This window comes from Methylobacterium sp. R2-1 (assembly GCF_014191355.1).
Lineage (GTDB): Bacteria > Pseudomonadota > Alphaproteobacteria > Rhizobiales > Beijerinckiaceae > Methylobacterium.
Genome location: NZ_JACHWM010000006.1, coordinates 227,230 through 284,528 on the forward strand (window position 1 = coordinate 227,230; position 57,299 = coordinate 284,528).

Below are 57,299 nucleotides of genomic sequence, written 5' to 3' on the forward strand. Positions count from 1 at the left end.
CTGTCCCCGAGCGCTTTTGCCCCAGAGCGGGCGCCTTCGAGTGCGGCAAAGGCTTAACTGCAAGCCGAGCATCAGCGCTGTCGGCTCCAGTGGTCGAGATGTCTCTCCTTCCACCGCTCTCCACGCGGTAGCTCAGCTACCGGAGCGGACTTCGTTCGGCACGGCGATCGAACCGATGCCTGCTAAGGCTCCTCAGGCGTCGCGGGCGGCACGAGCAGGCGCCGCGATGCCTGCCATCGAGGCCACGGACATCAGTCGGCGGGGCAAGCGGGCCTACAAGCTCCCGGCGCCGACGCGACAAGAACACGACATTGTCGCGTAAGTGTTTGTAATCGTTGGTTGTTCAACTAACTTGAATTGGCGGCATCCAGGCGTATGTGGCGACCTTGCCCGGGAGCGAGGTTGCCTCAGCGCGAAGGCAAGCTCGGCGAGGTCGCGCTGACCAAGTCCAGGCATCTGATCCCGGGGTCAGGAACCAGGGGCGGCGGCACCTGTCCGAAGCCGTGGATGTCCAGCGCTGAACCTGAGGAGGAAGGTCACGGAGAGCCTTGAGCGCCCCGGCGACCACCGACGTAAGACGTTTTGTCCGGATCGTGGCGCGACTCGCTCTGACGCGTCGGTAACCATGGCGCCGCTTCACCCTGGCACCGATGGCACAATTCGGCCTCTGCCGCCGCCATTCCCCTTGTTCGATGAATATAAATCACTATCTGAATGAATCATTGACTCAATGACTGTGGCGATGCCCGCCGCTGAGCGAGGGGCGGCCGAAGCACTGTGACGTTCGGCTATCGCTCCGCGAGCATGTCCGAGGACGAGGAGGGACCATGCACTTGGTCTTCGGGATGGCGGCAGACCGTCGGTCTTACCCCGAGGCCCCGGGCACCGGCAGTGCCGTCGGCGCGGCGGTGGTCGGGCCAACCGGGCTCCTGGATTTGCTGGCGACGCAGATGGGCCTCACAAGGTCTGGCGTTCCGTCACTGCTCCGGGTCGCCGCATGGCAGTCCAAGATGGAGCATGCCGGCGTCGGCGCGCCACGTTTCTGGTCCGCGTCGTCGGCTGTCGATCCGTGGTCGACCGCCCGGCACCTGCTCGAATGGCGAGACTGCCTCGTCGAGGCCGGTTGGACACCGACCCGCGCTGGGATGGCCGCTTGGCCTTCACGAATGAAGGACCTTGCAGACGCCGAGCTGTCCGGGCCCGACCTTCCGCCTGGGCGAGCGGACCGCCTCAGGGAGATCATATGGGCGATAACCCGGGGTGAGCGCGTCGAGATCACGCTCGTCGAGTTGATCGAGGAGGAGATCTCGCTGCCGCCGGGATGGAGGCATCTGATGTCCGCCCTGCGTTCCGCGGGTGTCCCGGTGCATCCCGTCGAGGCGGTGCCGTGTCCCGCGGCCGGAACCGATCTCGCCATTCTCCAGCGGTTCCTGTCGGACGGACACCGGGAGTGCCTACGGGGGGACGGAACGGTCGTGGAGATCGAAGCCGGGACAGCGCTACTGGCTGCAGAGTGCGTGGCCGAGTGGGTCGCCAGCGATCCGGACGCAGGACGCGGAACGGTCGTCGTGTCGGATGGCGACACCGCCCTGCTCGACCAAGCCTTGGCACGCCGCGGGCTGCCGGTTCTCGGCCTCTCGGCGCCCTCCCCCCTCCGAAGTGGGTTCCAGGTGATCGCACTGTGCTTCGCCGTGGTTTGGAAGCCCCTCGACCCCGAAAAGTTGCTCGAGTTCCTCACGCTGCCCCTTTCGCCGATCGCGCCTTGGGCGGCAGGCCACCTGGCAGCTGCGTTGCGTGAAGAGCCGGGAACCGGCGGCGCAGCTTGGCCCCGGGCCTGGGCCCTTATCGAGGCCGGGCTGCGTGAGAGAATGGAGGCCGATGAAGGCAGGGAACTGCTTGAGGAGTGGCAGTCTTGGGTGCAGGTCGGCCGCTTCGAGCGTGTGTCCGGCGTGCCAACGGACATCGCCCTCGCGATCTGCCGTCGGCTCGCCGGATGGGCGGCCGCGGCCAGCGAAGTAGAACATGGCCCTCTCCGACGCAGTCTCGTCGAAGTGACACGGAGCCTTGAAGCGGCGCTCGCCATGCTCGGTCAAGCAACCGTCGCGGGCCGCCAGATGGACCAGATGCTGTTCCAAGCCATTGAGGACCTGTCGGATTCCGCACGATGCGCCGAGGTGGGAGGCATCCGAGCGGTCGCCGACCCGGGAGCATTGTGGAGGCCTGCCAGCCGCGTGGTCTGGTGGCGGTTCGCGCGAGGGGGCAGCCGGCCAGCACCATGCCATTGGGACGAGGCCGAACTGGCGGCGCTCGCCGCGTCCGGCTGCCGTCCCGAGTCGCCAGTCGAGGCGGCCCGTCGTGACGAGATGCACTGGCGCTCGGTCGCTCTGCATGCCCGCCAAGCGCTGCTGTTCGTCAGGCCGGAAACCGAGTGTGGGGACGAGACGGCTCGCCACCCCTTCGCGCACCAGCTCGCCCCCCTCCTCACGACGCAGGTCGGGCAGCAGGCGATCCGTGTTCCCGCGGAGCGACTCCTCGCTCGCAGGCACGTGCGGATCGCTGGTCGCATGATCACGCGAGCGGCCGCCGACGTGGTGGCGCTGCCGAAGGCCCAGGCGGTCTGGGAGCTGCCGCGGGCGCTCGTGGCCCGGACCCGGGGGCGATGCGAGAGCGCGACCTCGCTTGAGGACATGATAGGCTGCCAGTTCCGCTGGTTGTTGCGGCATGTCGTCGGCCTTCGGGGCAGCAGGGCCGGTCTTCCCGACGGCGAACGCCTGCTCGGCAACCTCGCGCATGAGCTGGCCCGTGCGGTCCTCGATCCCGGGACGATTCCGGATCCAGATTCGGTTCGAGCCCGTGCACGGGCGGAGTTCGATGGATTAGTCGAGCGGACCGCCGCGCCTCTCCTGCTGCCCGGTCGAGCGGCGGAACTCGCCCACGCCCGGCAGCGCATGCCGGAGGCCCTGGCCGCCCTCGCCGCTCACCTCCAGTCCCGGGGTATGGCCATCGAGGGCACCGAGGTCGACTGCGCCGGTGACGCCGGGGGGTTTCGCCTGGTCGGCCGGGTCGACGTGGTCGTGCGTGATCCCGCTGGTGGCCGTGCAGCCGTGGATCTCAAGTGGTCGCGCAGCGCGGCGCGACGGCGGATCGAGCTTGCCGAGGGGCGCGCCATCCAGCTCGCGACCTACGGCCGTCTCCTGGGTTCCGCGGGGCGCGGGGCCCCGTCCGCGTATTTCCTGCTCCGGCAGCGCATCGCCCTGTCCACAAGCGGGTCGCCGCTCGCGACGGAGGAGGTGGCCGCACTCCGAGACCTTGACGGAACCTGGGAGGCGGTGGCCGCGGACTGGCGTGCGCTGATCGGCTTGGCCCGACACGGGATCGGCCTCGCCAGCGGTCTCGGTGGCGGGGCGGACCTCGCCCTGGATCGGGTACTCGCCGGTGATCGGGACGCCTGCGTGTCCTGTGATCTGAGCAGGCTGTGCCGCATCCCCTCGAAAAGGACAGCCGCATGACCCAGTCGAGACCCCTCAACCGCGTCGACACCACGCTCGCGTCCGCCGGCACGGGCAAGACCACGGCCCTTGTCCGCCAAATCACGGAGGCCATTGCCAGCGGCGTGGCGCCGGAACGGATCGTGGCCACCACGTTCACCCTCAAGTCCGCCGAGGAGCTCATGGAGCGCGCCCGGGGCAGGTTGGTGGCGGACGGCATGGCCGAGCAAGCGGGCCGCCTGCTCGGCGCGCGGGTCGGAACGGTCAACGCGATCTGCGGGCAGCTGGTCTCCGAGTTCGCCTTCGAGGTTGGGCGGTCACCGGCTGGCGAGATCATCCCGGAGGAGTCCGTCCGCGCCACGTTCGCCATGGCCGCGGACCGGACGATCGCCGTGCATGCCCCACGTCTAAACGCGCTGGCGGAGGCGTTCGGCCTGGCCGGAGGAAGGGTCGATTGGCGCAACGAGGTGCTGCGGATCGTCGAGCTCGCCCGCGCCTACGGGATCGACACCGATCATCTGAATGCCTCGGCCGAACGGTCCGCCGTTACCTTTATGGAGCTCCTTCCTCCGGCCTCGAACCGAAGCGAGGCGGAACTCGACGCCGCCCTCGGCGCGGCCGCGCGAGAGGCCGTTGCCTCCATCGCGGCGACGCCCCTACGCGCCGCCAGCCTTGATGCGGCGGAGGCGGCCAGGGAGGCCGTCCGGCGAAGCGACCGCGGCGAAATCATGCCATGGCCTCTGTGGGCGAAGCTCGCCGACCCGCGCGCGGCGCGCGAGGATGCACGGCTGTTCGACGGGTTGGCCTCCATCGCGTCGGCGCACTCCAGCCATCCCCGCCTTCGCCGTCAGGCCGCGGAGCTCATCGAAGGGACCTTCGCCTGCGCGGCGCAGGCGCTTACGGCGTACCAAGCCTACAAGGCCAGCCACGGGCTCATGGATTTCACCGACCAGGAGGCGCTGGCCCTGGAGATTCTCAGGCGACCTGACACGCAGGCGCGGCTGCGAGAGCGAATCGAGATGGTGCTGGTCGACGAAGTCCAGGACTCGAGCCCGCTTCAGGTCGCCATATTCACCGAGTTGGCGCGGATCGCCTGCAGGAGCGTCTGGGTCGGGGACCCGAAGCAGGCGATCTACGGGTTTCGTGACACGGACGCGGCCCTGACCCTCGCGGCCTGCCGGGAGGCCGCCGCTGCGACGGGCGGCAACTGCGGATTCCTGTCGAGGTCGTGGCGTAGCCGCCCGGGTCTGTGCGCGTTCGTGAACGATGCCTTCTCGCCGGCCTTCGAGGCGATGGGCCTCCCGGCTTCCGGCACGCGCTTCTCCGGATGCACGCGCGACGACATCGGTCTGCCCACCGAGGCCGTCGCCGTGTGGTCGGTCATCGGTCGAAACAGGTGCGAGCGAGCGGCAGGGCTGGCGGGGGGCATCGCCGCGGCGTTGGCGGACGCGGGCGCTTGGCGTGTTCGCGGCCGGAACGGGGGCCGAGACCTTCGGGCCGGGGACGTTGCCGTCCTGTGCCGCGGCAACGCGGAGGTCGAGCTGGTTGCATCGGCCTTAGCCGCGCTGCAGGTGCCTGTCGCCGTCGAACGCGGTGACCTCCTCGCGACACCGGAGGTGGAACTCTCGATGGCGGCGCTTCGCTGGGTCGCGGATGCCGATGACCATCTCGCCCTGGCCGAGATGGCCCGGCTGCTTGGCGGCGCCGCGGCGACCTCGGACTGGCTCGCGGCGGTCGCGGAGGACGATCCCACCGCCCTGCGCGCGCTCGTGCCCTTCGCATCCGTCCTGGAGGATCTTCGTGCCGGGCACGCAACCATGACGCCCTGCGAGGTCGTGGACGCGCTCATCATGGCGACAGGCATCGTGGACATCGTTTGTCGCTGGGGCGACGCGCGAGCGCGTCTCCGTCATCTCGAGGCTTTTCGGGAGGTCCCGCGATCCTATGAGCGGGAGTGTTCGCGCCTCAGTTCCGCCGCGACCGTCGCAGGGTTGATCACCTGGGTGGCTGGTCGGACCCTCATGTGCCCGCGGAGCTTGGACCCGGACGCGGTTCAGGTGATGACATATCATCGGGCCAAGGGCCTGGAATGGCCGATGGTCATCATGACCGAACTGGAGCGAAGGGCGTCGCCGCGAACCTTCGGTGTGTGTGTAGAGTCCGAGCCACCGGTCGACTGGCGGGATCCACTCGCGAGCAGGTGGCTGCGCTTCTGGCCGTGGCCGTACGGCAGGCAGACGCGAGGCCTCCTGCTCGATGCGGCCGCTCGGGCCAGCGAGCCCGGGCGCCGGGCCGCCGCCACGGCCCGGGAGGAAGCCCTGCGCCTGCTCTACGTCGGGGCGACACGGGCACGGGATCACCTCGTCTTCGTCCGGCAAGGCTCCCGGCCCGCCAACTGGCTATCGGTGCTGGATACGACCGACCGACCTCATCTCTCGCTTCCTGACCGGGACGGCGATCCCATCCGTGCCGGCTTCCGCCGGCACCCCGCGCGGCGGCTGACGGTCCGGGCGGTCGCACGTCCCGCGGCATCGGCGCCGGAGGTGCCGTTCCTGGCGCCGGAACGTGCGCGCAGACGGTTGCGACCGTTGCGCGTGAGACCCAGCGCGGCGACGTCGGCGGCCCACTACACCGTCGTGGCCACGCATGAGCTGGGCGGGCGCGTTAAGGCAGGCGGGGAAGCTTCCCCGGACCTCCTTGGGCAGGCGGTCCACGCCTTCCTGGCAGCCGATCTCATCGGGGCCAACCCCGCCGCGAGGCGCCAGCGGGCGCGCATGGTCGTCGAACGCTGGAGCGTCGCCGGCTCGTTGTGTCCGGACGGCTTGGTGTCGGCTGCCGACCGTCTGTGGACCTTCCTCGCGGATCGCTTCCCGCAGGCCAACATCCGGCGCGAGGTGCCGGTTCACGCGGAGCTTGGCGGACGGGTCATCGCCGGACGCGTCGACGTCCTGGTCGACGATGGCAGGCGTTTCGCTGTCATCGACCACAAGAGCCTTCCCGACCTGCAAGGCCTCTGGGAGAGGAAGGCGGCGGGTTACGGCTCGCAGCTGCGTCTGTATTCCTGTGCCGTGACCCGGACGACAGGCATGGAATGCATCGGGCTGTTCGTGCACCTGCCCTTCGCCGGCGCGATCCTGGAACTTCGTTGCGGGACTGCGGCCCGCACGGCAGGGCTTCATCGCGGAGCGTCCGCGTACGGCCGGCGCCGAGGAGCGGTACCGTAAGGGCGCACGGTTCACATCCTGCCCGCTTGTCACCGGCAGGGAGGCGGGCGGGCACTCGTCGGATGTGCCCGGAAATGGGCCTCCGAGCGCAGCATCCAATTACTCTCGGTAAAGACGGTCGCGGACAGCCTGTCGCATCCGGCCTATGCTGGAACTCGGGCGTTCTATCGCCGGATCGGCTTCGAACTGTTCGAGGAGCTTCGCGGACACTGGAGAGCCCGGACGTCGTGCGCGCTTCTGGTGCTCCCCGTCGGCGGGAAGGTCCAAGGCGTTCTAGCTCGTGCCACTCTCGCAATCTAGGACGGCGAGGTGACGCCTGAAGCGGCCGGCGCGAGGTCTGCGCCGCGACAATCCGGACCATGGTCGGCAGCGGATCAAACGTCTGCTTGGAGTTGATCGGAGATCCGGAGAGGGGCATCACAAATGGCGTGCCGTGATCACTTCGACCTCACCGCTCGACTTAGATCTTGAATTGCTCTGTCAGGATCGGGGCGGCGGAGACAGGAGAACGAGAAGCTGCCTGTAAAGATTGGCAGTACGTGTAAAGAAATATTGAATTATTGGAAGCTAATATTGGAATTTAGAAGAACCGCGGTCTGCGGTCCTTGAGGCAAGGCTCTCTCTCGCTAGCAGGTTTGTCCAACGTTCTAGCCGTTTGACGAGGCGTTTTTCTTGTCTTGTCCTCTGATGACGGTGGCGCGGTCGATCATGAGAGGGCACAGCCGGGTTGTAGATGAAGCCGTCGGCAGCCGAGATCTGGAAGCCGTACTTCGTAAGATCAGCAAAGGGTTGGAAGGTGCCGTTGAATCCGAGATCTCCCAGGCTGAACCCCTGATCTGCACTGTCGCGATGGTAGGCCCAGTCGGCAAGGCCTGTATATTGGGAAGGTTGCTCGGCTGGAATGCTCGCGCCTGATGCAGACGTATCGGTGACGTTGCTCATTCGATTTCATGCCCCAGTCTGAGGATAGAAGAAGAAGGCGTATTCATCGCGTTCGAAGACGATCCAAGAGGCGTCGCTGCAGCCGGAGATCCGGACCCGAACCTCCATCCCGCCAAGGCGACATTTCCGGTGCCCTTCACTGCCGAACCGCTCCGGAGGGCGCTTCAGGAGGGCTTGGACGAGTTCGCTCGGCGCATCGCTGTCACAAAAAACGAAGCCTCGCAGCGAAGCCGTCTCGTCGACGAGAGCCTCATGTGCATAGGCTTCGGCGCGGCTCGGATCGCGCTCCAGCCCCTGCAGTGCTTCGTTCGACACGACAGGGAATACATCTTCGGGGTTGCTCCGCTGACGGCGTCCACTGGGGCTTGAAGCTCTCGAGTTCGATCTGCAGCGCTCCTCCGCGCATACGACCCAAATCCCGGACGATCTGCGTTCTCAAACGGCCTCGGTCGAAAGCGGCGGTTCAGGTTCCACGAGCCTAAGGTCGGCTGTCGGCGCGATCAGTCTCTCCGGATTTCCGCTTCTAAGCCGGTCCGGTCTGACAACGACCCCGCGCCTGGGCTCGCTCGGAAAATCCGCCGCGCATCCATGCAGTAGCGTGGGACGCCGATCACCATCCTTCCAGGGTGCTACGGCTTCTACGGCTTCTGCTGAGTGCCCGTGCGACAACGGGCGAGGGTAGGTAGCCGGAACTGCCTCCGTCTGGCTTTTGTTGGACTGGAGTATCGCATTTGCGAAGGGGACTTCATGCGTAAAGGTCATCTCGTTCTCACCGCCGCCGCGATGCTCGGCCTCGGCTCCATGGCTGCTTCCGTGACTCCGGCGGAAGCTGGATGGCGCGGTGGCTACGGCGGCTATCACGGCGGCTACGGCTACCGTGGCGGCTTCGGTGGGTATCGCGGCGTCGGCTTCCGTCGCGGCTACGGCGGCTACGGATATCGCGGCTACGGATATCGTCGGGGCATTGGCCCGGGTGCAGCTATCGGTCTGGGGATCGCTGGTCTCGCGGCCGGTGCGATCGCCGCCAACTCGTATGGCTATGGCGGGTACGGTTATGGCCGTCCGGTTGGCTACTACGGCGGTTATGGTTATGCCCCCGCCTACGGCTATGCTCCCGTCTACGGCGGCTACGGCTACGGCTGGTAAGCGGTGGCATAGCATCAACGATGGGGCCGCCTGCGGGTGGCCCTTTTTCTTTGCGCATGCTCGTCCAACTCTTGACATCGTTCTTGACGGCTGAACCCGGCACTTTCGGTTTGCTCGCGAGGTCGACATCGAGTGGAACCTGCCGTTCGCGCCTTTGCGGTCGAGCCATTCGATGATGTGCTCCACCGGATCATCGCCACGATGCCATCGGAGACCGGCTTTTCCGAGCGCCGCTGGCAGGTCTATGCCACACAGGCAAAGGTCGAGATTGTGCCCGCCCTTCCCCTGCGGCCAGCGCACGAAAGGGTTCTGGCTCTGCCAGATAAGCTTGTCGTCGCCCCCGACAAGCTCCGCGAGCTGACGTGGAGTGTCATACTCACGTCCGTGCGCGAGGACCGAGTTGCACATTGAGCATCCTCTATGAGGTGCCGCATCCACCACCCACTTTCGGGGTCCGCAACGGGTCGAAACCGGAAGCGACCGGCCGCCGATCCTCAAACGTACATCGTGCGCCTGAAGGAGCTGGCTGGACCCCCATCACAGCCGGAACAAGATCAGGATGGCTTGCGGCGCGGCATTGGCGATGTTGAGCGCGTGTGTGGCCAGATCCCGTTGGGCCTGTAGCGCCCTCAGCGTGCTCGACTCCGCCTCGATGTCCGCGTCGACCAGGGCGCCGATGGCACGTTCGTTGGTCTTGACGAGCGCGTTGAGGAACATCCTCTGTCCCTCGACGAGGATCCTGCCGGCGCCGAGCCGCGCACCGCTGTCGGTCGCGCGCCCGATAACCGCCTCGACGTCCCGGATCACCGCTTGGAGCGTCACGTCGCCCGACGCGCCGCTCAGGCCGGACACGTCGAGCTTGGCGACCGCGTAGCCGGAGGCGCCGGGAGTGTCGAGCAGCCCGCGCGACGAAGCCGCCTGCGTGCCGTCGCGGCCGGAGGCGGCCCTTGGCATCCCGTCCTGTACATACTCGTTTCCCACCGCGGATTACCCTAGGGTGAAGCCGAAGGCCGCGACGTCGGGGCCGCTCACCGTGACGACGGCCGATGGGCCCGCTGCCCTACCGGTCGCGACGAAGACGTTCCCACCCATCCCACCCCCGATGTTCATCCAGAAGTCGGCGTCCACCCGGCGCCGTTCATGCCGGAACTTGGAAGACATCTCGTCGAACGTGACGGAGGTCAGGTCGGCCGGCGGCGGTTGGCTGCTCGCGTCGAAGGTGTAGGTGACCGACGCGCTGCCGTCGCCCAGCCTGATGGACTTCGTGTTCGAGCCCGATAGATCGACATTTCGATAGAGATCCGTCGCGAAGGCCAAGGGGCTGAACGACTGCCTTCTATCGACCGAGACGATGGTGAGGTCGGCTGCCGTTTAGCCCGGAGACGGTACGAGGTGATGCAGGGGAGCGACGCGGAGGCCCCTGTCGCCGTCGTTGCGAAGCTCAGGCATCCGTCCGCCGTCAGAAACGCGGTAACGTCACCGGACAGCGTCGGCGACTGGGCGATCTCGGCGTTGATGGCGTCCGTCAGCTCGGCCGGCGTGACCGCGGACACGTCACCGGCCCGGGAGGCGAGGTTCGTCGCGTTCAGCCTGATGACGTCCGAGCCGTTTCCCGTCGATAGGCTCAAGCCGACTTCCATGGCGGTTGCGAAGTCGGCGCGTCCGTTGGCAGCGAAGGCGCTCGTCATCGCCATGGGGATGTCACCGGACAGCGTTGCCGGCGTCGGTGCGGTGCGGATGACCGTTGGGCTGGCATCGTAGAACTTTAGCGCCTCGATTTCGACCGGAAAGGTCGAAAAGGTTGCTGCGTCCGAGGGGCCGCGGGAGAGCCCCGCGACGATGTCGTCTCTCGACCGGTAGGTGGCGGACGCGCAATCGACCGAGAGACAGTTCCGGATGGCCGGCACGGAGCGTGGGCGGTCGCTCACATCCGGTTCTGGATCGCGGCGACCTCGGTCAGAATCTTCGCCCGGCCGATGCCGGGCGCAAAGGCGTTCTGGAGCGTCGCGCGCAGTGCCCGGAGATCGGAGAGCACGCTGTCGAGGCCGGCATAGGCCACATCGAACGCCGCGGCACCCAAGCCAAGCGTATCGCCCGCCGCGCGCAGCGAGGCATTGTCGGCCCGGACCGCGGTCGCGATCGACCAGTAGGCCGCGCCGTCCGAGGCAGCCGAGATCCTCTGGCCCATCGCCAGGCGCCTGCCGGTCGTGGCGAGTTGCGCCTTGATGCCCCTGAGCGTCCCGAGAGCCGTCAGAGCAGCGGTGTTCGTCGAGAGGCTCGTCACAGGTCTGCTTTTGTTGCCTCATGCAGCAGGCGTTAGAGATAGGCATCCTACGGCGTCCGCACGTCATCGCTTGACGTCATGTCGCGGGGCTTGGCTGCTCCTGCGCGATCACGCGTCCCGAGCCGGTGCAAGGGAATGATGTGCCCCGCTCGCCTAGGGCATCGAAAAATCTGCGGGACGGCGGATCCCAACGCTTGAAGTGCCACCTGCACCAGAGAGCGGCGCCCACCATCGGGATCCCGATCAGGAACAGGCACCAGAACAGCAGGACCGGGAGGCTGAGCAGGATCATGAGCTTGACCATTCGGTAGGGTGTCTCCCCGCGATAGACATCCTCGCCATCGGTCTTCATGCCGTAGAGCAAGGCGGGCTCGCGATCCTTGCGGCCGGAGAAGTAAAGGCTCACGAACTCGCCTTGCGTCTCGGTGAAGACCGAGTGCACCTCGTTGTGCATCATGACCTTGCCGAGGAAGCGTTTCTCTCCGTTCGGCATGGCGACCTTCACGCCGTTATAGACGACAAAGTCGCTACCCATCTCGATGACGCCTAGGTCGATGACCTGGGCCCGCATGTTCCACCGCGCCATGTTGCCGTCTCGCTCGACCGTAACGGAAATCAGAAGTCGCCTGGGTGCTCGTCGAACCGCAGGATTGTATGCGCCCCGCTCGCGGTCGTCCCGGTCACGGCACAGGAGTTCGGATCGCGACGCGGCGCGATGCCCTTCAGGATGATGGTCGAGCCGTCCGACCTGCCTGAAACGGCGTAGGGGGCCGGCTCGCATCCCGCCTTGAACACGTAGGCGGTGCCCGTGACCTCCCCGCTCGCGGCGAAGGTCCCGCGGAACAGGACCGTGCCCTTGCTCACAGCAATACGGATCGAGGCCTTTGGGACTTGGTAGCGGATGATGCCGGCGCGCTCGTCCACTAGGACCTCGCTGCCATTGTGGGTGTAGGTCGCGCCCTCGTAGCCTTCCGGGCGCGGGGCGAAGCTCCGCTTGCCGGACGACGGCGACACCTGGGACGCCGTCTTCGGACCTGCCGTCACCGCACCCGTCGCGAGGTCGAGCGTGTAACGCTGCTTGCCGGTGAGGCAGCAGAGGGCATCCCCCGGCATCAAGGCGTTCATCGTGAAGGTCGCCCGGCCGCCCTCGAAGGATAGGCTGTCGGGGCCTTCGCCGTAGACACCCGTGACAGGCCGAACGACGGTCCAATCCTGTCCGGCACGCCGGAACTGCGCGACCGCCCTGGTGACGGAATTGCCGACAGCCCGAGAGTAGAGCGCGAACACCAGCGCGTTCGTGCCGCCGGCATCGTAGAACGTGCGAAAGGCGAGGGCCCGTCCGAGATCGCAGGGGCCCTGGGCCCCCCTCGCATCGGAACAGATCGGCCCGGAGCCCGCGGTGAACCAGCGCTCGACCGCTCCCTTTGCCGGCCCGGACGGTACGATACCCTTCTCCAGCCGGGCCGGACTCGCCAACGCCAGGACGGTGCCCGCGACGAGCAGGCATGTGGCGACGCTCACGCGAAGCATGTCGTTCTCCGCACCGTTCAGTTGATGGACATTGCCAGGGAGCCGTCGGCTGCCCTGAAGAAGGGGGCGCGGTCCCGCATCTCTCCCTTGCCGTTATTCATCGTCATTTCGAATTGGCAGTCGTGTCCGGCGGCACCGCCCCGAGCCGGTTCGCAGTCGAGTTTCCGGAAGTCCGTGATGGTGGCCACCTGAGGCGCGCCGCCGCGCGAAGGCCCCACAACGAAGGCCATCGCGGCCGCCTGCTGCTGGTACAGGTTGGACGTGAACCGAGAGACGGCCTGCAGCATTTCGGCCTCCGAGGGCTCGCTTGAGCAGGCGGTGAGGGTCAGGCCGAGCGCGGCCATGGGTACGAGGGCGAGCTTCGAGATCACGGAAGACGGTTCCAATGACGGGCGGGTGCTGTGGAATGGAACTGCGCCCGCGATGGACGCGCCGCAGTTCCAGAACGGTGCTGCCGGCAGCGTCGGTCGACCACGAGACGAAGGGCGGGGCAGGCGGGCGCGAAGACAGGCGCCGCATCTGGGAACCGACGCGGCAACCGGAATCCCGCCGGGACGCGGCTCAACGCAGCAACTGGAGGACGCCCTGGTTGGCCTGGTTCGCGAGCGAGAGCGCCGACACGCCGAGCGACTGCCGGGTCGACAGCGCCTGCGAGTTCGCCGCCTCCGCGTTCATGTCCGCGTTGACGAGGTTGGCTGCGCCGGTGTCGAGGATGTTGCCGACCTGCTTCGTGAAGTCCTGACGCACCTGCACGTTCGAGAGGTTCGATCCGAAGCCCGACTGCAGGTTCTTCAGGCTGGCCAGCGCCGTCTTCAGGGTGTCCTGCATCGCCGCCAGACCCTTGTCAGTCTGGATGTTGAACTCGCCGGTACCCGCTGTGCCGTTCACCGCCTTGTCGACACCCAGGCTGTCCGCGGTGAGCTTGCGCCCTGCTATCGTCAGCTTCGACTGATCGGAGCCGGTCTTCTCGTTGAAGATCACACTCAGCGCATCGCCGCCGAGCAGGTTGGTGCCGTTGAAGCCGGAATCCTTGGCGATCTGGTCGATCTGGGTGCGCAGTTCGTTGAACTGTGTCGCCAGCGCGGTGCGTGCCGCCGAGGTCTTGTCGTTGGTCAGGCCGGTCGTGGCGGCGGCAACCGTCAGGTTGAGTGCAGTGTTTCCGCCTCCTGCTGTCGCTGCCGTGAGTGCCGCGGCGGCATCCGTACCGCCGCCGACGCCGACCTTGAGCGTGTCGGAGTTGCCGGTCACCGTGAGCTTGCCAGCATCGTCGACCGCGGCTGTGGCAAGGCCCGAAGCGTTGATGGCGTCGACGAGGTCACCGACCGTCGATGTCGGGGTCAGCCTGCGGGTGAAGCTGTTCTCCCCGTCCGTGAGGGTAACGGCGAGGGCGGTCCCGGCGATGCCGAGCGAACCGGCCGCCGTCTCGCTCGGGCGTGCGGCAGCGCCCCCGAGCGCCATGTTCATCGCGGTGGTGCGCAGGCTGGTACCGGTCGCCTTCGCCTCGGCGGCGGTGGCGAGCGCCGAGCCGGTTACCGTCGGACGGTTGGCGGCGGCATCCGATTGCGCCTGCGCGATTGTCGATTGCAGCGACTTCACGAGATCGGAAATCTTCGAGGCTCCGGTGTTGGCGGCCTGGATGGTCTGGATGCCGTTGGAGATGCCGTCGAGCAGGCTCGACAGGGCGGCGGAACGGTCGGAGAGACCCTGGGCGGTGAAGTAGTTCACCGGGTTGTCGAGGGCGCTGTTGACCTTCTTGCCGGTGGCGAGCCGGGCTTGGTTGGTCGCCGCGAGGGCGGCGGTGTCCTGCAGGGAGAGCAGGTTCTGCCGCGTGGCGGCGGACAGGGTGATGGGCGAGGACACCGGCGGAACCTTCGAGGGTCGCGGGGATCGCGACGACCTGCGAAGTCTCGGGTCCGGAGCATTGCTCGCCGGGTGGACGTTTTGCGCCGTCCGGTACGATGAGCGGACGAACCGTCTCGGTTTACGGATGTTTCGTCTCGCGCACTCGACCCACGGTTCGTGCCAGGGTCACAGGTCGCGCAGCCATGCCATCGGTGCGACGTCCGGCGTCGAGGGGCCGGCCTTGTCCCGGGACGAAGACACCTCGGCCGGCCAAAGACCGAATCGACGGTGGAAGGCGCGGCTGAAGACGCGGTCGCTGGCGAAGCCACATTCATGGGCCAGACGCGCCACCATCGGCCTTCGTCCGAACTCGGCGGCACTGAGACGCCGCATCGCCGCCGCAAGGCGCCGGTCACGGATGTAGGCGGCGATGCCGCTCTCGCCACCGAACGCCCGATACAACGAGGCTCGCGACAGCCCGAAGCGCGCCGACAGCATCGGCAGGTCGACGGCCGCGAGATTCGCTTCGATGAACCTGCGGATCGCGATGCCGGTCATGTCCGGCAGCGTATCATCCCGCCGTTCTTGCGTGGCCGTAAGAAGTGTCCGGCACAGCGCGAGGGTCGGCGGCGTGATATCGGCCGCTCGGACAGGCGAGGATGACACCAGGCACATGGCGAGGTTCTTGAGATGGTCTGACACGAGCCGGGTCAGGGGATGCCCGTTCGAAACGAGGATCTGCCCATGCGCGGCCGGGATGCCGTCTTCTCGATCCGTCAGCACACGGCGAGGCAGGATGAGGTCGACGCCGACCGAGGCATCCGCCTCGAATTGGATCGGTCTTCCGAGGCTGAAGACGACGATGTCACCGGGAGCGACCGCTCCAGTCTGCCCCGCAATGGTTATGCGTGCACAGCCGCGGCTGTGGGTGCGGAGAACGACATGATCGAGCGCCTGACAGACGACCAGCGTCTCCGGTCGCTCCGTGATCTGCGCCGGTGCCTCGTAGGTGACGAGCACGGCGTCGCCGAGGTGGCGATACCGATGGAATGCGTCGACGGGTACGGTGGCGCTGGGGGCTAGGCGAACCTCTGCCAAAGGGGTGTGGCTCGTCACCCAGGCTCGGCCCCTGCGCGCGTCCTGAGGGATGTGCGCGAAGCGGTGCTCGACGATCACCAGATCGCCGTGGGCCCGTCATCCCGGCCTTCGAGGGAGAGTGCCTTGGGAGGGCACGCTACCACATGCGGGCGGCGATCTCCTGTTCCTCGGCGCCCATCACGTTCGCATAGATGGCGGTGGTCGCCATGCTGGCATGCCCGAGCCACCGCTGGAGCAGGTTGAGCGGCACGCCCGACCGGACGGCATGCACCCCGAACGTATGGCGCAGCCCCTTCGGTGAGGCGGCGGCCGATCCCACGCCGACGTTCTCCATGACCGTCTTCACATTCCGCCAGGCAGTGCTGCGGGCAATCGGCCAGAGCCGGGCATCCGGCGGACCGTGGCCGTGGATCCGGGCGAGGGTTGCCAGGAAGTGGGCGGGCACCGGCACCTCGCGGACGATACCTGCCTGGCGTTTCTTTAGGCAGCGAACGGTGACGATCCGGCTCTCGTGGTCGAGGTCGGCATGGGTCAGGCCGAGCGCCTCGCTGACGCGACAGCCCGTCCAGGCCAGGGTCAGACAGAACGTCTCGATCTCGGCCGGCTCCTGGGCGGCAGCCTCCAGAAAGCGCAGTCGCTCCCCCGGTGTAAGGTACTTCCGACGGCCGTGAGCCGTGTGGAGAGACAGTCTGGCAATCGGCAGGGGGCGTGTCATCGCGGCGTGTCCAGCGACCGTCTGCCGGCTGCCAGCCGAATGCTGTGCCACAGAACGGAATTGCCGATTTTGTACCAGCCTCCCTCGCAAGCGACGCTCGCCCAGGGAAGCGAGGAGCAATCGACCAATTTTGCGGGAACAAACGCCCTGGATCGAAGGCTAAAAGCGTAGTTGGAATAATGACTTCAACAAAATCGGCAATTTTGTTGCGCGAATCGGTATTCGATAGACTTGGTTCTTGCAATGATGAAGGCACTGCCCGAGGCTACGGCGCGTGCCTGTCTACCGTCTCGATATGGCCGCGGCCAGCGGCTCCTTCCACGCTCGCTGCGGCCTGAACCCGCACGATATCGGCGGTGCGCCCTCGATCCGCATCGCCGCTCACATGGAATGGGGGGCGACGAACATGGCCTGGATCAAGGAGCGCTGAGATGTCGTCGGTCAGCCTGTCAGGGCGTTACCTCGATGGATCCGGTGCGGAGCGCGACTGCACGCTCCGCGGCGATAGACCCGAGGAGCTTGAGCTCACAGGCAGCCACGCGCTCGTCCCGGGCGAGCGGATCGTCTGTCGGATCCCCGGGCTCGGCCTTCTGAGGGGACGCGCAGCGGAGCGGGTGAACGGGGCCTTCCGCTTCGAACTCGAAGCGGGCTCTGCCCAGAGGGAGCGCCTTGCCGCGCGTCTCGCGTGGTACGCCGCGCAGGCGAAAGGAGCGCCCGACCGGCGGGAGGCGGTTCGGGTCGTGCCAATCCGGACCGAGGTGGTCGTTACATGGCAAGGCGCCGAGATCCTTGGGCACCTTCGTGACGTTTCCACGACTGGCGCTTCGATCGATCTGACGCTGCGGCCTGAGATCGGGACATCGGTCACGGTCGGCTGGCGCCGGGGCCATGTCGCCCGCCATACTGAGAAGGGTATCGGTGTCCGCTTCGCACTACCACTGAGCCCACAGGACGTGACCGAGAGCATCGTTCTATGAGTCGCCCTGGCTGCTCGAAGAGATCGTTTGCCGCTGCCCATTAAGGTCTGAATGGGATGCAGGCTGCGTGAAGACGTAGGCGCGTTCCAAAGTCGTAGAATAATCCTCTACTCCCCGGCAGGATGAAGTTGCGGGCTCACGGCTGGACGCCGGGTCCATGCATCGAGCGGAGAACAGCCATGGGTGAGTACATCGGTCTCAACCTTTAGTTGAAAGACGCGGTGATCTGTTTATGGCGGGACAGCGAGCGGGTTTGGCGCGGCAGGTGCGCTTCCGATCCTGCCATCATTGCTGGTTTTCTGCGCAAGCCTGCGCCCGAAGCTGGCGATTCGATCGGAGACGTGCGGTGCAAGCAGGCTATCGCTTTCGCACTCAACCGACCTGTTGGGCGACGACATCGTACGTGAGGCTGTCCGGAGCGTTGTCGAGATAGGCACGGATCAGGTCGTCGCTTCGCGCTGTCGCCTTCATGGTCAGGTGCAACTCCTCCATTGCCTCCATGTGCGCGGCCGTCTCCGGGTGAGCGAGCATGTTACGAACCGCTGCCAACCCAGCCGGCGGACGGGTAGCATGGTAAGACCATGGCCATCCGGAACGGACGACATGCCCCTGGATGAGCAGGGGGCCGGCTTTCTGCAGATCTGGATGCAATGGACGCGAGAGCCCGAGATCGGTCTTGCTGCCGTTGAATTCGAACCACGCGTGCGAGCTGTAGAGATCGTCGGTGCCGTCGTTGACGAAGCCGACCACCGCCTGACCGTCGATGCCATGCGCCTTCGACAGGTGATATTTCAGGAAGAGAGACGTGCGGTAGCATGCCCCCTGCGCCGGGAAGATCGACCACAGACGCTGGGCGACGTTCGCCACCTTCTGCTCGTCCACACTCAAGGTGCTGCGCCAAGCTGCAGCTTGGGCCTTACGCTTCTTCGCCTCTCCCATCATCTTCCTCCTCGGCGCATCCGGTTTGGTCTGCGCTCATATGAGCACATCCGCTTCGAGCGCCGCCTGTGCGACGAGGTCCACCTCGACCTCGCCTACCGCTGGATCTGCCGGCTTGGGCCCGATGACCGGCTGCCGGACCACTCGACCATCTCAAAGAACTGGCACGTCCGCTTCCGCGACCCTGGCCTGCTGCGAGAGGTGTACGAGACAACCGTTCAGCTCTAAATCGGACAAGGGGCTGCGGGTGGCGAGGGCCTTGCCGTCAACGCCCGCCTAATACCTACAACCGCGTCTGGCCGCGCTCGTCCTTGCGCGACTGCCGCCCGCGCCCGTCACTTTCTCGGGCCTAACCTATGAGCGCTCCCTGGTCACTACCATGCAGTCGCCTCGATCAGCCCGGTCCAAAATACCGGTCCGGTCAGGGGCGCTTGCCCGAACCTGACAGCTGCGAAGGTACAGCCCGACCGTCTGTCGCAAACGGCCTCGTCAGGGAAGCGGATTAACGCGCGGCACCGAATCGGCGACGATGCGCGCAGCCATCGACCGAGGGCGAGATGTCAGAACCGAACGAAAACGACCACTTCGAGCCCTCCATCAACGAGTTCGAAGCGCTTCGCAGGCAGGTCGCGCAGCTGGAGCGTCGGATCACGACGTGGGACGGCATCGCTCGCCGGGAAATCGACTTCAGCGTGGCCAGAGCGGTACAGTCGATCGGGGTCGTGGTCGACTACCTTGCGGCAAAGGGCCTGCTCGACAAGGATGACCTGCGCACCCACGTGGAGCGGCACTTCGCCTTAACCGATGCAGTGCCGGCAGGTGAAGGCTGGTGCGCCGTCATTGATCTATATGGTTGGCTCACCTGGGCGGAGGACACGCGGCGATTCCGGATACCCGGCGCTTGACGATTCAGCCGCGAAGCCGGTCATGGGTCATCGGCCCGGAACCGGAGTCGTGGTCGATGCGGGATCTGTAGGTTCGAGCCTGATCTCGAACGTGGCTCCCGGTGGGACGTGTAGTTTCACCCCGATACCACGGAGAAGCGAGCCGCAAGCCCTGCTGGCGACCGCCGCGGCCGCAACGGTCGCCCGATGGCTTTCGACATGGTTGGACGACCATCCGCCCTCCATGCGGGCTGCCTTGAACAGCAGCTCAAGCTGTGCCTGCTCCGTAGCAGAAACCCTGGCCTGGCACGCCTCCGCGGTCCATTCCTTCCGCATCTGGACCGCACCGAATACCGACACGAGTACGGCCAAGGCGTAGGTCGCGCCGTGCCCAATGAAGCGCAGATGCGTCGGGTTCTCCCTATAGGCGCCGACAAAATCGAGCCGCATCTCGGAAGGGTGGTTGTCCGATGGGGCGAGCAGCAGTCCAAGGTCAAAGGTGAACTGCGTTAGCATGAGCTGTCGCCTTGGCTCGTCCGATTCCCGGAGGGCCTTCAACAACAAGGCGGCGGACTCGGCGGCCGCTCCGTACAACAGCATCTCGCGCGCTGCCCACCGTCCGAACACGGTCGTCGCGATAATGGAAGCCCGACACCTTCTGAGGCTATCCAGCCAGTGGCTTAGTTCGTGAAGGGTGGGTGGCCTTCCGCCAAGGTCGATACCGAACGATATCCCAACGCCGCGGTCGTCAGGGACTGGGAAGAGTGGTCCGACATCATCCGCTGGTCCAGCCATCGTTTAAGTCTCCTGACTGCGTTCGGGGCTCACTACGCGTCCGCGGTTAACATGAAATCGACCGCAAGCAGGTGCTCGCATCGTCGGCAGTCAGCCATCCAAGGGCACCCGTTCCAACGGGTGCTCCGTAGCACTGCATCAGCACGTATCGGGACAGGATGACAGTCGGGCCGGCCTGGCGTTGAAGGTGGCACGGCGCATCAAACAGCTTCGGCGTGATTGATGCACTGGCTGAGGCGATGTGCCTGCACGGCACCCCGGAGCACATCCGACGCGACAATGGTTCCAAAATGATCTCGAAGGCGCTGCGTAAGTGGGTCGCAAAGACCGGACCGCAGATCCAGTATATCGCCCCGGGCTCGCCGTTGGAGAAAGGGTATCGCGAGAGCGTCAACGGAAAATTGCGCGACGAGTCCCTGCCACAGGAGATTTTCTGCTCGCTCAAGGAAGCACAGATCGTGATCGGTCTCTGGCAGAACACCTACAATCGCGTCTGGCCGCACGTATCCTTGGGCTGCCGGCCGCCTGCGCCCGTCACCCTCTCGGATCTGGCCTATAGGCTACCCATGGCCGCTACCGTGCAGTAGCCTCTCAATCGGCCCGGTGCAAAATATCGATCAAGTCAGTCAAAGCGGTTGAAAGAAAGTCTAGTAAGCGCGAATCGCACAAAAACTAGTCCTTCCACATAATCCTGATTGCCGTGGTAATTGCAGAAAACAAAGAAGCCAAAGAATTATTTCGCCTGATGCGCCCTTGAACTCAAAACCGAAGCCCTTAAACTCCAGAGGGCCGTCTCCCTGACGCAGCAGGGCAATAACTATAAAGGCAGCTAAAAAGGCGAAAGGAAGTCCGATTATGATTGGAAAATTTTTGAGGACCAATTGAGTGACGACGTTGTCGAATCGGTTCAGCCAAAGGGCATAAAAAAGAACAACAACCATAAGCAAGCCGGTGACGGCGATACCTACGTTGGTGATTTGGCGCCAGTCCATCGCCATCTACCCCTGCCTGGTCGGCAGGATGGCACAGCTGCTCCCGGCTAGCTAGAAATTTTAGACTGACTCGCTGCTCCTTTTCCGGGTGCTGGGTGAAACGACGGCGCGACTGCAGTGGTAGTTAGCGGGCTGTCGGCTCTGCCGTTTTATGGGGCGCCGAGCAGACTTTGACCGGTCGCCAGCTTCAGAGCATGGCGTCTCACGTCCGACGGCCAAGCCTTCATGCGGTCGGCAAAGTCTTGCGCCTCGCCAGCGAACAAGGACCGGATCGCATCCTCGTAGCCGGGAAGGTCACCGGCTAACGCGTTCAGGAAGCGGTAGGCGGCTTCTCGCGCAGCCTTGGCTTGGGTCCGGCCGCCATCGGAACGGCGAGCCTCGTCAACAAGACGCCGCAAGGCCTGTGAGGCCCCGCCGGGCTGCGCGGAGAGCCATTCCCAGTGTCGGGGAAGCAGCGTGACCTCCCGGGCAACGACGCCCAGTTTCGGTCGTCCACGCCCACGAGGCTCCGCATCGATGTCCGAAGCCGTACGCGACTTTGCTGCCGATGCCTCACGCTTTCCCCGCTCGCCGAGGCGGACCACGATGTCGGCGGTCGTGCCTCGCAGGTCCAGATCCACGATGGAGCCTGAAGCATCGTCGAAGACGAGAACGGGCGCTTCTCGCTCTTCGCCCTTAGCGGCCTTGATCGCCAAAGCCACGTCGACCAGCGACCCAGCTGCAAATTGCTTCGTGCCAGAGAAAGCGGTGCACGGCTTGGACAGGTAATCGGACATGGAACCCTCCACTCCACGTTATTTACCCGGGCAGAAATGGGAATGTCAATATCGCCCGGAGGTTATTGAGTCTCTGGGCTGATCCGCCCCCAGCGGAGTGGTCCGCCCTTCAGTATGGCTTTCGAGCCAGGAGGACGGATCGATGTCGAGGAAGCGACCCAAGCCCAAGGAGATTGTCGCGGAGCTGCGCCAAGCCGACGTGCTGATCGGCCAAGGTACGAGCGTGGCGGAGGCAATCCGGGCGATCGGCGTGAGCGAAGTTACCTACGCGACGAGCTGCTGGACGGAGAGATCTTCTGCAGCTTGCGGGAGGCGCAGATCCTGATCGAGAGCTGGCGGCGGCACTACAACACCGTCCGCCCGCACGGCACACTCGGCTGTCGACCGCCGGCGCCAGAGGTCTTCCTACCCGCCTTCACCGCTTGGCCGGCTGCGCTCACCCCACCGGCTCCGCCGGCCAAGCGACCCGTGGAGCAAAGGCCAACCATGCACTAACTCTATGCCTGGACCACCCGGTGGGGGCAGATCACTTGTCGGCATCGACCTCCGTTACGGTTCCTGATCTCTGCACTTAGCGGGCTTTCGGCATCTTGAGTGCCATACTATCGGTACCTCGCTCGTGGCCCAGGGCCCAGGCCCCTGGCTAGGGCCGATTGCCGATGGAGCCCATGCTGATGAAATCGGGCAAGACCAGGGTGTTGTGCTGCATGCAGGGAGAGAACGGCATTTGACAGCGGCGCCGACGGCGTTCGGTCGAGCATCAATGCGAGGGCCTATCGAGCGACCGTCGACCTGCCCGTTTGGAAGCCGTCATGATCGCGGCACCTCACTCGGCCAGAGACATCCTCATGATCAGTCGGCCCATCAGCGTGCCGGCCTCTTCCCGGTCTTCCGCAATCAGGGTTTCGCCGGGCGAACGATTCCTGGCCTCCAACTGTCTGACGAAGAGGCTGCCGGACGGCGATCTCAGGACGAACGTCCCTGCCTCGCTGAGTGAGGAGGCCGCCGTGTTCACCACATATCTCTCGCTTGGAGTGCCCGAGCTCGACGATGGGTCGGAATCAACGACGACCAAGTCGTGGGCGTCTGCCTTGAGTGTGCTCGTCAGGTAGTCCAACGGAAAGCCCCAGGTCCGAGCGGGTTGGCGTTTCGCTTCCTCGAGGCCCTTGCCAACGCGTTCGGAGGATCCTGCCATCGCGAGCGAGGTAGGTTGCACCTCCGGGATCATGACGATTTCAGGGAGGGGCCTCTTCGACGCCGGCACCCCTATCCGGCTGGTTGCTTCGAGGATCTCAAGGGCCTGTTTGATCGCGGGGTGATTTGCTGCCACAGGCGTGACGCTCACATGCCTGAGGGCACCACGAAGGCTACGCTCGCTTCGGCGCGGAGTTCGTCCCTGGCTGGTATGTCGAAGCCACGGCAGACGATGGTGAGCTCTGCTGGCGTCTGAGGATCGGCGAGACACCTGAACGGACCGTGGATTAGGCAACGGCCCTGCTCGGGCTGCCACTCGGCGAGGCCACGGCTTTGCCGAAAGCTTGCACCAGAGCGCCCTCCAGCTTGCCGCCCATGCCCTCCAGAACGCGCATTGCATCCGCGGACGAGTAAGGCGCTTTATAGGGGCGGCGCTCGATCAGGGCCGCATAGATGTCGCAGATGGTCAGCAGCCGGATCGGATCTGCGATCGCGTCGCTGCTCAAGCGGTCTGGATAGCCGGAACCGTCGAGCATCTCGTGATGGTGACGTGTCACGGCCAAGGCGACGGGATCGCAGTTCCCTGAGGACTTGAGGATGCCGTAGCCAAGTGCTGCGTGAGTGCGCATCACAGCCATCTCGTCGGCCTCGAGCTTGCCCGGTTTGTTCAGGATCGCGAGTGGGATCTGCGCCTTGCCGACGTCGTGGACCAGCGCTCCGCGGGCCATCTGGTGCTGATCCGTTCTCGACAGTCCGAGGCTTTGTGAGAAGGCCGTGGTCAGCCCCGCAACGAGCAGACAATGCTGGAAGGTGGTATCGTCGTGCTCCCACACGACATCGAGCCAGCGCGTCAGCCCACCTTCCTGTATTGCGTTCAACACCGGTTCGAGGGCGTCCTCGACCGCAGCTATATTCACAGCACCGGCTTCGGCGGTGTGGAACATGTCTTCCAGCAGCCTGCCGGCGCGCGCCACGCCGCGTCCCACAATGAGATCCGTGACTGTGTCGTGAGGATAGACCAGACGGGCGAGGGCAGCGACGGCGACACGCGGTTCGGTGTAGACAGGGAGACAAGCAGCCGCACCAAAGGCTCTAGCCTCACGCAACGCCGCACTCGTCGTGTCCTCGGTCAGAAACAGGGCCGGTGGCGGCTGTGGGCCGAGTTGCTGTTTCAGCCATGTCAGGCAGGCGTGCGATTGAGGTCGGCTCAGTTTGACATTGACGATGACGCCGAGGACGGGGCCGGTCAGCCACCATGGCTGCGTCGTGACGACGATCCGACAATCGGCAATGCGTTCGACCGCCCCCTTGAGAGAGTGGCCGTGATCCGGACGGTCGGTCACCACCAGAATGGTCCCAGGCGAAGACATGAGCTCCTCGCTGACGACGAGGGTTCAATCACGTTTGCAAGCTATGGCTGGAGCAGGCCGCAGCTCCCTCGACGAGCAAGCTGCGCCGCAAAAGTTTCGATAGGGTCAATGATATCAAAGATTTTGGATTGGATCCGATAGCGCCATGAGAAGTAAAATAGCGTGCACTCAAACCGAAGTGTATGGTTAAATTTTAGACAATCGCCCTACGGGATGACCGGGCATGTAAGGGCTTTGACAAGATGGATTGATGTTTATCCCCAGCACAGATCAGAGAGCCTTCACGATGTCTGTGCCGTTTGCTGCTCGGCAGCCCTTCCGCTGGACGCGCTCGGCACTGTGGCTGGGTGCCTTGAACCTGCTTGTGGTCATCGGCTTCTGCGCAGTGTCGGCTTTCATGCTCTGGCAGATGCGACTCGATGCTGCGCGACGCAGCGAGATCACCTCACGCAGCCTCGTGCACGTGCTCGGGCGCGACATCGCCCGCAACATCGAGCTGTACGATCTCTCTCTGCGAGCTGTCGTCGATGGTATGAAGCGGCCAGATGTGATGCAGGCGACCCCTGAGCTCCGTCACCTGATCCTGTTCGACAGAGCGACGTCGGCGACTGGCTTCGCCTACGTCTTGGTCGTGGATCGAGACGGCAACGTCGTCGCCAACTCGCAGACGCTCGGATCCATGTCCCTCAACGTCGGGGATCGAGAGTACTTCCGCCACTTCGCTGCTGGAGTGGATGATGGTCTGCACATCAGCGCACCCGTCGTATCACGCGTCAGCGGTCAATCGAATCTGGCACTCAGCCGCCGCCTGTCGAAACCGGACGGTTCATTCGCCGGCGTCGTGACCGGTGGCATTCGGCTCGACTATTTTCACAACCTCTTCAAAATGGCCGGGGCGGACCGTGCTGAAACCGTCACGTTGTACGGCCCGGGCGGCACGATCGTGATGCGCCAGCCCTTCGAGGCACACCAGCTCGGCACCAGCATGGAGCATACGTCGAGCTACCGGAGGGTCATGTCAGCCAAGAGCGGCAGCTTCATCGGTCCAGCCATGTTGGGCGAAGGTGAGCGCCACTTCGTCTTCGCGCAGGTCGGCGACTACCCACTGCAGCTGAGCACGTCCGTTGCTCCAGCGCAGGTCTATGCCGATTGGCAGAACAAGGCAGTCGGGCTTGGGATCGTAGTGCTCGGCCTCTGTGGCACGACCGTGGTTCTAACGTGGCTGTTCGGTCGGGAGCTGAGCCATCGGAGACGGTCGGAACAGGTCACGGCCGCGCTGAACATCGAGCTGGAGCGGATGGCAACCACGGATGCCCTGACCGGGCTCGCCAATCGACGGCGCTTCGACGAGGTGCTCGCCCGCGAGTGGCGGCGCTCTGCGCGAACCCAGCAGCCACTCTCCCTGATCCTGCTAGATGCCGATTACTTCAAAGGCTTCAACGACCGCTATGGCCACCAGAAAGGTGACGAGGCGCTGAAGCTGATCGCCCGCTCCATCGAGTCCGCGACCGCCCCAATCCACGACATTGCCTGCCGGATCGGCGGCGAAGAGTTCGCTGTCATCCTGCCGGACACGTATACGGTGGGCGCGAAGATCGTGGCGGAGCGCATCCGCGAGGCCGTTTCAGGCTGGAAGGAGCCACACGCGGAAAGCCCACATGGTGTGCTGACCATCAGCGCGGGCTTGGCGCAGATCCCGCAGATGCGCGCTGTAGATCCGGTGGCCCTGATCGCGTGTGCGGATCGAGCGCTCTACGAGGCCAAGGCAGGCGGACGAAACCAGGTGCGGATCGCAGGCCGGAGCGAAGTCGGCCTACGAGCCGCGCCCGGCTCTCAGACCGGATAGGACCGAGTGATCATGCACACTCGGTCGAGGGGGTCGGAGAGCTGTTACGATTCCGCTTGAAATGCCTGCCGCTGCGCCGGCGGAGCATTTTCGTCGTCCTACGAGGGACAGTGATGTTCGCGCAAACGACGGCACACCTTCGTGATGACCTGACCGGCTGGCTTTGGACCGGGCTGATTGAGAGGATCAGCCTGGATCAGAGGAGTTGGGAATGAAGCGAGGACGGAAGCCGAGCGCGGAGCAGGTTGTGCTGATGCTGCGCCAGATGAGGTACAGACGGCGCAAGGCAAGAGCATCGCCGTCGCGTGCAAGGAGGCGGATGTCTCCGAGCAAAGCTACGTGACGAGTGCCTACGCCAGGAGATCTTCTACTCGCTGAGAGAAGCACAGGTCGTGATTGGCCTATGGCAGAACACTTACAACCGTGTCCGGCCGCATTCGTCGCTCGGCTACCGGCCGCCGGCGCCCGTCACCTTCCCGGATCTGGCCTTCCGGCTACCCATGGCCACTACCATGCAGTAGTCTCGCAACTGGCCCGGTCCAAAATACCGGTCAGGTCAGTGACCCGGGCCGCGACGTCGGTGGCGTGGCAGATCCGGCCGAGATCCAACTCACCAACACTGCGGATGATCGTGACCGCCTCTACCGGCGATGCGCCAGGACAACCGGTAGACGTGTCGGGAGGTTCTCGTGACGGTCAACGACAGCGTATTTGCGATGGGCGGACAGCCACGCCTCAACCGTGTCGCCCTCAAGACTTGGCAAGAGGGCGACGACGCGCCCTCGCTCCAGGTTACGGGCCAACGAGGCGTAGCGCTGTCCGTGCCGGAAAACCCAATCGTCGCTGCCGATCACCTTGAGGGGCTTCGCCTGCCTATGCGCGCGGCGGCGCCCGGTCCGCAGCAAAGTGTCTTAGCTCTTCGGCACCATGAACCGGCGGGCGATGCCGTCCACGGGGTTCCCGCCGAGCACGAGCCCGAGGTGATGCACGTTGGCAAGCGAGAGGCTCGGTACCACACTCCTCAGCCGCGTTTCACGTGTCATCATCCGTGAAATCAACGCACGGAACGCCCTTAAGTCAGTTGACTTAATCGATAGCGATGGCAAGTCTCCCGTAGCTTCGATGACAGGCACGCACGACGTGGTCAGGACGACAGATCGATCCAAGCGATTGGCCGAAGCTGGCGAGCGGCTCTTCGCGGAGCGTGGCTACGCGGCCGTCGCCATCAGGGACGTGGCTGCAGCGGCGGATGTTCCCGCGGGAGCCGTCTTCTATCACTATCCGAAAAAGGCCGCTCTCGCATTGGCCGTGGCGCAACGACATGGTGAGAGGATCCAAGATGCGCTCGACGGCAACCTGACTCGTGACGACGGAGCCCGACGCCCGTTGGATCGCCTCGTCGACCTCCTGTCGTCGGACGAGGCGAGGATGGCCGAACACGGTTTCGGGATCGCACGCTTGTCGATGGACCTCGCCGCCGAGGGAGAAGACGCGACAGAGGCCAAGACAGCCTGCCTGCAAATTCTTGTGGCAATCGAAGAAGGCGTTCGTCGCTGTCTCCTCGCCGAGGGGCTCGACGCTCGAGACGCGGCCTCGGCCGCCACCCGGTTCCTGATGGTTTGGCATGGCGCATTGATCATGGCCAAGGCGTATGGGGTGCAGTGGTTGAAGCATAACGCGCTTCCCGAGGTCCTGTCGGTCCTGCGGGACGCCGTGGGCGTTGCGGAGCGTGCCGATATCTCACTCGGGGCAACCCGGCAAAAGGTGAGCAGGCCGTCACGCGCACGCGGACGCACCCCAGGTCCGACCGAAGTGATGCCCCACCTGCTGCCCGATGCCGACGTGACCGATCCCCCTCCCCTGCATCGAACTCCCGACCAAGAGGAGCGGGGCACCGGAGCGAGTATCCCCTGGGGAACCGCGACGCCCGCCGACGTTCTGCAGGCCCTCGGGACGATTCTGGACGAAGCCGGCAAACCGCTCCAGCGCCGCCACCTTCTTGACCATGTCGCACGTCTCCTGCTTGCCGAGCGAAGCCTGGGCATGCCGGGTAGGAACCCATTCGAGAACCTCCTGACCATCGTCAGCAAGGACAAGGCCCGGACCTTCATCAACCTGACGCCTCACGGCATCTGGATCCGAGCCCGCTCGTATCATCCGCTGGGATACGTGGCCGGAGCCGAGTGGAAGCGATCGGGACAAGCCGAATCGGCTTGACCGTATGAAGGACCGCAGCGTGGGAAGCGGGCCCTGGCCTTCGGCCCCAAAGCGGGCGCTCCGCCCGGGGTCCGACTCGGTCGCTTCGTTCGATGCTTCTCGCTCTCGAAAGCGGACGCCGGCTGGATGACGGGTAGCGTCATCGATCAGGCGATCCGAGCCGCCTGCCCCCCTGCCCCCCTGCCTAGGTAGGGGACTCATTCAGGTCCATGCGATGACACAGGAAACGAGTGCGACGGCGGCCAGATAGTTGCAGGCCAGGCGATCGTAGCGGGCCGCAACCCGCCGCCAGTTCTTGAGGTGGCCAAACAGCCGCTCGATCCGATTGCGCCGCCGGTAAGAGATCCGGCTGTGCTTGTAGGGCACTGTCCGGGGGGCCGTGGACGGGATGGTGGCGATCACCCGGTGGCTGTTGAGCCAATCCCTCAGGCTCTGCGCGTCGTAGGCCTTGTCGGCAATCAGACGCTTGGGCGGCACCACGGCGCGCAACAGCGGCAGCGCCATGGTGATGTCGGCGACGTTGCCGGGCGTCAGGGCGAACGCAACCGGTCGGCCACGACCATCGGCCAAGCAATGGATTTTGCTCGTGAACCCGCCGCGCGAGCGGCCGATCGCCTGGCTGCCGGCTCCCCTTTTCCGCCAGCGGCCGAGCGGTGGGTCTTCACGTGGGACGCGTCGAGCATCAACTCGTCTGGAACGGGGCCTGCGGCTGCGATCTTGGCAAACAGCCGCTGCCAGACCTTGCGCTGCGACCACCTTGTGATCCTGGAAGCGTCCGATCGGAATCGCTGTTATCCGGGATGAGGAATCGCTCTTATTCTGGCGCCCTCGGCGAAATGAATCGCTTCTAACCGGGACCGCCAGCCGAACCTCACCTCTGGCGCTACCCGTCGGCTCCTGCCGCGAGGCCCCTTGGCACCTGGACTACCCCAGCATCGTGCACGGCGCTGACCATCCGAGCGGGGGGATCCATCGTGGCTCGGCGGTTTGACGAAGGACCGGCATCGATCGTCCGGACTGGCAGGCACATTCCTATCTCGCGGTCGCCCCCGGACGGCCCAGAATTGAAAGGGTCGTAGTGAGTCCGCCCCGTCCAGCGAGACAAAACGTCGAGCTCGGCGCGGGGGAACGCGTGCGGCGCCCCAGCGGTGGCCAGTTCGCGATCCGATCGAGATGGCTCACCACATGTCGCCTGTCGCTGTGTGAAGCGCGACACCTCAAGCCATAAAGCCCTTCTGCTCCGTACGGGCCTGATCGCCGGCGGCCGCAGGCCGGACGCTCATAGCTGCTCGTCGGATCGACGTTGCGATCAGGGGGAGCGCCCGAGGGCAGGGACATGGCGAACCACTCCAACCCGTCCCTCATCGACCTTCGATTGTTGCGCCAGTTCGTGGCGGTCGCCGTGGAGCTGCACTACCGGCGGACGGCGGAACGGCTGGCCTTGTCTCATCCGCCCCCCGACGACCGCAGCCCGGCGGCTGGAGGAGATTGGCGCGATGCCGATCGAGCGCGACCTCGGTTAGGAGGGTAGACCGCGCGATCCAAATTTTATCAGGTCGCGATCAACTTGCCGGAATTGTCGGGGGCTGTTGTCGGATGCGGCGGCAAGCCGAGTTGCTACTCGAAGCCAGCGTGGCGACTCGCGGTGGAAGCCCACACGAGGGTTCTGGCAATGACCGTCGAGCCTCTGCAACAGCGTCTCGCCGAACTCTGTCAGCGCTGTTCGGCGCCGTGCGGGCCTCCTGAAGTAGATGCCCTGAACGACTAGCCTCGCTTCATGCTCTGCGCAGGCCTCCAATCTCGCGGACTCGATCCCTCGTGCTCGCAGAGTACAAACTCCGATTGCTCAAGCTGCCAGGCTTTCCGTCGACGCTGACTGACACTGGGTCCTTCCAGGATCTCACGGCGCAACCCTGCGGCGGGCGGGCTTTTTGGCCGTCGTATCCACGGGGGGGGGCGGCAGGGCTCCAGGGCCTAGGATACGACGGACCTCGTCCTCCAGATCTCCTCGCCGGCTCTCCAGGATCTCCCGTGCCACGTCCGACATCGATATGCGCCGCGAAGGATTCGCCAGGGAGCGAGCGGCGGCGGCGCTACGCAGTAGGTCCCGCAACTCGGCCGGCAGCACGAACGCGGTCGTCAGCATGTTCCGCTTGGCCTCGGCCATATCGTTTACCCCTCCTCCCTCGACGGAGCCCGTTCGATCGTTGCGTCCGCCTCGTCCCAGGAACCTATGGGACCATAATTGACGAAGAGCGAAAGGATGCTCGACCGAGGTGCCGCTTCTAGCACGTGCCGCCGCACGCAACGAGCGAAGGATCGGGCCCGACTCGAAGCTCCGTACGGCCAAGGACATTGCGCCGTCGTCAAGGGAGCTCGGAAGGATTCCGGGCCCGTCCGATCGCGGCACCGCATCGGCTGAGAGCTGCGGGGCCGCAAAGTCCCGAGCGTTAACCATGGCGGGCGGTAATCGACCCATTTTGAGAAAACAGTCTCGACTATCATTGAGTCAGTGACATATTGATTCATGGACCGTGAGCATTGCCGCGGCGCCAGTGGATCAGGGGAGTCGCTAATGAGTATCGTTACGGCCTTCTTCGGGGCGGACGGCCGAGCCGCCACCGCGCACGCATCCCTCCTTCTCGCCTACGGGCTCGCACTGACAGGTCGGCCCACGACGCTGATCCGGGTGGTCGGCGAGTTCGACGGGATGGCCCGCTTCCGGACCGGGCTGCCGCGTGCCCTGGAGATCGTGGAGTACCGCACGGACGCGCCGGACCTCGCCGGGATCGGGATCGACGCGCACCTCACGGCCGCGCTACGGGCCGGGCAGCGGGTCGTATTGGACATGCCCCAGGCAGCGCTGTCGGATCCGGGCTTGCGGGAGCGGATCACCCTCCCCGTCCTGCTCGTCGGACCGACCGCGCTCGACGAAAGCTTGGCCGCTCAGGTCCTGCGGGACGTGGAGGCTCTCGTGTCCCGCACGTCGTCTCCCGACTGCCGTGTCGCGCCGCTGTGGCTGCTGGGATGCGGCCGTTCCGGAACAGATGCTGCGGCGACGTTCGAGGCAGCCATGCGCCAGGCATGTGACGCGGAGGGTGCGTCCCAGCCGGTTCGAGCCCTGCCGCTGACGCTGCCGGGCATCGGTAGGTCGGAGGCGGATGCGCTGGCACGCGGAACGCCGGGCGCCTCCCTGCTGCGACGGGCGATTCTCAACCTGGCGGCCTTGGAGGTGGCCGCGGCGGACCCGTTCGTGCCTGCCATCGACCGCACCGCCTTCGTGCGGGTCGCCACCGACCATCCGGGACCGGGCACCGCCGACGACCGGTCGCTGCAGGAGCGCCTGCACGATCTCGCCGACGCCCTGGCGGGGCTGGAGGGGAGCGGCGGCGTGCCGGCGCCGGAAGACCTGGCCGAGGCGCCGGTCCTCGACGACTTCGCGTTCGTCCCCGACCCGCGCGCGCGGATCATGCGGGGAGTCGTCCAGGGTCATCCGAACTGGCCGGCCCCCCGGGTCGTGACGACCTCCCAGGTCTTCGCGACGGATGGCCGGACGTGGGCGCGCACGCTGTCGAGGGTGTACCGGCTGCGCCGGCCAGAGGGGGATGTCGTCACGCACTGAGCAGACCGGAGTGACGCTTCCGTGCGACCGCCATCCTCAAGGAGACCGATGATGAACGACGTACCTGAACCCCTGCCCGTCGGCTTCCGGGCCGCGGGCGTGCGGGCCTCCTCCGGCGCGAGGTTCCGCGGCCTTCCGTTCGCCAGGCCGGGCTCGCCGTCGGACGACGACATCGGGTCGGCCTTGGTGCTGAGGCTCTGGCGGGTCCACGCGGCTCAGGGGCCTTCGGAGGAGGTCGCCCTCGCAGTGCTGCGCGCCCTGCGGGGCACCGGGGATGGCGACGAGTGGAACGACGTCCTCACGCTGCCGGCCGCCGCGGTCGGCTTCGCGATGGAGGTCTTCCACGATCGGGCGATCGACAGCGTGCACGGTGACGTCGCGATGTCCGTTCTCCTGCTCCACGCGCTGATGGGCGACGCCACTGCCCCGGTGGTCCTCGCCCATGGCCTCGCGGCCCTGGCCCACGGCCATCCGGAGGCAGGCCGCCTGATGGCCCTCTCCGATGCCTGGGCACACCGCCTCCACGGTCCGGGCCGGAGCGTGGGAGGTCGGCCGTGAGCCATTCGGGAACTCGGGGCGGGCTGGCGCCGGACATGGATCCAGCACCGGCAGGCAACGCTCGCCTGACGCATGGGGACGAGGGAGGACACGTGATGACACAGGCAGCGGGCAAGCGCCGCGGCGGTTCCCGCTCGGCGAGGAGCGACCTGGCGGATCGCTTCCTCGAGAGCTTCTCGCTCGGGGGCGTTCGACGCCTCGGCCGGCTGGCTGGACGTTCGCCCGACGTGGACGGGGATTCGTCGGACGGCGGTCCGGGCAGGCCGGATCGCCGGGACGGCGTGCCGCCATCCGTCCTCGCCGCCACGGTGGCGCTGGGGCAAGCGCTGGAAGCCGAGCCTGGGCTGCTCGACGCGGTGCGGTCGGCCGGCGCCATCGCCGTGCTGCGCGTGCCGAGCGCCGGGTGGGTCGAGCCGGTTCGGTCGGCCCTGTCGGCCTGCGTGATGCCGGGTTTGTCCGTCCAGGACGGCAACTTCGCGGATGCCGCCTCCTTCCACGGGACCGATGGCGGATCCTGCCTCCTCTTCGCACGTGACGGGACGGATCGGTCGCAACGACCCGACAGGGGTAACAGGGCGATCGCGGCGGCGGTGCAGGCCGGCTGCCCCGTGGTCGGGATCTCGCACGATCCGGCCCGGTTGCTGCCGGCAGACCTGACGAGGGCCGCGGACGTCCGGCTCGACGTCGGCCCGCTCGGTCCCGCGGAGATCGACCGGGTCGTCTCGTTCGCGAGCGGCACTGTCCCGACCAGCCTCCTCGCGAGCGACCTTGCACGGCTGTGCGAGCCTTCGGACCTGATGTTGGCGCTGCGTCCCGGGCGAAATCCCGACGCCGCCGTGGAAGGTCTCGCCACCCTGATCCGGGCGCGGCGCGGCACGGCCGCGCGAGGCGGTCGCGGCTTGGAGCAGATGTTCGGTTACGGCGAGGCGAAGGCTTGGGGCCTCAGGCTCGCTGCCGAGCTCCGTGCCTGGAGGCAAGGCACCCTGCCCTTCCGCGAAATCGAGGCCGCGCTGCTCTTGTCGGGTCCGCCGGGCACCGGCAAGTCGCAGTTCGCCGCGGCCGTCGCCACGACGACGGACTTGCCGCTCCATGTCGGGTCCCTCGCCCAGTGGCAGGCAGCGCGCGACGGGCACCTGGGACATACCCTGGGCGCCATGCGGGACTTCTTCGACCGGCTCGGCCGTGAGCCCTGCGTGGCCCTGATCGACGAGATCGACAGCGTCGGCGACCGATCCAGCTTTTCCTCAAGCCACCGAGATTATTCCACCCAGGTCGTGAACGCGCTGCTCGAATGCTTGTCCAATACATGCTCGGAGCGGGAAGTCGTGCTCATCGCGACAACCAACAACCCGCTGCACATCGATCCCGCGATCCTGAGGTCGGGGCGCATCGGGCGGCACATCGCGTTGGCGCTGCCGGGTCCGGACGACCTGCGCGGCATCATCCGGCAGTACGCGGCGCCGCAGGCGATCGACGACGCCGCGCTGCCGGCGCTCGTCGGGTTGGCCCGCGGCCGGAGTGGCGCGGACATCGAAGCTGCGGCCCGCACGGCTCGCAGCGTAGCTCGGGCCGCTGGGCGGGAAGTCGGCCCGGACGATCTCGCCTCCGCCTTGGCCGGGGCGGGTCCGGTCCTGGCCCCCGAATTTCGGATGCGCGTCGCGCTTCACGAGGCCGGGCACGGCGTCGCCGCGATCCGGCAGGGGCGGTCCGGCCCCATCGAGCTCTCAATGCGCCCGTCTGGAGGCACCGCGCGGATCGGCGGCCCCGAGGGCGTGTCGCTGACGGAGGACGAGCTCGACTCGGACCTCCTCATCCTCCTGGCCGGGCGCGCCGCCGAGCAGGTCCTTCTCGGCAGCGTGTCCGCCGGAGCGGAAGGCGATCTGCACCGCGCCACCCGCCTCGCCACCCTGATGGAGACACGGCTGGGCTTCTCGAGGCGGCACCCCCTCGCCGTCCTGGGCGAGGGCGAGGACCTCGACCTCGCGCGGACGCCTTGGCTGATCGAGCCCGTGCACGCGCGGCTGTCGAGCGCCTACGAGGCCGCACTCGAATTGATCCGCCGTGAGGAGGCGACGGTCAGCCGGATCGGATTGGCGCTCGCCGACCGCGGCTTCCTGGACGACGGAGATCTCCGTGCCCTCGCCCGGTCTGCCCTGGGCGACGTGGGGATCGCCTGAACCGCTCACCCGCTTCCGCCGGAGGATCCATGGGCAGCGACTACCACGACTACATCTCCAGTAACGCGTGGCGCACCAATCCGGCCCGCCTCGCCGAGCTCAGGGCGGCCCGGTTCAAGTGCCGGATTTGCGAGAACGGGCCGCCGACCACCACCATCGAGGTCCATCACAGGACTTACGCCCGGATGGGTCGGGAGGAGATCGCCGATCTCTGCACGCTTTGCCGCGACTGCCATCACCTGGTGACGGACGAACTGCGGCGGCGTCGCTACCGAAGCCGGCCGGTCGGCGCCGAATCCGCCGCCGACATCCGCTCGCCACTCCTCGGGCGGAGCCTGCGGGAAAGCTGGCGGGAGGAGTGGTGATGGCACATCGTGTCCTCAGTGTCGGCCTCGTCGGCGTGGCCCCCCTGCTCATGCATTCCTCGCGCCTGGTCGATCCACTCGATCCCACCAAGCGGCGGATCGACCGGCTCGCCCGCCGGCGCTCCAAGACGGATGCCGACCACGAGGAGCTCGCCCGGCTGGAGTGGTATGGCGGCCTTTGGCTGGCGGAGGGGAGGCCGTGCGTCCCGGCGGAGGCCGTCGAGGCCTGCCTGTCGGAGGCCGCGCGCGCGCGCCGCGCCGGGAAGCGGGTCAAGGCAGGGCTGATGGTTCCCGCGGCGCCGATCATCCGGCACGAAGGGCCGGAAACGCTCGAAGCGCTGCAGGCCGATGGGCGGTTCACGCTCCGCGTGCCGGTCCAGGTGAACGGCAAGCGCCTCATGCGGACGAGGCCGAAATTCGACACCTGGTCGCTCGATGTCGAGATCCACTACCTCCCTGGCCTGTTGGATCCCATCGAGATCATCGAGCACCTCAAGTTCGCCGGCGACACCGTGGGACTGGGCGATTGGCGGCCGCGCTTCGGCCGGTATCGCGTCGAGATCCCGGCCTGAAAGCCGGGGTTGTCGAGCCATGGCACGGCTAGGCGAGGCCAGGCTTGGCTAGGCAAGGAGGGCGGCCCGTTCTCGGGACGAGCCGCCCGACGGGCACCCCGGAACCGCGATTCCGGGGTGCCCCCTTCATGCATCCGCGGGCGGCAAGGGGCGGCCTGCACCGAAAACGCGACTGATCGAAAGCGGGAGCGAGCTTCATGGCCGATATAAACGAAGACCATATTGACCTGTACGCACATACAGATCATAACGCTCGAAACGGAGACCGCTTCGCCGCGCGAGTGGAAGAGGCCGCCGTCGGGACAGGGGTCCTGAACCCGGCGCGGGCGGCGGCGCTGCTCGGGATGAGTCCACGGACCCTGCGCGCACATGTTCGGGCCGGGAACATCGCATGCGTGCGGCTCGGGTTGGGCGAGCGACGTCCGCGGCGCGGCTTCCTGCCCGACGATCTCATCGCATTCATGGCCAGGCTCAGGAGGACCGAATGCCCGACGGAAGGTACTCACCGAACCGCACGCGTCGGGGACGCCTGCATCGTCAGCACGTTCACGCAGCGTCACGCCGCAGGCCGGAGAGGCTCCGGTCGTGGAAGATCGCGCTCACGCTGAGGCGGCCGGGCGGCGACCGGAACTCCCGGCTCTCCCGCCGGCACTGAACCGAGTGCCTCCCTCGCCGCGTCCATGCATCGAAGGACGCGGCAGCCAGCATCAGTCTGTATCGGAGTAAACCTGTGAGTGTATACTTGAGAGGTGATTCGCCGTACTATCACTACGACTTCGAGTACAGAAAGACTCGTCATTACGGGTCGACCGGCCGGAGTACCCTGGCCGCGGCCCGTGCTTTCGAGAAGGCGAAGCGCGCCGAGGTCAAGGCAGCCGCCGAACTCGGCCATAGCCCGGAACGGATGGTGTTCGATGCCGCTGCGGGACGCTGGTGGAAGGAGGTCGGACAGTTTCGCGCCGACCCCAACCGGGTGGAGAAGGATATCGCCCGCCTCGTCCAGTGGGTCGGTGCCCACACCCCGCTGGCCTCAATTAACGACGAGATGGTCGCCCGCCTCGTCGCCCGCCGCAGGTTGGATGACCGCAAGGGGCGGCCGGAGCTCGGCCGCATCAAGCCCTCGACGGTGAACAACACGCTCCTCGATCCTCTCATGGCGATCCTCAATCGGGCGCAAGACCTTTGGGGGGTCCACTTGCCGAACGTGCCTACCTTCCGCCGGCACGTCCTGCCCGAGAACGAGAGGATCCGCGAGCTGACGGCCGAGGAGGAGCTGCGGTACGCGCGGCATGAGGCCGACGACTACCGTCCTCCGCGGCTGCTCATGCAGGTGACCGGGTTGCGCGTCACGAACGCATGCAAACTGCGGTGGGAACAGGTCGACCTGGACAGCGGTGTGCTGACGGTCACTCAAAAGGGAAACCGCGTACATCGCATCCCCATCACCCCGCGCATCCGGTCGATCCTGGAACCATTGCGCGGCCACCACCCGGTATTCGTGTTCACCTACCTGGCCAAGAAGACCGGGAAGGTGCCGAACATCGACAAGAGGACGCTCGCGGGCGAGCGGTACCCGATCGCCGTGGGTTCGATGCAGTCGAGCGTCAAGCGCACGGTCAAGAAGGCGGGCATCGTGGATTTCCGGGTCCACGACTTCCGGCACACCGCGGCGACGCGGCTGCTGCGCCGCACTGGCAACCTGAAGGCGGTGCAGGCCTTGCTCGGACACCGGTCGATCCAGACGACGATGCGATACGCCCATTTCCTGCAGGACGACCTGCGGGCGGCGATGATCCGGGCCGAGGGCGACGATCCGACCTTCCACTGAGCCCAGGAGATGCCCCGACATCGGGCCCCGGCATCGTGCCGGGGCTCTTTTCGCGGGTGTCGACGGCTCAGGGAGCGAGAGTCGCCAGCGCGGCGGCGTCCGCCGCGACGGTTGCGGCCTCCTCCCGAGCCACGACAGGCCAGAGCGCCGCGAGGTCGGGCCGCTCCGAGCACTCCGTGAGGGTCCACCGCCATGCGACGTCATGGGCCAGCGAAGCCATGCGGGACGCCGCGGAGCCGACGGCCATCCGGCGTTTCGAACCCTCGGCAACCGTCGAGAACGCCTGCAGGATGCGGACGACATCGGTCGGCGACGGATCAGGCAGGGCCCTTTGCAAGACGACGAGGCGGGCGAATGCCTCGATGGCATCGCTGCCCCACCTCCCTTCGGCGTCCGCCTGTGCCGCCGCGTCCACGGCGGCAAGGGCGTCGAGGGCGCAGGCCCGGACGTCGTCGACCACGATGTCGGGATCGACTTGGACGACGTCGAAGTCACAGGTCACCGGCCAATCTGGAAGGCCCCATGCCTTCGAAAGCGCCGCGGCGTGCGCCGAGGCGACCGCCAGCCTCTCGACGGAGAACCTGTGGCTGCCCTCCCCTATCGCGTGGGCTCGGGAGCGGAGCTCGATGCGCACGCGTGCATCGAACCGGTCGGCGAAGATCATCCAGTAGGGCTCGCAGTCCCAACTCGGTGAGACCCAGATTTCTCCGTCCACGATCAACAGGGCTTCCGCGAGGTGGGCCGCAGCCTGCTCCTGCCTGACGCACCGGTCGCTGGCTTGCTCCCGAAACGGCTGGCGCAGCGGCGGAAGCGATAGCGTTTCGAGAGTGGGTAGGAGCGGTGCAGGTCGGTCCGGGCTCGAATCGGTGGAAAGTGACCGGATCGGGTAATCCGAAGTGTTCCATCGCAATGATGCAGATGGGCCGTCTCGCCAGGCAGTGCCGGCTTTTCCGAGATCAGTTTCCAGACTCTCGGTCGTAATGCCCTCCACGTTTCCGAGCGGACGATAGAGGCGGCCGGCGAAGCGTCGCCAAGTGACGGTGGCTGGGAAGATGTTGCCGGAGCCGGTCTCGACGCCGGCCCTTCGCCGAAGGCGGATGGAGGCGGGAGCGTTGGCGGCTTCGGCGTGCCGGATGCGAACCGGCACGAAGTCCCTCAACGTCACCGTTCGACCGATACGGCACCGGCGTCCGCATACGGTCGCCTCGTAGGCATAGGGCAGGAGCGAGATGCGAGCGGCACCCGGACACTCCGAAGAGCCTGTATCGGCTTCCCTCGTCTCGGCCGATTTCATGGGCATTCGCATCTCAGCCTCGTTCACGTCAGATGAAGACTCGCATTGCTGGAGCCTATCTTCTGCGCAGGATCTAGAGCCCCCACAGATGGCGACCGGCCCACCTTGGTCAGGGCAGTCGAGCATTATGAGTGGTGGTTTGCATACTCGACATCGATAGCCGATCAGAAAAAATTGCCCCTGGGAACTATGCCGAGGCGCTCGTATCCCTGCTGAGTCGCCTTGCAATGCATGGCTTTCACGTCATAGGATTTGCATTGATTCAGCCCTGGTTTTCCGGGCACTGATTTCGCGATCGCGCCTCGCATATGGGGCGCGTAAAGCAGGAAAGTCACAGTTCGGTCCGCAAACTTCGCGAGGGTGAAATGGCCGTGATCCTCGGAGATGGATGGGAGTTGCTGGTCGTGCGCCGCTTCGAGCAGGCGCGCAAGACGCCGCGAGGGGAAAAGATCCGGACAGTGGGAACTTACGAAGTCTATCACGACGGTGTTCGTCAGGCCGACCCCTCCTTGCAAGGTCAGATGGCGGAGTCGAGAGGCCCCGGCGCCAACAGGCCGAGAGCGAACGGGAAGCGAGTTGCGGAAGGGCGGTACGCGCTCGCGACGCAAGGCACGCCGGAAACCAAGTATCATACCTTCGAGTACGATCGCTCGGAACGCAGCTCAGGCAGGCCTAAGCCCGGGTTCGAAATCACGGTCCCGGGACCGAGGACCGGCATTCTCGTGCATCCGGGCACCGGCTTCCTGGCGAGTGTCGGCTGCCTCAATCCTTGTACCAACCTTCCGGACGAGACCGAGAACATCGATTATGCCGGAAGCAGAAGACGAGTCATCGCGCTCATCGACGACATGGCTGCCTTCCTAGGCCGCCATTTCCCGTCATCCGGCGAGCTGTTCATCCCGCGCGGGTTCGCGGTGATCGACGGCGAACCCTGACAGTCCCGGTTCTCCAGGAACCTAGAAGGCCCTGAAGGCTTCCACGGGCCGCAGCATGTAGCCCCAACGGGTTCGGTGGCGCTTTTTCGATCTCGGGCACCCGCTTACATATGCCAACAGCTGAACCGCGACGGGATCCGGCGCGCCGCGCGCCTTCGCGTGCGCGCAGTTGGCGGCAGTGGCGGCCGAGTTGCGGATCCGCGCGTTGACGATCGCCTCCGGCACGTCCCGGTCCTCTGCCAGGGTCGCGTCCAACGAAGGTCGCCAATAGCGATTGAGCCAGCGTTCGAGCACCCATCGCTGCCCGTCCTTCGTTCCCAGGGCGCGCTCGGTGTTGCTGACGAAAACCTCCCAGTCGTGACCCCCGCGTACTTTCAAGGAGGCGAACGTTGCCCGCTTCTTGAGGGCGGCTGCCAGTCTCTCGAGATCGTCTCTTGCCTCCGCGTTGCTCGTCGGCGCCACGACCTCCTCGATGAATTCGCCCAGGTAGCCGGTGTCCATGTGCGGCAGCCCGACGCCGCCTGCCGTGACACTCATGAGGTGCTTCCCGCGCCCCCTCGGAGGGCCCCTCCACTCGTCTTTCTGCGGATCCGCAATGCTGTGGGGGGCATCGCTCACGCCCCAGTGGGCCGCACCGAGAGCGAGGACGACCAGCCCGAAGCCAGCGGACGCCGAGTCGTCGTGGGGGGCCTGGCGGAACTTGCGTGCCAGGTCAGCCACGAACGCGAACGTCAGCTGCTCCCGCAGGCCGAGATCCTCCTTCCCACCATCGGACCACTGCCCCTGGTCGAGAAATTCCGAGAGGACGTCGGCGGGGATTTTCAGCGACGACATCGAACGCTCCGAGCTTGCGGAAGGTGCCCCGCCTATTTGAGAAGTGCGGCCAGGTGGACGGCGACGGAGTCTGGATCTTCGATGAACTCCTCGACCTCGAAGTGCATCGGGTCGTTGAAGGAAATGCCCCAGTGGAAACCCAGGGCCTCGAAGACCGGGGCGACTGGCGCGACGGACGCTCCGAGACGATCGTCGTCCGAGTTCAGGTCGATGGCGATCCCGAACGCATGGTTCGACGGAAGCTTGCTCAAGCCGCCGCTGGTCGGTTTGCGCAGGCGCATGTTGAGCGCGCCTGCACATGAAGTGATGTGGTGCAGCAGGCCGAGTTTCTCGATGTCCACGAAGGCCTGCTCGATCTGTGCATGTCCACGTTTGTGAAAGCGAAGATTGCCGCTTTTGGTGCCAGGCACTCCGACGAGCTGCGGGATGTGTACTTTCGTGATGTCACGGACATCGAACCCGTCGACGAAGGTAATGTGGTCCCCCCGAACCCATATCGGACTGTCGGTCCGATACTTCACTTTGCCGAAAAGGGGATGGTCGTACGTGGCTTCAGGCATCCCTGGGCCCCCATCTGACTTGCGCGCGATGGACCGCGCCGGCACGTTCGAGCGCTGTACGCCTCGAATTCTGGATGATAAATCAAATGAACCGGCCGGAGTCGAGGCGTCTCTATCGATCGAAGCGCATGAGTCCGTTTCGCGGCGCCCACGGCGTGTTCACCTTCTCGACCCGGGATGACCCGCTCCCAGTTGCTCGACATCGCGAGCCGTGGAGACGGGATGAACGCGTCTTCTTCCCGCAGCCGTGCCCCGTCATAGCGTAGCGGCCAGTCGCCGAGGCGAGGTCCCTCGTCGCTTCGTCACGGCTCGATATAGAGGATTGTCGCCGGACCGGAGGCTGTGGTCTCCCTCCTCTCCCTGGGCCCGCCATATCCCGGCAGCGATCCAGCGCGCCCATCTCGCGAAGGGCGATGATCTCCGTCCGGCCGGCGTCGATGGTTCTCGCGCCTCGGCGTAGCGCAGCGCGCGACCTCGAACGAGACGTGGCCGACGCGCTATATCGCTCGCCGACGTCGGTCTTGCCTCTTGGACCGTGTCTGACATGAAATACTGCGATGTCCGCTCTCACCGACCGTCAGCGCATCGAACTCGCACTACCGGCCTGCCTGCTGTTCACCCTCGGCGATCTGCCGGGCGCTTTCGTCCCGGCCAACCCAGCCCTGGCCACCCGAGCGGAGGCCGATGTCGCCGAACTGCGAGCGAACCTGCGCACCGCCACTTTGGAACCTTTCGCCGACCTGAATCCGAAGAAGCGGCAAGCGATCCTTCGCCGGCTCGAGCTGGTCGTGAAGAGCGTGGTCGCGGATTGGAGGGGACGGTCGATGCTCGGCCTCGTGATGACGCTCTGGTATTTTCTGAAGGATCTTACCGGCCGCGAAGTCCTACTGCTGTGGGAGGGCTGGGCGATGGACCAAGCTATGAGAAGGCTCCTGCCGATGTTCGAGCATGGTTTCGACGAGCTCCGGCACGAGGCCGAGGCCGTAGAGGCCGCCCGTCAGCTCCTCACCCACCTCCAGGCCGAGGGACTGTACCGCTGACGCGGCGCTTCGCATCTGTCGATCCGGCCCAAGCTGTCCAAGCGTAAGCGCGCTTGGCGCTACCGGCAGGGACGGCCAGGGATCGGTGGGCCCAACGAGGTCTGGGCCATGGACTTCATGTCCGACCGCCTGTTTGGCGGGCGTCCGTTCCGGATCTTGACGATGGTGGACTGCCACACGCGAGAGGCGCTCCCGCTCACACCGAGAGCCGACTTCCGTGCCTAACCTGAGTGACTGAGGCGCTGGACGCCTTGGTCCGCCTGCGGGGCCGACCCAAGAGCCTGCTGGTCGATAAAAGGCCGGAGTTCGCCGGGCGCATGCTCGACCAATGGGCCTATTTGAACGGGGTCGAGATCGACTTGTCACGACTGGGCAAGACAACCAACAACGCATACATCGAGGCCTTCGATAGCGCCTGCGGGCGGAGTGCCTGAACGCCTCGTGGTTCCTGTCGCTGGCCGATGCCCGCGAACGCTTCGGTGACTGGAGGTGCCACTACAACGAAGATCGACCCCACACGGCCCTGGGTGGCTTGACGCCCCGAGCCTTCGCCCACCAAGCTGTCACAGCCCGAGAACTTGCATAGGCCGTGGACCACAAACGGGGTCAACTCCAGGCCCAACGCTGCACTAACTCTGACACCGGACCACCCCGTAGGGGCAGATCAATTGCGCATCGACGATCCGATGATCTCCGATACAAGCTTGGCGGATGCTCAAATATCGGCGTCCCAGCCTCGATCCCATTCACTGTCGCGCTCCATCCATCCAACCAAGCGGCGGATCGTAAAGACGATTTCGCAAAGTTGAACCGGATCGACCGGCCGGCTGTGCATGGTAGGGCGGCGAAACGCGTTCAGCCGCTCAAGATCGACCTTCAGCCATTCCGCCCGGTCGAACACTGCCTCGAACAACTCGGTCCAGTTGTCATTGCGGGTGATCACGCCTATCAGATCGCCGAGATCGGTATAGTGGATGAGGTCGAGTGATGGTTCTCCCGCGCGTAACGCCTCCTTCCTACGGTCCTTCGCACGCTTGACAGTATCGCCGGGCACCCGCTGCTTGAACCAAGCCTGCCCCTGCAGGGCTGCGAGCTTAGCGGCGACGAAGGCGCGCAATGCGTTTTCGAAGGTGTCGATGGCGGCGAAGGCCCCCATCTTCGGCCGGTTCGCCACGATACGGACCTTGACTGGTCCGGCTTCGACGATGGCAGTCAGCGTGCCTGCCCTTGTACGCCGGCCCTCGACGACTCCGCTGTCGATCAGGACGGCCACGGTCGTTGCGTTGTCGGCATCGATAAGGCCCTCATCGACGTCTTGGTCGCGGTAATAGCGCGCGCGCTCGCGCGGATCGCGCCAATATGGACGAGCGAGCATCGCCGACGTCTCATAGCTGCCCAACAGCGCCGCATAAGCCGCTTGGCTGCTGCCGGCGCCGGGACCGAGTACGTCTAGCGAGGCTGAGAAGAGCGACATCTTGGTGGCAGTCGCGCCCATGCCAGCGAGGTCGCCGCCGAGCGCGACGGAGCGGGCAGCGTAACTGCTAGCATCGAGCCCAGCGGTTGCCGCCGCGATCCTGCCTGCCGCAAGGTGCAGGGCTGTGAAATTCTCGTTGCAGCGGACGCCGATGCCGAGAAGCTCTGCGTAATCACGGGTGGGCGATTTGATTAGCGCATCGGCCCAACGCTGCGTGCGCGCAAGAGCACTCGCCGCATCGCGGTCGATCCCGAGCATTGCGGTCTGGCTTGCGGTTAACGCCGAACAGGGCTCAGTCAGGCGGCGCATCGATTCCGCGACGTGCCCATCGGGCAAGCTTCCGAACCGAAGATTGTGCGGGTCCCAAAGATTCGTCGCCGCGTCATATGCCCGCCCAAACGCGCTCGTTTCGAAGCTATTGGCCCTGCCGGTCGCTTCTTCGATGGCGCTGCGGATCGTGTCATGTCGTTCGAAAGGATCATGCAGCTTGAGCGCGTCGCGCTGAGCCTCATTGATCAGCGGGCCGCCTTTTAGGAATGGATCGAGGGTTGTGATCCTGCCACTGGCGAAATCCGTCGCCGTCCTGATCTCGCCTGCCGGTAGGCCGCGCGCCATACGACCAAGCCTGTCGTCACCGAGGACGCCTGACGCCGTGAGCTTCTCGACAGACCGCTGCGCTTCGAGTGTGCGCTCGAAAACGCTGGTTGATCCGAGGTTTGCCAGCACACCGCTTGCCAAGTCGAGAAGCTTCTTCCCTTGGTCGCTCATGGCTTTGTCGCCTTCCACCTTTCCGACACGATACAGGAGGCGAGCGCACATCTCCATCTGGTGCCGATCCGTTCGACCCAGGGGCTTTCCGGATTGCAGCGGTGGCCTTGCCCCGAGGCCTTGCCCCCTTGTTCCATAACGAGCTGTGCAGCTCAGCTGTTGGTTGAGCGGCGAGGCTCACGGGGCGTTGGCAGAGTGCAGGTTGCCGAGTGCTGGCCTCTCCTGCTCGTCGCGCGCCAGACGATCGAGCGCTGGCTCGCCCCCGTCGAACCAACTGCCGCCGGTCGGGATGGTGAGATCTTCGAGCCGGCGGATCGAGGCCTACCCGCGAGTCTTAGACCGACAACCCGGAACGCGTAGGGCCGAAACCGGGAGGCCGGCGGTTTCCCGAAGGTTTCCGGAGCTGAGGGGCGCCCCGTCTCTCCATCCCTTGTCCAGTCGGCCCGGACCTGAGATCCAAATGCCCATCGTCCCACGGCCCTCGACCGCGTCGCCTCGATCGGTCCGTCCGACGGTTCACGGGATGGGCGCGATCCATTCCCATCCACCGGCCGCAACCTGGCCCGAGGAAAGCCCGACATCGCGCTTGTCTTCGAGGTACCATGCGAGGGCGTCCGAATTTCGTCGGGCGTCCATGGTGCTCTCGGTCGCGGGGCAGCCCACGAGCGAGAGCACCACCGCCTGCTTGTCTTTCGGCAGGCCGATCTGCATCTCGTGCCGCGTGACCGACGGTGGCCCGCCCGCCGGCCGGTTCTTCCAATACGCCACGACCCGATCCGGGGACGGCGGCTTGCCGCAGAGCTTGCCGTAGGCCTCGTTCGAGCGCGAGACCATCCCAGCGCTGGTCATGGAAAGCACTGACGACCCGGGGTCGTCGGCCAAGCCGGTGGCATAGACGCCGGGCCACCGGCTCTTCAACTGCGGACCGTCCATCAGGAGTGCGAACACCAGGCTCGGCCCGAGGGCGCGCAGCAACGTCAGCCCCGGCTCCACCCGTGCGAGATCCTCGCAGATCACGGCGGTGAGCGTGGAGTTCTCGCGCAGGACGTCGACGTGCAGAACCCGTTCGCCGATCGGCAGATGCTCCCACCACACGGCGGCGCGATCCAGCTCGGCGCCCACGTCGTAGGAGTCGATCTGGCTCTTCTCGACCTGCCAGCGATGATGCTTGCCGCGGGAATGCGTCTCGGCGATCCGCTCGCCGTTCTTCTCGAATATCATCGTGGTCGTCACGAGATTGCCGGCACGGCCGTTGCAATCCATGGAGACACCCGACACCACGAACTCGACGTTCGGCCTCGTGTCGCGCAGGTGCCTGACCAGCGCGTCGTACGTTTCCCAGTCGAGGGCGAGCTCCGGCAGCACGATGCCGTGCACCGGGCCGTCGCTTTCCGCCTCGTCGACGAGTTTCTCGACGAAGGCGACGAAGGATCGCCTCGACGCCGGCGTGCTCCACCCGGGTGATGCCCCAGCGGGCGGGGCTGCGGTCGAGCCGGGACCCAGCCAGCGCTGATCGACCGCAAATCGCCCCCAGCGATCCGGCCCCGACACCCCACCGCATTCCCCTCCGCGGAAGCAGTCCGCCGGGACGATGTACGGAAAAGGCAGAAGCATGATGTTCAGGGAATTCGGGTCCGACGCAGCGGATCGCCCCCGTCCCTGGTGCCAATAGGCATTCGCCTGACCGTGAGGCGGCAGGAGGGTCAGATTGTGACTGAACGTCCGTAGGGTGCATCCGATCTCGGTTGTCCGGCCTTTTGGCAAGACGCGAGCCACATGCCGTTCGACGGCCGACGTGCACAGGCTGTCGAGCGCCACGTGACGGCTGAGGTGTCGTCCGTCTCCTTGATAGGCTGGATTCTCGATGACGCGCAGGCCAGTCGCTGCCTTCAGGGTTGCGGAAGCGAAGTGGTTCGCCCATTTGGCGCCGTTCACCGGGGCGGCCTCGGGATCGTAACCGAGCTCGCTGCTGGCTTCGTCGGCAATCACCAGAAGTGCATGGCACACCTTCCACCAGGAAGGCGGTGCGTCACCGATCTTGGGGCTGACGACCAAGTCTGCCGAGCCGCTATCGACGAGCCTATCCCAGAGAAGCTGGATTTCCGTTGCCGCCGACATGTCGACGGCCCACCGGTTCCCCAGCATGCACCAATGGCGCAGATCCGCGTCCGTAGGAGCGAATGTGGGTTCCGCGTATGCCAACCCTGCGCTGGCACCGGTCGCCGAAGAAAACGGTGCGACGATGTATTGATAGGCGCCTGACGCATCCAGCAGATGGGAAGCCGCAGCGAACATATCCGCTGGCGTGAGCGGCATGTGCCGGATGTCGGGGGCGCGCCAGGGTCGGATACGGTCGAGCCAGCCACGTTGCCAAGGCCTCGTTCCGCTGGGGAAAAGGCGCTGCAGCTCCGATAATACGCACGTCAATGCGGGCCCCCACTCCATCGGACGGAGCCGCATCAACTCTCGCCAAACAACCCTTGGATCAGCGGAAGATTCGAGCTAGCGCCTGTCGAGGCCGAGCAACTCGTTGGCCTCGGCCACACCCTCGTAACCGGCACGACGCCACTCTTCGTTCGAATAGGTGTGGTCGCGCGCCTCGCCCGGATAGGCGGCGGCGAAACTTCTCACGGTATCTTCAAGGGCTCTACCCAACTCTCTCGCACCCCTTCGGTCGGCCCGTAGGAATGCCAGCCAGGACCTTCCGCCCTCGGACTGATAATCCGATCCGGCGACCATGGCCATTTCGATCTCGGTGTTGAGGGGCACCAAGGCCCCCTTATCGTCACGGAATGCGCCCATAGCGTTTACCTACCACCGCCTAACAATGCGGAGGAATCCATTAAGTTTCTCTCTACGCGTTCAAGGGGGCAGCGGTCAACGCGTGCGTGTCCGCCGCCGACATACAGAGATATACCACCTTCCCGAGCAAAGATCAGCGCGACCCGCGCCGCCGTCTCCGCCCAGCGCTTGGGTAAGTCGGTGCCCCCTTGCCGCCCCGGAAACGCAGGCTTGCTACTTCCTTCACCGCCTTGCGACCCGACGCACTTCGACGACGGTGTCGATGCCTTTGACCTTCAGCACCGTGCCGTTGAGTCCATCCACGACCAGGGCCGATGGCCGAGCCTCGTGATGGCTTTCGGTCGTCGCCTCCACCTGCTGCCAGACGTGGCCGGTGTCGAACTGGAAAAGCATGCCCTGTCGAAACCCCATGAAGGGTGAGACGATGCTGCCCTCGCACTCGATGGACACTTCGGTGACCGGGACCGCGCCGGGAACGCCGGCCACCCTCATGACGGTCTGGCCGTTGACGAGTGCGACCTCGACCACCGGCATGAAGGCATAGTGGTAGCTGTAGTGGTAGGTGGCCTGCTGCCATGCCTGCCCGTTCATGAGCTTCACGACCGTGTCACCCGTCCAGCCGTCGAAATCGCCGTCGATCTGGCTTCTGATGCGCACGGTCCCCACCTCCTTCGAAGGTTCGTCGTTTCTGTTTCATGGGACAAAGGGCCCGATCAACGCCATCCCGGTGATTTCTTGAACGTTCGCCGATGACGTTCAGCGTGTCAGCGTGACCGACGTCATCTGTCCAGGCATGGCGAACATGAAGCCCCCCGCCTCAATGCGTAGGGCGCAGCGAAGCCGAATGATGAGAAGGACGGCGAACGCGATGTCCCGCTCCCCGGTCACGAGATCGACCATCGAGGCCACGTCCTCCCGGCTGGGTAACACGGGGTAGCTCGGGTGCGAGTGCCACTCGCCGAGGTAGTTGAACCTCCGGTAATCCGCTCCTGTCCTCCGGAAAAAGGCGTCGAGAGCTGCGCGGTGATGCTCCGGGCTCCGCACGAAATGGGCCGGCGTGCCACTTGTCTCGTCCACGGTGAACTCGACGATGCGGAAGCGGTCGTGCTCCAGTTGCTCGCCCATGAGGATGCCGCCGATCTCGCGTCGCCCGGCCCGGCGCAGGTGGCGCCCAAGCTTGGCGCGCTGTTCAGGTGGCAGGCTGATCGTCGTCATCTGCCACCACGGGCATCAGCTCCCGGATAAGGGCCAGGCTCTCCTCGACCGATGTGACCGACGTCTCGGATGACCATTCTGTTACGCCCGGAAGGTCGATGGGCCACGTCTCGAACGGCGCGGAGAACATCCATCCTGCCCGCAACGCTACGACGTAGGCCGGCGACGGGAAGATCGTGTCCGTGGGGCGCGCGATCGCATCCGTCGCAAGCCGGGAGAGGTGGGCGGCGATCACGCTCACCTCCGCGTCGTCGGCCACCCAGCTCCCGTCGGGGCCGCCTCCATAAGGATTGGCTTTGGGGGCGGCCTGTGCAGGGATGCCCCGCGCCTCGAACCACGCCGCGATCCGGCCCCTGGCGACCTGCGGCTCGGGCTCAAAGTCGGGCCGGACGCGCGCGACGAGGCCACCAATCCCACCGGCAAACACCTCACCCCAAACCAACGGCAGGCGCTTCCGCAGTGCGACCGCCGCACAGAAGTTGAACACGTGTGGATCGGCTGTGGCGTCGACGACCACGTCGCAGCCGGCGAGGTCCGAGAGCACGGAATCGGTCGTGCCGGAACTTTCCTGGCCGCCGAGGGCTACGCGCCGCTTGGTCACGTCAACCGTGCCCCGGACGGCTGCCAGCCGCGCCGCGAGCGCATCGACCTTGTGGATGCCTATCGCTGCCAGCCCGAGCTCATTCCGGACGAGATTGCCGGGCAGGAACAGGTCATCGTCAATCAGCACGAACCGAGCGAAGCCGGCCCGGGCCAGCGTCACGGCGACCTTCGAGCCCAGGGAGCCCGTACCCACGATGCCGACGACCTTGTCGCGCAGGGCATCGTAGCATTCCGGCAACCGACGACCCCGGTCCATGACCGGCAAGGTCCGGTACTCGACGCTGCTTCGCGCGCCCTTGCTGTCGTAGATGTAGTAGGCGGCCACGTCGCCAGGTGAAGCGAGGACAACATGGACGTTGTCACCCTGCAACCGAACGCGCCGTGCATCCTCCCCGAGGCCGATCCCTTCGAGCATCGCCGCCATATCGTCGACGGTGAGCCCGCGCTTTGGCATGTCTGGGCCCAAGGCGATGACCCGGGCCGGAAACTGGACAGAGTCCTCCACGCCCGGCTCCCACGCCCCCGCCACGGCTTCTCCGTCCACTGCTAAGAGGGTCGACACGAAGGTATGGGCACGCATCCTTTCGGATACGAGCGCCTCGACAGAGGTTCCCTCCGGGATAGACGCCAGCCGCCGCTCCGCCTGTGCCATGAGGAGAAACCGGAACGGTTGCCCCCTCGTCCGCTGTCCGAGCGTCGCATGGTGGGCCGACGGCACCTCTCTATCACCTTCGACCCGCTCCCCGGCGATGAGGCGATGCGCGCTCTCGATGAGCATCGAGCCCGTGATGCTGGTCACCCAGTTGTCTGACCGGTACTCCAGGCACAGTTGCCCATCCGCGTACTGGTGCCCGGAGAGGCGGTCGCCGTCCCGGGGCACGACCCGCGGTGGGGCGTAGGGATGCAGGGCCGCGTAGGTCATCGTCAGCGGAAAGGTCTCGGCCGCGTGGGCCACGTCGAAGTCGACGGTCAGCGCCAAGCCGTCCCCCACGTACCAACGGATGCCGCTCAGCCAGCCCGCGCCCTCCGCCAGCTCGGCCACGGCGGCCTGCTCGGATCTAGCGCGGCCCGGGTCGGTTACCCACCAAGCCATTACGCCGCCCCGAACCCTTGTGGCTTCGACGGCGACCGCTCCTTGTCGGGGAATGAAAAGCCAGTGCTTACCGGTGCCACAGAGGCCGTCTTGAGGAGAGGTGACCCCAGACGCGTTTGGCGGCGTTGGCGTGCGCGGTCCGCGACCGACTTGCCGACACCTCGCCCCACCGTCTCGGCGATGACGATGCGATCGGCGGCCTTCGCAGCCTGCTCGAAGTCGCTGCGTGCCCGCGCGAGCCACTCGAAGAATGCCCTGGCCCGTTCGGGGTGCTTCTCCCACTTGTCCGCGAAGTTCTCCAAAGGATCGGTCGGGTTCGCGATCCAGTGGCGTCCTTCCACCTCCAGGATATGTTCATCCATGCCGCGCAGGATGGAGACGAGCGCCTGACCGGTCGTTTCTTCCCCATTGTAAGCGTGAGCGGCGAGCGTCGTGATAATAACCGAGATCGGCCGCACGTCGGGGCGATGCTGGAAGGTCTCATCCCGATGTCGCTTCAGGATCATGACAGCGGCCTGGAGCGGCGTTCGAACCCGGTAATCCGGAATCTCCTCCACGCTCGCATGGATCCGCTCGGCGAGCTTACGCTTCCGGCGTTCGAGGATCACCGCCGTACGGCTCCTGAACCAATCGCCGTACCCCTTCGGATTCGAATGCGGCCAATGATCAGTCACGAGCGGGTAGGTCGGCACCTCCTTGTCGGTGATAGCAATTGCGGTTCCTGTCCAGCGAGCATCATACCCTCTCTGTTCGAGGAAGAGCCGGACCGACTGCGCGTTCGGTAATGCCGGAACGATATCCATATGGAACTGCGCACCATCCGCATAGTCCAGCACCCAGCACCGCCTCCCTTCTCGAACGGGCTTAACCATGCTCTGAGCGTCGTGATAGGACTTTATCTCCTTTCCTAGCATCTCCTTCAAGGTCTGTTGGCTTAAATCGCCCTTGGAGATCTTTCTCAGCTCGCAGACCGAGTCGATATCATACTCTTCCGCCTCCGTCAGTGGACGGATCGTCGTCCCAAGTCGGAACGAGCCTTGCACGTAGACCTGCGGGCCATACTCACGAACGGTCGAAGCATCCCGGTGCAGCCATTCGCCGAGCGACTTGTAGCTGCGCTCAGCCTGCTCATAACGGCTTTCAGGCACGCTCAGCTCTTCTGCGAGATCTTCGAGAAACTCCTCGCTTTCCTGGGTCAAGATCGCCAAGGGCACCTCCCCTATGCCACGCCGCCGTCAAGGTCGGCTTGAGGAATAAATCGTGAACGACATATAGTGCCGCTTCTGGAGGAGCGCCATGGCAAAAACCCGCATCAATCCCAAGACCCAGATCGAGCTATGGGCCCGGTCGGCGGGCCGATGCGAGTACCGTGGATGCAATCAAGACCTCGTCGGCGACCTGATCGCTGGACGGGAGGATGGCACCTTTGGCTTCATCGCTCACATTGTGGCCGACAGCCCCGATGGGCCACGCGGAGATGTGGTCCGGTCTCCCCAACTCGCCAAGGACATCAACAACCTGATGCTGCTCTGCGCGCGGCATCATAATGCCGTTGACGTTGATTACCTCGCCGACCACTCGGAGGATGTCCTACTCGCCATGAAGGCGGAGCATGAGGACAGGATCGCCATCGTCGCGGGCATTGATGAGGATCGGGCCTCTTATGTCATCCGCTTTGCGGCTAGCATCGGCACGAACAGCGCGCTCGTCGACACACGCTCGATTTTCATGGCGATGCCGCCCGACCGCCACCCGGCCGAGGGGAAGACCATCGACCTGGAGTTGTCTGGTTGCGACTATCAGGACCACGAGGAGTTGTACTGGACGTTCCAGCGAGACAACCTGCGCCGCCTCTTCGCTCGGAAGGTGAAGGAGCGCATCGAGCAGGGAGAAGTCCGTCACCTCAGCGTCTTCGCGCTCGCCCCCCAACCCTTGTTGATTGAACTTGGATACCTCCTCGGGGACATCGTGCCGACGACGGTGCACCAGCGCCATCGCGAGCCCCCGACCTGGCGCTGGCAGGCCAGCCAGTCGGCCATCACCTTCCGAAGCACAGACCCTGAAAAACAACTAGGTGGCGCGGTTGCGCTCAAACTTGCGCTCAGCGCGACGGTGAACGACGATCGCATTCAGGCCACGTTGGGGCCCGACGTGGCGATTTGGTCGCTAACGGCCGAGAACCCCCACAACGACATCTTGCGCCGTCCCGAGGATCAGTCCGTGTTCAAGGTGCAGCTTCGGAAGCTGTTAGATCGTATCAAGGCAGTGCATGGGGACGACGCGATCATCAACGTTTTCCCCGCCTTGCCGAACTCGGCTGCCGTGGAGGTTGGACGGGTCTGGATGCCCAAGGCTGATTTGCCGATGATCATCTACGACCAGAACCGCTCGGCCGGCGGCTTCATTAAGACGATTGAAATCCGTCCATAGCGAGGTGTGATAGTGCGATCGATGCGAGCGCGGAGACGCGCATCGACCGACGTGTCGGTCAGGCGGGTATGGTCGTGATCCGTAGCCGTGCCGTATCCGAACCGAGTTGCTTGCGAGTAAACTGCCCGGCTACCCGGATCCGTTCCCGCTTCCTCCGCTCGATCTGCGCCGGATGCTCGCGGGGCGGCAGTCCCCAGGGCACACCTCAGGTGCTTGGCGGCACAGAATCGTATGGCGCCGACGAGGCTCGACGGTTACCGGGCGGACTCGTGAAGCCGGTGAACGCCGCGAGGTTACGTAAGGACTCGCACCGTGGCTGCGGCCCCGGAAACACTTGTCGATAAACAATAGTTTCTGGCCCGTCTTGCCAAAGATACGCAGAGGTATGGTAAGGATTAATCCCAGAGAATACAATATTCGATTTTTCGATAAATAATAGCAATTCGCGATGCGCATGTTTTTTTTGTTTCATTGATCAAGTCCTTTTATGCCTTGCGTAGCCGTTGCATGCTTCGACCTTTCAGGCGTATGTGGCTGTGTGACCCTTGGCTTGCGCGCGGAAATTATCTTTTCGCAGATTGCCAGTATAATTCGATATAATTCACTCTTGATCTTTGGGGCATATTGATATCCAGCAATCATCGCGACCACCGCCATAGCGGTCAGCCAATAATCATTGATTGTAACGTGCGCGATGGAGTGACCTAGCTCGGTTGCTCTGTGTGCCAAGTGCGCGACGCACAGCACCAACAATGCTCCGGCGGCGAAAGGGAGCGGCCTCAGATGTGAACTTCGACGCCGGCGTCTCTCCCGAGATGCTCACCTCCTACCTCGGGCACTGTGTTATAATAATAACTTTTTCAAGAAGGCACGTCGAACACTGTCTGAGGCCAGTGTGTCGTCCTGCAAATAAATGCCGAGCGATGAGGGGCATGATGTTCTCCCATAAATACAGGAGATTTTATGCGCTAAAGCAGGGCATTCAACCAGATGCTTCGGGTCCTATTGAAATTACACGCTCGATCTGATATTTTTTCTTACAAAGGGATGCTCGTCGCAGAGTGACGAGTAAAATGGTGACTCGATGAACCGTCTCGAAGGCAACGACCTAATCCTGCGCTGCCGTGAAGTTGATGATACAGCGAAGCAAGCTGTTGATGCCGATCTGCTCGGACTCATGCAGAGGGTTGCAAAAGATATGCGAGCCTACGCATTCAAAGCACGCTTCAAAGAGCCCAAACCCATCGAGAAGAAAGTGCTTCGCAAGCGCGCCGAGGGCGCTCGGACGCGTTCGCTGTATCATTCAGAGTGTGCTCGTCTGAGAGCGGCCGGGGCCGATGCAGCGGCGGTCGCCGCTGATGAGCAGGTGAGCAAGCTTCTTAGGCAAGCAGATCAATCCGAGTCCTACGAACCCGATCACGTCACAGACGGTTGGGGATGCCGATTCGTATCATTGTATCAGAGCGAGATCCCTCCCATTGTCGAAGCTTTGCTGCAGGGCCTTGAGAAACTGAATAAATCGACAACTAGCACGATCCGAATGAAAGAGTGTGTGATCTACACGAATCGTCCTTCTGGAGATCCACTTTCGATCGTCGGCGAAACTATGCGAATCGCAAGGCGATCCGATCTCGCGAGGTCCGTCATTGCAGAAGGCAGCATCGTACGGGACCCGGAGAACCGGAAGAGCGCATACTCGTCCGTGCATTTTGTGTTCGAGCGCGATGTCTTGATGGAGCATGCAGGGAAGGACGAGGTCGAAGAAGTCGCATACTTCGAGGTTCAGGTACGAGATATATTCGAAGAAGGTTGGGGGGAGGTCCAGCATCACCTTCTTTATAGTCAAAAAGATGATTTGTCACATGAGGAAGGCGGTGAGGATACAGAGCGCCAGACCTGGCAGCTGCATCTGAATGCTCTCAAAACTTTTGTCGATGGCTGCAGCCAGCACGCGAGCATTATCAAAAGAAATCTTGAAATGCTCGACAAACGTCGCATCGCTTCCATAGAGAGCGAGTCGTTGGCCAAACGAAACGAAGATCGAAAGGCGATTATTAAATTACTGAAAGACAACGGCAGAAGGCGTGAGCTGCAAAAGTCGGTTTCGTTGGCATATACCCTACTAGCGAATGCAGAATCTGCCCCGGAATCAGAGGAGGCGGCTTGGAATTACAGCAAAGCGCTCGGTGAGTTCCAATCGCTAAAGCAATCAATTGGCGATCTTTTAGAGGCGCATATCGGTGACGGCGATCTTATCCTTCGCCATCTGCTTGAAACAGAGGCGGCCCACTGTGCCGCTCAACTGGCGGAGACGCAGTTTCGTCACAAGTCGAATCTTACAGACGAGGACAGGGCCCAGCAGAAGACGCTTAGCGAAAACGCCAGGGATCTCTACGAACAGATTGTCGGCACCTACAAGGATGACGCGGCAGCGCGTCTGGGCCTTGCGAAGGCCCTAATACGTGTGGACGGGGCCTCTGCCCTCACCCGTGCCGAGCAACTGATCTGCGATTGCCTCAACTTAATGCACGACGACGACATCGAGCGTCATCGGCTTCTACCGATATCGGCGAGGCTCCAAAAGGGTGTCGTCCTATGGCAGAAGTCGAAGATCGTCGGCCTTGACCCTCGCGAAGCGAGGCAACTCATTGAGCGCGCTGTTGATGTCACACAGGAAGCATTCCGGGTTTGGTCGGGCCACAGCGAGGACAAGAAGAGGACGGACTATGTCAGACTAAGTGGCCACAAAGCCGCCTCAAACGTCCTCTACTATCTAGCTCAATTGGCTAAACGTGGTTGGACTAGTGAAGGATATGATGAGGTCGTTCTGAGAAAATACATAGACATTCTTGAGAGCTTCAGCGTAGCTCCTTATAACGAGTACTACAAGACCCGCGACAACCTCATGCAAGCAAGATCGGCGCTGGGACAAAAGGAGGTCGCCGAGGAGCTTGCCCGGGAGACTTTCAATGAGTTGCGCGCTGAGGCTGAACGTCGCGTCGGCTTCCCACTCGACATTGAGGGTGTGAGCACGCACTTACGCGGAGCTGAGGGTGAATGTTATCGATCAGCTGTGGACGTCCTTCTGACGCGCTGAAACCGGTGGACGAGATGCGGCGTTGTCGCATATGAGAGGTTACTAAGTGTTTACAGATTTTTCGGTATCGTCGTCCAAAATCGAAAGGAGTACGCAAATGACGCGTCGCTGCGCACTGTTTGGTCTGCGTTGTTCTGCTGACCCCTTCGATGGCTATGGCGGTCGATAGTATTTCCCTGGATCGATTGATTCATGCCCCAGGATGATGCCCTGGGGCATTTGTTTTTTTGTATATGCACATCGGCGTCTGCAAATGAGTCTAATTGTGGTCGATTGCGGGATCGCACCAGAGCCACATGACGGGAAATGAGTTGCGTAAGTCCGCAGCAATCATAATTTGGTTTCGCATCCACTCTTCAGGCGCCATCCAATAGTTTTGTGCCTAAATGATGCGCTGCTTTGCGTCTATATCTATTGGTCTTTGCGCCCCGAAACGGAGGCAGCTTCAGAATAGCTGGGCAACCTGTGCCAGTGCTTTGAAACGGCGTCGTGCCTAGGCGCCTATGCATCTGTGCTCAACGTTGCAGATAGCAAACAGATGCTGCATCTGCAGCGCCTCCCACGCGCGAGTGAAGCAGGTCGAGGCTGAGGTCGCTGATGGTCCCGCAAACAGCACATCGTTCGTGGTAATTGAAAGGCATTTAGGGCAGCATCCATAAGGCTGCGTCATAGCCAGCAGCGGAGAGGTTGGCTTGACACTCAGCCGGCGCGAAGCGGTCCAGGCTGCATCGGATGGCGTCAAAGAGGTGGCACCCTCATGGGTCTGCGGGTCGGGGCCATACCTTCTCGAGCGTTTTCCGACGAAGTAGATGCCAGTTCGGCGAAAGAAAGCGCGAACAACAAGGACTGGAGCCGTATCCGACTTAGTGCAATCAGGTCGGATACGGCTCTAGTCAGGCGCGAAACGACATGGGTACTTAGCAAGCTCGTATCCGATACTCCAATGCCAGCGGCCCCTCGGCGTCCGAGATTTCCCGTAAGTTGGACAGGAAGAGTTCCCAATCCGCCGGGGGAAGCTCCCCGGGTTTCCCGGACTTCGCCTCCGCCTGTGCGACCAGGTCGTCTCGGCTCCGGTCGGCACGGATCACGCGCCCACCGGATCGCTCCTCCAGCCGCTTCAGCAAGGAGGGAAACGGCATGTTCCAATTCTTGGTCCCGTTCGCGAATTCCTGTTGAACAGGCATCATCGCGACGAGGTCGGGATGGGTCATTGATTCCAGGCCGCGCTCGCGAAGGGTAGCGTTGTGGCTGCCGTGATGCCCCACCTTGTACAGGACGGTTTTGGCGAGGAGACCGGCGGCATCGACAGCCCCCTCGTCGCCGCGCGCCTTGCCTGGCGGCCAGACGTGCTCGCCCCACGAAAGCCAGTTCCCAACCTGGGCGTCGCCTGGAAAGAGCAAGACCCGGCTGTCCGGTCCGTGCCCGAGTTCGAACGCGAGGGCGAGGCTGGTGTTGTTCGTGTCCGAATCGAGCTTCAGTGCGAGTTGCTCCGCCGCACCGAGCCAATCCACATCGACCCGACGCCACTCGTCATCCGGATTGCAGTACCTGGCTTGGAACGCTTGCACCGCATCCGGGTCGTCCCGCGCCCCGATCTCCGCTGCCTTGGGGTCCGTGGCCACGAGGTACCTGTAGCCGAAGGGCAGGCTCATCCGAAGCCGGGCCAGTTCGTCGGTGTTCCACGTTCCTTCGCCCGTGGAGGCGAGGGCGGCGACGAGGAAGACGTCGTCATCCAGGTTCTGCGCCTTCAGCTCGTACACCTCCCTCCCCTTC

General features: G+C 64.7%; 49 protein-coding genes and 7 pseudogenes (1 of these 56 running past the window's edge). 26 read left to right on the plus strand and 30 right to left on the minus strand.

What is annotated here, in order from left to right; translation table 11 throughout:
- Positions 1-1,334 precede the first annotated feature (1,334 nt).
- Complete coding sequence (locus FHU13_RS11005; protein WP_183435888.1) at positions 1,335-3,509, plus strand: PD-(D/E)XK nuclease family protein; 2,175 nt, start codon at positions 1,335-1,337, stop codon at positions 3,507-3,509.
- Positions 3,506-6,712: an exodeoxyribonuclease V subunit beta gene (locus FHU13_RS11010; protein WP_183435889.1), complete on the plus strand. Its 3,207-nt coding sequence runs from the start codon at positions 3,506-3,508 to the stop codon at positions 6,710-6,712. The genes FHU13_RS11005 and FHU13_RS11010 overlap by 4 nt, the downstream gene beginning before the upstream one ends.
- 567 nt (positions 6,713-7,279) lie before the next feature.
- Here the strand turns inward: FHU13_RS11010 and FHU13_RS11015 are convergent.
- Positions 7,280-7,654 carry a hypothetical protein gene (locus tag FHU13_RS11015; protein WP_183435890.1) on the minus strand — a complete coding sequence of 125 codons (375 nt, stop codon included), beginning with the start codon at positions 7,652-7,654 and terminating at the stop codon, positions 7,280-7,282.
- Between the two features lie 6 nt (positions 7,655-7,660).
- Positions 7,661-7,969, minus strand: a complete 309-nt coding sequence (locus tag FHU13_RS11020; RefSeq protein WP_183435891.1) for a hypothetical protein — start codon at positions 7,967-7,969, stop codon at positions 7,661-7,663.
- Positions 7,970-8,401: 432 nt separating this feature from the next.
- Here FHU13_RS11020 and FHU13_RS11025 point away from each other — a divergent pair, with 432 nt between their 5' ends.
- Both FHU13_RS11025 and FHU13_RS11030 read left to right on the plus strand, forming a co-directional pair.
- Positions 8,402-8,800 carry a hypothetical protein gene (locus FHU13_RS11025; RefSeq protein ID WP_182570491.1) on the plus strand — a complete coding sequence of 133 codons (399 nt, stop codon included), beginning with the start codon at positions 8,402-8,404 and terminating at the stop codon, positions 8,798-8,800.
- A gap of 132 nt (positions 8,801-8,932) precedes the next feature.
- Positions 8,933-9,211: a hypothetical protein gene (locus tag FHU13_RS11030; protein ID WP_183435892.1), complete on the plus strand. Its 279-nt coding sequence runs from the start codon at positions 8,933-8,935 to the stop codon at positions 9,209-9,211.
- A 126-nt stretch (positions 9,212-9,337) separates the two neighbouring features.
- Here FHU13_RS11030 and FHU13_RS27700 read toward each other — a convergent pair whose 3' ends face one another.
- Both FHU13_RS27700 and FHU13_RS27705 read right to left on the minus strand, forming a co-directional pair.
- Positions 9,338-9,754, minus strand: coding sequence for a flagellin (locus tag FHU13_RS27700; RefSeq protein ID WP_246714607.1), 417 nt, complete (start codon positions 9,752-9,754; stop codon positions 9,338-9,340).
- Positions 9,755-9,787: 33 nt separating this feature from the next.
- Positions 9,788-10,117, minus strand: a complete 330-nt coding sequence (locus FHU13_RS27705; protein WP_246714608.1) for a hypothetical protein — start codon at positions 10,115-10,117, stop codon at positions 9,788-9,790.
- A gap of 78 nt (positions 10,118-10,195) precedes the next feature.
- Between FHU13_RS27705 and FHU13_RS27710 the strand changes: the two genes are divergently transcribed.
- Positions 10,196-10,561: a hypothetical protein gene (locus FHU13_RS27710; protein ID WP_246714609.1), complete on the plus strand. Its 366-nt coding sequence runs from the start codon at positions 10,196-10,198 to the stop codon at positions 10,559-10,561.
- Positions 10,562-10,724: 163 nt separating this feature from the next.
- On the opposite strand, the gene FHU13_RS27715 is transcribed toward FHU13_RS27710, so the two are convergent.
- From FHU13_RS27715 to FHU13_RS11065, 7 genes are all read right to left on the minus strand, one after another.
- Entirely contained in the window at positions 10,725-11,084 is a 360-nt protein-coding gene (locus tag FHU13_RS27715; RefSeq protein ID WP_312889579.1) for a hypothetical protein, read from the minus strand.
- 76 nt (positions 11,085-11,160) lie between these two features.
- A complete protein-coding gene (locus tag FHU13_RS11040) occupies positions 11,161-11,670 on the minus strand; it encodes a hypothetical protein (RefSeq protein ID WP_183435893.1) in 510 nt (169 codons plus the stop codon).
- Between the two features lie 29 nt (positions 11,671-11,699).
- Positions 11,700-12,614, minus strand: coding sequence for a hypothetical protein (locus FHU13_RS11045; RefSeq protein ID WP_183435894.1), 915 nt, complete (start codon positions 12,612-12,614; stop codon positions 11,700-11,702).
- Between the two features lie 17 nt (positions 12,615-12,631).
- Positions 12,632-12,985, minus strand: a complete 354-nt coding sequence (locus FHU13_RS11050) for a hypothetical protein (protein ID WP_183435895.1) — start codon at positions 12,983-12,985, stop codon at positions 12,632-12,634.
- Between the two features lie 190 nt (positions 12,986-13,175).
- The gene (locus FHU13_RS11055; protein ID WP_183435896.1) at positions 13,176-14,474 is read right to left on the minus strand and encodes a flagellin; all 1,299 of its coding nucleotides are present in this window, start codon (positions 14,472-14,474) and stop codon (positions 13,176-13,178) included.
- Between the two features lie 168 nt (positions 14,475-14,642).
- Positions 14,643-15,632 (minus strand): helix-turn-helix transcriptional regulator, encoded by a 990-nt coding sequence (locus tag FHU13_RS11060; protein ID WP_210287576.1) that lies wholly within the window; start codon positions 15,630-15,632, stop codon positions 14,643-14,645.
- Positions 15,633-15,690: 58 nt separating this feature from the next.
- Positions 15,691-16,269, minus strand: coding sequence for a tyrosine-type recombinase/integrase (locus tag FHU13_RS11065; protein ID WP_183435898.1), 579 nt, complete (start codon positions 16,267-16,269; stop codon positions 15,691-15,693).
- 274 nt (positions 16,270-16,543) lie between these two features.
- On the opposite strand from FHU13_RS11065, the gene FHU13_RS11070 reads away from it, so the two are divergent.
- From FHU13_RS11070 to FHU13_RS27720, 3 genes and pseudogenes are all read left to right on the plus strand, one after another.
- Positions 16,544-16,699 (plus strand): hypothetical protein, encoded by a 156-nt coding sequence (locus tag FHU13_RS11070; RefSeq protein WP_183435899.1) that lies wholly within the window; start codon positions 16,544-16,546, stop codon positions 16,697-16,699.
- Position 16,700: 1 nt separating this feature from the next.
- The gene (locus FHU13_RS11075) at positions 16,701-17,246 is read left to right on the plus strand and encodes a PilZ domain-containing protein (protein WP_183435900.1); all 546 of its coding nucleotides are present in this window, start codon (positions 16,701-16,703) and stop codon (positions 17,244-17,246) included.
- A gap of 209 nt (positions 17,247-17,455) precedes the next feature.
- Positions 17,456-17,569, plus strand: a pseudogene (locus FHU13_RS27720) (IS110 family transposase); the annotation flags it as partial.
- Between the two features lie 49 nt (positions 17,570-17,618).
- Here the strand turns inward: FHU13_RS27720 and FHU13_RS11080 are convergent.
- Positions 17,619-18,185, minus strand: a complete 567-nt coding sequence (locus tag FHU13_RS11080) for a hypothetical protein (RefSeq protein WP_183435901.1) — start codon at positions 18,183-18,185, stop codon at positions 17,619-17,621.
- 48 nt (positions 18,186-18,233) lie between these two features.
- Between FHU13_RS11080 and FHU13_RS28565 the strand changes: the two are divergent.
- Together FHU13_RS28565 and FHU13_RS11090 are read left to right on the plus strand one after the other, a co-directional pair.
- Positions 18,234-18,512 (plus strand): annotated as a pseudogene (locus tag FHU13_RS28565) (transposase); the annotation flags it as partial.
- A gap of 230 nt (positions 18,513-18,742) precedes the next feature.
- Entirely contained in the window at positions 18,743-19,090 is a 348-nt protein-coding gene (locus tag FHU13_RS11090) for a hypothetical protein (protein WP_183435902.1), read from the plus strand.
- 27 nt (positions 19,091-19,117) lie between these two features.
- Here the strand turns inward: FHU13_RS11090 and FHU13_RS11095 are convergent, their stop codons facing one another.
- Entirely contained in the window at positions 19,118-19,864 is a 747-nt protein-coding gene (locus FHU13_RS11095; protein ID WP_183435903.1) for a hypothetical protein, read from the minus strand.
- A gap of 157 nt (positions 19,865-20,021) precedes the next feature.
- Here FHU13_RS11095 and FHU13_RS11100 point away from each other — a divergent pair.
- A pseudogene (locus tag FHU13_RS11100) lies at positions 20,022-20,451 on the plus strand (integrase core domain-containing protein); the annotation flags it as partial.
- 60 nt (positions 20,452-20,511) lie between these two features.
- Here FHU13_RS11100 and FHU13_RS11105 read toward each other — a convergent pair.
- Both FHU13_RS11105 and FHU13_RS11110 read right to left on the minus strand, forming a co-directional pair.
- Entirely contained in the window at positions 20,512-20,862 is a 351-nt protein-coding gene (locus FHU13_RS11105; RefSeq protein ID WP_183435904.1) for a hypothetical protein, read from the minus strand.
- 143 nt (positions 20,863-21,005) lie between these two features.
- Entirely contained in the window at positions 21,006-21,632 is a 627-nt protein-coding gene (locus FHU13_RS11110; protein WP_183435905.1) for a DUF2239 family protein, read from the minus strand.
- A gap of 264 nt (positions 21,633-21,896) precedes the next feature.
- Here FHU13_RS11110 and FHU13_RS11115 point away from each other — a divergent pair.
- Positions 21,897-22,127: pseudogene (locus FHU13_RS11115) on the plus strand (integrase core domain-containing protein); the annotation flags it as partial.
- 331 nt (positions 22,128-22,458) lie between these two features.
- On the opposite strand, the gene FHU13_RS11120 reads toward FHU13_RS11115, so the two are convergent.
- Both FHU13_RS11120 and FHU13_RS11125 read right to left on the minus strand, forming a co-directional pair.
- Positions 22,459-22,977: a hypothetical protein gene (locus FHU13_RS11120; RefSeq protein WP_183435906.1), complete on the minus strand. Its 519-nt coding sequence runs from the start codon at positions 22,975-22,977 to the stop codon at positions 22,459-22,461.
- Between the two features lie 136 nt (positions 22,978-23,113).
- Positions 23,114-24,196, minus strand: coding sequence for an HD-GYP domain-containing protein (locus FHU13_RS11125; protein WP_183435907.1), 1,083 nt, complete (start codon positions 24,194-24,196; stop codon positions 23,114-23,116).
- Positions 24,197-24,482: 286 nt separating this feature from the next.
- Between FHU13_RS11125 and FHU13_RS11130 the strand changes: the two genes are divergently transcribed.
- Entirely contained in the window at positions 24,483-26,042 is a 1,560-nt protein-coding gene (locus tag FHU13_RS11130) for a diguanylate cyclase (protein ID WP_183435908.1), read from the plus strand.
- Positions 26,043-26,371: 329 nt separating this feature from the next.
- Positions 26,372-26,563, plus strand: a pseudogene (locus FHU13_RS11135) (integrase core domain-containing protein); the annotation flags it as partial.
- A gap of 390 nt (positions 26,564-26,953) precedes the next feature.
- Here the strand turns inward: FHU13_RS11135 and FHU13_RS28570 are convergent.
- Positions 26,954-27,088 (minus strand): hypothetical protein, encoded by a 135-nt coding sequence (locus FHU13_RS28570; protein WP_409518493.1) that lies wholly within the window; start codon positions 27,086-27,088, stop codon positions 26,954-26,956.
- Between the two features lie 76 nt (positions 27,089-27,164).
- Here FHU13_RS28570 and FHU13_RS11140 point away from each other — a divergent pair, with 76 nt between their 5' ends.
- Positions 27,165-28,259, plus strand: a complete 1,095-nt coding sequence (locus FHU13_RS11140; RefSeq protein ID WP_183435909.1) for a TetR/AcrR family transcriptional regulator — start codon at positions 27,165-27,167, stop codon at positions 28,257-28,259.
- A gap of 201 nt (positions 28,260-28,460) precedes the next feature.
- On the opposite strand, the pseudogene FHU13_RS11145 reads toward FHU13_RS11140, so the two are convergent.
- Positions 28,461-29,029: pseudogene (locus FHU13_RS11145) on the minus strand (IS5 family transposase); the annotation flags it as partial.
- Between the two features lie 1,805 nt (positions 29,030-30,834).
- Between FHU13_RS11145 and FHU13_RS11150 the strand changes: the two are divergent.
- The 6 genes from FHU13_RS11150 (at position 30,835) to FHU13_RS11175 (ending at position 37,381) form a co-directional block, all read left to right on the plus strand.
- Positions 30,835-31,881 (plus strand): DUF6634 family protein, encoded by a 1,047-nt coding sequence (locus FHU13_RS11150; RefSeq protein WP_183435910.1) that lies wholly within the window; start codon positions 30,835-30,837, stop codon positions 31,879-31,881.
- A 51-nt stretch (positions 31,882-31,932) separates the two neighbouring features.
- A complete protein-coding gene (locus FHU13_RS11155; RefSeq protein WP_183435911.1) occupies positions 31,933-32,439 on the plus strand; it encodes a hypothetical protein in 507 nt (168 codons plus the stop codon).
- Positions 32,440-32,534: 95 nt separating this feature from the next.
- Positions 32,535-34,616, plus strand: coding sequence for an AAA family ATPase (locus tag FHU13_RS11160; RefSeq protein ID WP_183435912.1), 2,082 nt, complete (start codon positions 32,535-32,537; stop codon positions 34,614-34,616).
- A 29-nt stretch (positions 34,617-34,645) separates the two neighbouring features.
- Positions 34,646-34,981 carry an HNH endonuclease gene (locus FHU13_RS11165; RefSeq protein WP_183435913.1) on the plus strand — a complete coding sequence of 112 codons (336 nt, stop codon included), beginning with the start codon at positions 34,646-34,648 and terminating at the stop codon, positions 34,979-34,981.
- Positions 34,981-35,553, plus strand: a complete 573-nt coding sequence (locus FHU13_RS11170) for a hypothetical protein (RefSeq protein ID WP_183435914.1) — start codon at positions 34,981-34,983, stop codon at positions 35,551-35,553. Before FHU13_RS11165 ends, FHU13_RS11170 begins: the two co-directional genes overlap by 1 nt.
- Before the next feature lie 742 nt (positions 35,554-36,295).
- Complete coding sequence (locus FHU13_RS11175) at positions 36,296-37,381, plus strand: site-specific integrase (RefSeq protein WP_183435915.1); 1,086 nt, start codon at positions 36,296-36,298, stop codon at positions 37,379-37,381.
- Between the two features lie 67 nt (positions 37,382-37,448).
- On the opposite strand, the gene FHU13_RS11180 is transcribed toward FHU13_RS11175, so the two are convergent.
- Entirely contained in the window at positions 37,449-38,045 is a 597-nt protein-coding gene (locus FHU13_RS11180; RefSeq protein WP_183435916.1) for a hypothetical protein, read from the minus strand.
- Positions 38,046-39,040: 995 nt separating this feature from the next.
- Between FHU13_RS11180 and FHU13_RS11185 the strand changes: the two genes are divergently transcribed.
- Complete coding sequence (locus FHU13_RS11185) at positions 39,041-39,610, plus strand: hypothetical protein (protein ID WP_183435917.1); 570 nt, start codon at positions 39,041-39,043, stop codon at positions 39,608-39,610.
- A gap of 21 nt (positions 39,611-39,631) precedes the next feature.
- On the opposite strand, the gene FHU13_RS11190 is transcribed toward FHU13_RS11185, so the two are convergent.
- Positions 39,632-40,444, minus strand: coding sequence for a hypothetical protein (locus tag FHU13_RS11190; RefSeq protein WP_183435918.1), 813 nt, complete (start codon positions 40,442-40,444; stop codon positions 39,632-39,634).
- A gap of 32 nt (positions 40,445-40,476) precedes the next feature.
- Positions 40,477-41,004: a M15 family metallopeptidase gene (locus FHU13_RS11195; RefSeq protein WP_183435919.1), complete on the minus strand. Its 528-nt coding sequence runs from the start codon at positions 41,002-41,004 to the stop codon at positions 40,477-40,479.
- A 557-nt stretch (positions 41,005-41,561) separates the two neighbouring features.
- Here FHU13_RS11195 and FHU13_RS11200 point away from each other — a divergent pair.
- Both FHU13_RS11200 and FHU13_RS11205 read left to right on the plus strand, forming a co-directional pair.
- Entirely contained in the window at positions 41,562-42,044 is a 483-nt protein-coding gene (locus FHU13_RS11200) for a hypothetical protein (protein ID WP_183435920.1), read from the plus strand.
- 15 nt (positions 42,045-42,059) lie between these two features.
- Positions 42,060-42,630 (plus strand): annotated as a pseudogene (locus tag FHU13_RS11205) (integrase core domain-containing protein); the annotation flags it as partial.
- 129 nt (positions 42,631-42,759) lie between these two features.
- On the opposite strand, the gene FHU13_RS11210 reads toward FHU13_RS11205, so the two are convergent.
- The 7 genes from FHU13_RS11210 to FHU13_RS11235 all read right to left on the minus strand — a co-directional run bounded on the left by FHU13_RS11210 (position 42,760) and on the right by FHU13_RS11235 (position 51,207).
- Positions 42,760-44,343: a Swt1 family HEPN domain-containing protein gene (locus FHU13_RS11210; protein WP_210287577.1), complete on the minus strand. Its 1,584-nt coding sequence runs from the start codon at positions 44,341-44,343 to the stop codon at positions 42,760-42,762.
- A 459-nt stretch (positions 44,344-44,802) separates the two neighbouring features.
- Positions 44,803-46,602 carry a hypothetical protein gene (locus FHU13_RS11215; RefSeq protein ID WP_183435922.1) on the minus strand — a complete coding sequence of 600 codons (1,800 nt, stop codon included), beginning with the start codon at positions 46,600-46,602 and terminating at the stop codon, positions 44,803-44,805.
- 186 nt (positions 46,603-46,788) lie between these two features.
- Positions 46,789-46,917: a hypothetical protein gene (locus tag FHU13_RS28230; RefSeq protein ID WP_281411603.1), complete on the minus strand. Its 129-nt coding sequence runs from the start codon at positions 46,915-46,917 to the stop codon at positions 46,789-46,791.
- Positions 46,918-47,310: 393 nt separating this feature from the next.
- Positions 47,311-47,754, minus strand: a complete 444-nt coding sequence (locus tag FHU13_RS11220; RefSeq protein ID WP_183435923.1) for a hypothetical protein — start codon at positions 47,752-47,754, stop codon at positions 47,311-47,313.
- A gap of 90 nt (positions 47,755-47,844) precedes the next feature.
- The gene (locus FHU13_RS11225; RefSeq protein ID WP_183435924.1) at positions 47,845-48,303 is read right to left on the minus strand and encodes a Mov34/MPN/PAD-1 family protein; all 459 of its coding nucleotides are present in this window, start codon (positions 48,301-48,303) and stop codon (positions 47,845-47,847) included.
- Positions 48,278-49,948: a ThiF family adenylyltransferase gene (locus FHU13_RS11230; RefSeq protein WP_183435925.1), complete on the minus strand. Its 1,671-nt coding sequence runs from the start codon at positions 49,946-49,948 to the stop codon at positions 48,278-48,280. Before FHU13_RS11230 ends, FHU13_RS11225 begins: the two co-directional genes overlap by 26 nt.
- A gap of 50 nt (positions 49,949-49,998) precedes the next feature.
- Entirely contained in the window at positions 49,999-51,207 is a 1,209-nt protein-coding gene (locus tag FHU13_RS11235) for a nucleotidyltransferase (protein WP_210287578.1), read from the minus strand.
- 88 nt (positions 51,208-51,295) lie between these two features.
- Here FHU13_RS11235 and FHU13_RS11240 point away from each other — a divergent pair, with 88 nt between their 5' ends.
- Together FHU13_RS11240 and FHU13_RS11245 are read left to right on the plus strand one after the other, a co-directional pair.
- Positions 51,296-52,429: an SAVED domain-containing protein gene (locus FHU13_RS11240; RefSeq protein WP_183435926.1), complete on the plus strand. Its 1,134-nt coding sequence runs from the start codon at positions 51,296-51,298 to the stop codon at positions 52,427-52,429.
- Between the two features lie 1,084 nt (positions 52,430-53,513).
- Positions 53,514-55,526, plus strand: coding sequence for a hypothetical protein (locus tag FHU13_RS11245; RefSeq protein WP_183435927.1), 2,013 nt, complete (start codon positions 53,514-53,516; stop codon positions 55,524-55,526).
- A 917-nt stretch (positions 55,527-56,443) separates the two neighbouring features.
- On the opposite strand, the gene FHU13_RS11250 is transcribed toward FHU13_RS11245, so the two are convergent.
- Positions 56,444-57,299, minus strand: the 3' portion of a protein-coding gene (locus FHU13_RS11250; RefSeq protein WP_246714610.1) for a hypothetical protein. It continues 332 nt past the right edge of the window; 856 of the gene's 1,188 nt are visible here — the last part of the coding sequence; its start codon lies beyond the right edge, outside the window — the gene reads right to left on this strand; its stop codon occupies positions 56,444-56,446.

What these genes read in the sequence shown, in the direction of transcription:
- FHU13_RS11005 (WP_183435888.1), top strand. Translation starts at nt 1,335, where the DNA reads ATGTCCGCCCTGCGTTCCGCGGGTGTCCCGGTGCATCCCGTCGAGGCG.
- FHU13_RS11010 (WP_183435889.1), top strand. Translation starts at nt 3,506, where the DNA reads ATGACCCAGTCGAGACCCCTCAACCGCGTCGACACCACGCTCGCGTCC.
- FHU13_RS11015 (WP_183435890.1), bottom strand. Translation starts at nt 7,654, where the DNA reads ATGAGCAACGTCACCGATACGTCTGCATCAGGCGCGAGCATTCCAGCC.
- FHU13_RS11025 (WP_182570491.1), top strand. Translation starts at nt 8,402, where the DNA reads ATGCGTAAAGGTCATCTCGTTCTCACCGCCGCCGCGATGCTCGGCCTC.
- FHU13_RS27700 (WP_246714607.1), bottom strand. Translation starts at nt 9,754, where the DNA reads ATGCCAAGGGCCGCCTCCGGCCGCGACGGCACGCAGGCGGCTTCGTCG.
- FHU13_RS27710 (WP_246714609.1), top strand. Translation starts at nt 10,196, where the DNA reads ATGCAGGGGAGCGACGCGGAGGCCCCTGTCGCCGTCGTTGCGAAGCTC.
- FHU13_RS11040 (WP_183435893.1), bottom strand. Translation starts at nt 11,670, where the DNA reads ATGGCGCGGTGGAACATGCGGGCCCAGGTCATCGACCTAGGCGTCATC.
- FHU13_RS11045 (WP_183435894.1), bottom strand. Translation starts at nt 12,614, where the DNA reads ATGCTTCGCGTGAGCGTCGCCACATGCCTGCTCGTCGCGGGCACCGTC.
- FHU13_RS11065 (WP_183435898.1), bottom strand. Translation starts at nt 16,269, where the DNA reads ATGACACGCCCCCTGCCGATTGCCAGACTGTCTCTCCACACGGCTCAC.
- FHU13_RS11075 (WP_183435900.1), top strand. Translation starts at nt 16,701, where the DNA reads ATGTCGTCGGTCAGCCTGTCAGGGCGTTACCTCGATGGATCCGGTGCG.
- FHU13_RS11080 (WP_183435901.1), bottom strand. Translation starts at nt 18,185, where the DNA reads ATGGGAGAGGCGAAGAAGCGTAAGGCCCAAGCTGCAGCTTGGCGCAGC.
- FHU13_RS11090 (WP_183435902.1), top strand. Translation starts at nt 18,743, where the DNA reads ATGTCAGAACCGAACGAAAACGACCACTTCGAGCCCTCCATCAACGAG.
- FHU13_RS11095 (WP_183435903.1), bottom strand. Translation starts at nt 19,864, where the DNA reads ATGGCTGGACCAGCGGATGATGTCGGACCACTCTTCCCAGTCCCTGAC.
- FHU13_RS11105 (WP_183435904.1), bottom strand. Translation starts at nt 20,862, where the DNA reads ATGGCGATGGACTGGCGCCAAATCACCAACGTAGGTATCGCCGTCACC.
- FHU13_RS11110 (WP_183435905.1), bottom strand. Translation starts at nt 21,632, where the DNA reads ATGTCCGATTACCTGTCCAAGCCGTGCACCGCTTTCTCTGGCACGAAG.
- FHU13_RS11125 (WP_183435907.1), bottom strand. Translation starts at nt 24,196, where the DNA reads ATGTCTTCGCCTGGGACCATTCTGGTGGTGACCGACCGTCCGGATCAC.
- FHU13_RS11130 (WP_183435908.1), top strand. Translation starts at nt 24,483, where the DNA reads ATGTCTGTGCCGTTTGCTGCTCGGCAGCCCTTCCGCTGGACGCGCTCG.
- FHU13_RS28570 (WP_409518493.1), bottom strand. Translation starts at nt 27,088, where the DNA reads ATGATGACACGTGAAACGCGGCTGAGGAGTGTGGTACCGAGCCTCTCG.
- FHU13_RS11140 (WP_183435909.1), top strand. Translation starts at nt 27,165, where the DNA reads ATGACAGGCACGCACGACGTGGTCAGGACGACAGATCGATCCAAGCGA.
- FHU13_RS11150 (WP_183435910.1), top strand. Translation starts at nt 30,835, where the DNA reads ATGAGTATCGTTACGGCCTTCTTCGGGGCGGACGGCCGAGCCGCCACC.
- FHU13_RS11155 (WP_183435911.1), top strand. Translation starts at nt 31,933, where the DNA reads ATGAACGACGTACCTGAACCCCTGCCCGTCGGCTTCCGGGCCGCGGGC.
- FHU13_RS11160 (WP_183435912.1), top strand. Translation starts at nt 32,535, where the DNA reads ATGACACAGGCAGCGGGCAAGCGCCGCGGCGGTTCCCGCTCGGCGAGG.
- FHU13_RS11165 (WP_183435913.1), top strand. Translation starts at nt 34,646, where the DNA reads ATGGGCAGCGACTACCACGACTACATCTCCAGTAACGCGTGGCGCACC.
- FHU13_RS11170 (WP_183435914.1), top strand. Translation starts at nt 34,981, where the DNA reads ATGGCACATCGTGTCCTCAGTGTCGGCCTCGTCGGCGTGGCCCCCCTG.
- FHU13_RS11180 (WP_183435916.1), bottom strand. Translation starts at nt 38,045, where the DNA reads ATGATCTTCGCCGACCGGTTCGATGCACGCGTGCGCATCGAGCTCCGC.
- FHU13_RS11185 (WP_183435917.1), top strand. Translation starts at nt 39,041, where the DNA reads ATGGCCGTGATCCTCGGAGATGGATGGGAGTTGCTGGTCGTGCGCCGC.
- FHU13_RS11190 (WP_183435918.1), bottom strand. Translation starts at nt 40,444, where the DNA reads ATGTCGTCGCTGAAAATCCCCGCCGACGTCCTCTCGGAATTTCTCGAC.
- FHU13_RS11195 (WP_183435919.1), bottom strand. Translation starts at nt 41,004, where the DNA reads ATGCCTGAAGCCACGTACGACCATCCCCTTTTCGGCAAAGTGAAGTAT.
- FHU13_RS11200 (WP_183435920.1), top strand. Translation starts at nt 41,562, where the DNA reads ATGTCCGCTCTCACCGACCGTCAGCGCATCGAACTCGCACTACCGGCC.
- FHU13_RS11210 (WP_210287577.1), bottom strand. Translation starts at nt 44,343, where the DNA reads ATGGAGATGTGCGCTCGCCTCCTGTATCGTGTCGGAAAGGTGGAAGGC.
- FHU13_RS11215 (WP_183435922.1), bottom strand. Translation starts at nt 46,602, where the DNA reads ATGCCGCTCACGCCAGCGGATATGTTCGCTGCGGCTTCCCATCTGCTG.
- FHU13_RS11225 (WP_183435924.1), bottom strand. Translation starts at nt 48,303, where the DNA reads ATGACGACGATCAGCCTGCCACCTGAACAGCGCGCCAAGCTTGGGCGC.
- FHU13_RS11240 (WP_183435926.1), top strand. Translation starts at nt 51,296, where the DNA reads ATGGCAAAAACCCGCATCAATCCCAAGACCCAGATCGAGCTATGGGCC.
- FHU13_RS11245 (WP_183435927.1), top strand. Translation starts at nt 53,514, where the DNA reads ATGAACCGTCTCGAAGGCAACGACCTAATCCTGCGCTGCCGTGAAGTT.